Here is a 57,671-nt window from a genome sequence, read left to right as displayed (position 1 = left end):
AAGACGAATTAGTTATTATTATTTTTCAGCCCACTGCGTAACATCTTATTTTTATTTTACAGAGCCTGATCCGCCTTTTAATCTGTTAGCTATTATATTGCCTAAAAGCTAAGCAAAAGCAATGCCAAATGCAATAAAGCTGTCCGCTCGGTCAGGTTTTTTTTGGTTTGTATGGGGTTTAGCAGATATTTATAAAAATATAAGTATTAAAGAAGGTGTAATTTAGAGGTGAAAACACACCAAGTTGGTGCGTGATTGCACCAACTTGGTTGCAAGTGTGGCGTTTATAGTAATGCGTTAGGGCTAATAATTAAGCCATTTACATCGGCGTATAGCCAATCGTTAGGGTTAATTGTGGTACTAAGCATGGTCACTGTTTGATTTTTATCTCCAAAGCCACGCTTTAATGTACTGCGCGGGGTTGAGCCAAGTGCCATAACCGGTAAATCCATTGTGGCAAGTATTTCAATGTCACGGCAACAGCCGTTAATAATCACGCCTTCCCAGCCGTTTTTTAACGCGCGCTCCGCCATAATATCGCCTATAAAAGCGAAGCGTTTGCTAGCAAAGCCATCAATAACCAGTACTTTACCCTTGCCGTTTTCATGCAGTATGTCGGCGGCAAACGAGTTATCGTCTGGGCAGGTAACGGTAACTGCTTGGCCACTAAATGTGGTTTTTTTACCAAAGTGGCGCAGGCCGCTGTCGGCGACTTGTACGCTATTGCGGTGATCGTCAAATAAGTCTGGGGTAGTAAAATTATCCATGGGTTAAGCCTCACTGTGCTCAGGTATTTTTAAACCAATACCTTTTAAAATTATGTGGGCAGTTGATTGCGTTATTTGTGCCACATCGGTTTCGTCGTATTCTAACTTGTTCATTACCAGTAGCACTTCGGCCTGAAAATCGGCGTAGTACTGCGTAGTTGACCAAATGGTAAATAATAAATGGTAAGGGTCAACATTATCCATTTTGTTTGCATCTATCCAGGCCTGAAACACGTCTACCTTTTGTTTTACCCACGGGCGTGTGTTGGTTCTAAAGTAGTTTTGCAAATAAGGAGCGCCGCGCAGTATTTCACTGGCAAATAAACGTGATTGCAGCGGCTGGTTTATGGCAAGTATGACTTTGCTTTTAATATAGTGATACAGCACATGTGCAGGGTCGTCCTCAGGGGTTACGTTATCTAAGCCTAAGTTCCAGTGTGCAATAATGCGGTCTATTACGTTTTCGTATAGGCCGTCTTTGCTTTTAAAATAATATAAAATATTGGCCTTAGGAACGCCTGCTTCTTTGGCAACCATACTCATACTGGTGCCATCGTAACCAAGCTGAGAAAACAATTGCTCGGCGGCATCGAGTATTAATGTTTGGTTTTTTACTCGGGTGAGTTCTTTTTTATTTGGCTTTGTTTGTGTGCTCATTATGGCGATGCTGTTTTTAACATGTTGAATGATTGTAACTTTACTGACCAAAAGGTCAAACACTTAAGTGCAGGCCAAAAACATCTTTATAACAATAAATGATGAGCAACAATTGTTTAACCCACTAATTACTGTTAGCGTAACGTCAAACGTAAGTAGTACTTTTAGGTAGTTAATGGACTTTTTTTCTAATCATAAATACACGCTTTATGGCATTGCCGCTATTTTGTTATGGAGTTGTTTAGTGGCTCTGCTCAGGGATGTTTCGGAGTTATTTGGCCCCATAGGTGGGGCGGCACTCATGTACAGTGTAAGCGCGCTGTTTTTAATTTTGGTAATGGGACGGCCTAAGTTTGCTGGGTTTAATAAGCGTTATATTATTTGGGGTACTGCTTTATTTGCACTTTACGAGGTGTGTTTAGCGCTGTTTGTAGGGCTTGCTAATAATCGCCACCAAGCGGTAGAAATGGCAGTTATAAATTATTTATGGCCCACACTTACCATTTTGCTCAGTATTATAGTTAATCGTAGTAAAGTAAGTGTTTGGATTTACCCAGGTATGCTGCTCGCTTTTTTTGGTGTGGCTTGGTGCGTTGGTGGCGATAGTGGGTTATCACTTAATAGTATTATGGGTAATTTTGCCAGTAACCCAACGGCCTACTTGTTGGCGTTTGTAGCACCTTTTATTTGGTCTGTTTACTGTGTAATTACTCAAAAAAATAGCAATGGGCAAAATGCCATTGTGCTGTTTTTTATCGCCACGGCACTAAGCTTATGGGTGTTGTATGGATTAAGTGACGAGCCAAAAATGACCTTTACACTGCACGCGACCGTAACGCTTGTGTTAGCTGGTGTGGTTGTTGGCAGCGGGTATGCTCTTTGGAACCAAGCTATTATTGGCGGTAACTTAATGTTGCTTGGTACGCTTTCGTATTTTACGCCGGTTTTTTCGGCGATTATTTCGGCGCTTTATTTATCAATTACCCTCAGTGCCTCGTTTTGGCAAGGAGTAATAATGGTAACTGGCGGCTCACTCGTATGCTATTTCGTAACGCGTGAAAAACCAGTTAAAAAGCAAATTAACGCCGTAAACTAACGGTGTAAACGCATCCTTCTTTAACTATGTTTGTTTAGCCAATTAAGCGCAAGTGGCCATAATCCGTCAGATTTTTTGCTAAAAAATTTCATATGGCCAATTTCCTTCAAACCATAGTCGTGTGGGTTTAAGGTTAGGGTTTGTGCTTTTAATTTAGGAAAAACCGAGAGCATATCGGCAACATTTGCATTGTTAGCAATATCGTCATCGGTAGCATTAACCCATATTGAGGGCATAGAAAGCGTGTTGTAACAGTGTTGAAATACGGTATCACCAAATGCTGATTGCACATACCCTTGGGCGTTACACCATTTGCGCCATTGTTTAGCTACGCCTTTAGGTAGTGGCTCGCCCATGCCAAACCACTGCGATTTAGTATGACCAAACAAGGCATTACTAAAGGGTATAACCCCATTCATAAAAAAGTGCGCTTTAACCTGATACGCTAAGCTCATATTAGTTAATTTACCCGACGAGCAAGCAAAATTAAACGCGGAGCTTAGCTCGTTAGCGTTATGCATTAGCCCCACTAATTGCCCGCCGGCGCTATGACCCACTAAATGATACTGCGTATTAGGAAATACCCTTTGCAAATGCTCAAGCACCGCAGGCATGTCTTGCTCACCCCAACTTTGTAAACTGGCTTTGCTTTTTTTAATGCTGCGGTTAAGCGATTGGCCAATGCCACTGTTATCAAACGTAATAACGCCAAAGCCATGTTGCTGTAAGTAAGTAGCAAAGTTTGCATAAAACTGCTGCTTTATACCGGTTGCAGGGGCAATCATCACCGCACCTTTAATAGCGCTGGTGGGTGTAAATACACGGGCGTTTAGGGTTTGCCTGTTATTACAGGTAATAGTGGTGTGCTCAAAGTGTGGTGCGGTCATTAGAATTATTATTTCCCATATAAAGTACACAGGTAAAAATAATAGCTGGTTAGACCAGTCTCGGCAAGAGGGGAAAGCATTGTTTATACCAACCCTATTAAGTATGTGTTTTAAATTTTACGCCGAATAAACAATTCAGTCCTAGGCGTAAATTGATGTAAATGGTTGTTCCCTTGACGAAAATTACAACAGAGAAATGAGTTGTTTTAGCAAGTAAAATAGATTAGCTATTTATTGGCGTTGGTATTAAACCACGCCCCAGATGAAATGGGGCGAGAGGAAGGTTTAAATAACTAAAGGGTACTACTTATTTTGCTAGAGCCTTGTTATTGGCTGCTAATGTAGCCTTATTGTCACTAACAATAACGGGCTAGGGGGTATATTAAAAGCTAGTTAATTAGATTTGCTGTTTACCTGTGCTAATAAGTCGAGCACTTTTTGTTGGCCAAATTTTTGTGCAAATTGCTCGGCTGTTTGACCGGCTTTGTTTTGATGTGCGTTGTCGCAATCAAGGCCTACAAGTGTTTTAGCTATGCTAAATTCGCCTCTAAATATGGCGGCCATTAGGGCTGTGTTACCGCGGTTGTCTTCAAGGCAGGCATTAGCGCCCAATTGCAATAAGGTGTTTACCGTATTTTTATTGCCGTGGTAGGTGGCAATCATTAGCGCGGTGTAACCTTTGTTGTTGTAACTATTAATAGGAATGCCAGCATCAACAAATTGCGTTATTACGGCGGTGTCGTCGGTGCGTGCGGCTGCAAAGTAATAAGCAAGTAAGCTGTCGTATTGCGACTGGGCGGTGCTTTGTTCTGTTACAGCGCTTTGTGGCTCATTGGCAAAGCCTGAAAAGCTCATCACTAAAGTAAATATAATAAGTAATTTACGCATACTGTTTACCTTTTTAAAAAAGAGGAAAGCTAGGCTTTCCTCAATAACTTACAGGTTGGGTAAAATATTAAAGCTTAGCGGCTAGTTGCTTAACTTGTTTCATGTCGCCGTTTACAGCGTTAGTTAAGCGTGTACCGTATTCGCTATCTGCTTTGTAGAAGTGACTAAGCATTTTGTGCATAACTTTGCTGTCTTTCACTTTGCCTAAATCGCCGGCTAAGTTGTTAACTAAGTTAGTGCGCTCTTGCTTGCTAAAGCTGCGGTAAAGTACACCCGCTTGAGCAAAGTTTTGCTGCTTTTTAATTGCTGCTTGTTGTACGTAGCCTTTAAGCTCTGTGTTACTTCTGCGTGCAATTGGGTTTTCTGCAACGTTTTCGTGACTTGGTTGGTAGTTCACGTTACTTGTTGTATTACCGTAGTTCATTGCGCCGTCTTGGTTGTAGTTAACCACTTCAACTTTTGCACGGTTAATTGGCAATTGCTGGTGGTTAGCACCTAAGCGGTACATTTGCGTATCGGCGTAAGAGAAAACACGCCCTTGTAAAAGTCTGTCTTCAGATGGCTCAATACCCGGAATTACATTTGCCGGTGCCATAGCAACTTGTTCTGTAGATTGGAAGAAGTTAGTTGGCATACGGTTTAGGGTCATGGTGCCTACTTTAGTTTCTTTAACGTCTAACCACATTTTTGTTGCATCTAATGGGTTGTAGTCAAAGTCATCTAACTGCGACGGATCAAGGGTTTTAATGTATAGATCCCACTTAGGGAAGTTGCCTTTACCAATCTCGCTGTATAGGTCGCGTGTTAAGTGTTGGAAGTCTTTACCTTGCACTTCGTTTACTTCTTTAGCATCAAGGTTGTCTATACCTTGTTGGCTTACCCAGTGAAACTTAACGTATTTAACATCGCCTGACTTATTAATCATTTTGTAAGCATGTACGCCCCAGCCGTCCATTTTACGTAGGCTTGCTGGTGTGCCGTAGTCGCTGTATACCCACGTTAACATGTGAGTAGAACCTGGCTCGTATGAGAAAAAGTCAAAAAAGCGGTTAGGATCTTGAATGTTATCTACCGGTGATGGTTTTAACGAGTGAACCATGTCTGGAAATTTAATCGCATCGCGAATAAAGAATACCGGTAAGTTGTTACCTACTAAATCCCAGTTACCTTGGTCGGTGTAAAACTTAGTAGCAAAACCACGTGGGTCACGTAGTGTTTCTGGGCTACCTTTTGAGTGAATTACTGATGAAAAACGTACAAATACGTCAGTTTCTTTGCCCGCTTCTGCAAACGGTGCAGCAATTGTTAAGTCATCTAATTCTTTAGACGCTACAAACACACCGTGTGCACCTGTACCACGCGCATGCACTACACGCTCAGGAATACGCTCACGTGCAAAACGTTGTAGCTTTTGAATTAGGTGTACGTCTTCAAGTAATACACTTCCGCGCTCACCTGCGGTAATAGAGTTTTGGTTGTCGCCAACAGCTGCGCCGTTGTCTTTAGTAAGGGTAGTTGCGGCACTTGCAGGTAATGCCATTGCTAAAGCTAATGCGCTTAGCGTTAACGTAGATTTATTATTAATCGTGTTTTTTTGAGTATTCATTGTCGACCTCATCTGTATAAAAGTGCCGGCAGTGTTGCTGGCTGTTTAACTGTTAACGAGTGTATTAACAAAAGTGAGTTCGGTAAAATTGATTGTTTAGATTGGAGTAATCACAAATTTAGATTGCTGTTTGCGTGCTGCCTTCTATTTTCTAAATAGCGGTTTTGCAATGTTCGACCTTAGTCGTAATTGCAATTTTGAAATCAATGAAAATACAGACAATTTCATATTTAATGAATAAATATTCACCACTGTGGTGCGTTTTTCACTAACAAGATGTTGACTTATTATAACAATAAAGAGAATATGCTCACTTGCTGGGCTTATGCTCAAGTTAAGGTTGCACCAAACTAGGTGCATAAAAAGGGGCAATATGAATACTAAAATAGAATTAGTTATTTTTGATTGTGATGGCGTTGTTATAGATAGCGAAATATTAAGCGCGCAAGTGTTAATAAACATGCTTGCAGAGATTGGCGTTAATATTGACCGAGCCTATGTACAGCAATATTTTTTGGGCTGTAATTTTAAAACAGTCACCCAAAACTTATTCGATACCTTTAACGTGACCTTAGCTGAGAGCTTTGAAGCCGATTACCGAGAAGCATTATTAAACGAGTTCGAAACTGCATTAATGCCAACTAACGGCATTAAACACGTGCTAGAGCAATTATCTGTACCTTGCTGTATTGCAACAAGCAGTAGCCCTAAACGCACAGCTAAAGCGCTTAATGTGGTTAATTTATCGCAGCACTTTAATAAGGTATTTACCTCAAGTGAGGTAAAAAATGGTAAGCCCGCGCCCGATTTATTTTTACATGCCGCTGAGCAAATGGGCGTGAAGCCACAAAACTGTTTAGTGATTGAAGATTCAAAAGCCGGCGTGTGCGCCGCACTTGCCGCCAATATGCAGGTTTTGCATTACAGCGGGGGTGGGCATATGCAAGATGCAGTGAACTTTGTTCACCAAGCTTACCCAGAGGTAGCGCATTTAACGCATTGGGATGACTTTTATAAGCAGTACCCAGCATTACAAACACAGTAATAGAATATCAACGTTGAGCTTTATTACACTGACAAAGCTTAACGTAAAAATGCATTAATTATTAATTAGTTATAGTAGTAGCATTATAAAAAGGCACGGTGATTTACTCACTATTAATTTAAATAAAAAACACTTATTTAAATTAATAGTTAACCTGAACTTTGGTTAAGAGATTTACAGTGAAAACAAGGCGAAATTACGCGTCAATAGCTAGCCTATTGCAAGTAAATTTAACGTAGTTAGCGCTGGAAATAGCTGCTTGAGATAGATTTATTATCCAGAGTTCAGGTTAGTTAGGGCTGTGCTTAAAACAATAGGAAAATACCATGGCATCAAGTCCACACACACAAACATTTAACGATGTTAACGAAGAGCAATTGCCCGTTGCTAATCATAAGCTTCATGGTTGGAAGCACTTTGCCGGTTTATACGCTGGTGAACACGTTGCTGCAACCGAGTTTGTTATTGGTGCAACCTTTGTTGCATTAGGCGCATCGACCATCGACATTTTATTAGGTTTATTAATTGGTAACCTATTAGCTATGTGTTCGTGGTGGTTAATTACCTCTCCAATTGCGGTAGAAACACGCTTAAGTTTATACAACTACCTAAATAAAATTGCGGGTAACTCAATGACCAAGCTCTATAACTGGGCAAATGTGGTCATATTTAGTGTGATATCCGCCGCCATGATCACGGTATCGGCAACCGCAGTGCGGTTTTTGTTTGATATACCCGCGCAACTCGATTGGTACCCTAACAGCTTAGCATTTGTGGCCATTGTTTTATCGGTTGGCTCTATTGTTGTATTTGTGGCTATGTATGGTTTTTCAACCGTTGCTGATTTTTCTAAAATTTGTGCGCCATGGTTATTTGTTATTTTTATAGCGGGCTCGTTTGCCTTGTTCCCTGAGCTTTCTAATCATGTATTAGGAGTAACCACGCTAACTGGGTTTGATGACTTTATGGCGATAGGGGATTCTTCTATTTGGACCGGTACCACCGCTGATGGCGAAAAAGGTATTGGCTTATTAGAGGTTATTGGTTTTGCATGGGCTGCAAACTCTATTACCCACTTTGGCTTAATTGATATGGCAATTTTTAGATTTGCTAAACGCAAAAGCTACGGTTTGTTTTCAGGCGTAGGTATGTTTTTTGGCCATTACTTAGCATGGATCTCGGCCGGTATTATGGGCGCAGGTGTTGCGGTATTACTTAAAACAACTATTTCATCACTTGACCCAGGTGACGTTGCTTACCACGCATTAGGCTGGACAGGCTTTGTTATTGTAATTATTGCAGGCTGGACTACAGCTAACGCTAACCTTTACCGCGCAGGCCTTGCAGCACAATCTATTTTTGTTGACCAATCGCGCGAGCGCACTACCGCAATTGTCGGTGTTGTAACCGTTATAATTGCGTGTTTCCCGTTTGTATTTTCGCAAATGTTACCGCTTTTAACTTACGCAGGCTTATTAGTAGTACCTGTAGGCGGCATTGTATTTGCCGAGCATGTTTTATTTCCTAAAATTGGTTTAACCCGCTACTGGGCTAAATACAAAAACATTACACGTAGCGTACCAGCCATTGCCTCTTGGGCATTAGCACTAGTGTTTGGCTTTGGTTTAAATGCGATTGATGTAATGTCGTTTTACTACTTATTTATTCCTACTTGGATTTTCACCATTGTTATTTACACGCTACTGGCTAAAAAATACGGCGCAGGTGAAGACTACAGCAAAGAAATTGCAGCAGAAGAGCAAGAGCAGCAAGACATTAAAGAGTACCAAGCAGGACTGGCAGAAAACGTTCAAGCTCCAGTTGTTGATAACTCAATGCTAACCAAAGTGTTAAATGGCGTGTCGACTGTTTCGTTACTTATTATTTTTGGCTTTGCCAGCCAAGTAATGTTTTTTAGTGACAGCATGAGCATTTACGCAGGAAATAAATCTCAGTTTGAAATTGCATGTTTTATTTGCACCATTATTTATTTTGCAACCGCTTACTGGTCGCTATTGCGCCATAAAGCACTCAATACTGCATCTTAATTTAAATTTTTAATATTGTTTTAGTAAGGCCGCACCATGACGCAACACCAGCACACTGACGCTCTTGTTAAAGGGCTAAACCAACAAAGCTTGGCAGATATGCCAAGCCATGTAGATACACCAAACTACGACCGTAGTAAGCTAAAAGCGGGTATAGTTCATATTGGTGTGGGCGGCTTTCACCGTGCTCACCAAGCGGTGTACATTAACGAGCTATTAAAAACGCCAGGTGCTGAACAGTGGGGTATTTGTGGTGTTGGCTTATTAGAAGGTAACCGTGGTCTGCGCGATATTTTAAAGCAACAAGACTACCTTTACACGCTAACGGTAAGACACCCAAACGGGCAAATAGATAACAAAGTTATTGGCTCTATGATTGACTTTTTGTTTGCTCCAGAGGACAAGCAAGCGGTTATTAATAAGCTTGCGCACAGCGATACGCATATTGTGTCGTTAACCATTACCGAAGGCGGCTATAACTTTAACCCAGTAACGGGTGAGTTTGATTACTCAAACCCAGACATTATTAACGACATTAATAACCCGAACGACCCAATTACGGCGTTTGGCTACATTACTGCTGCGTTAAAGCTACGTAAAGAACAAGGCCTTGATGCGTTTACAGTACAGTCGTGCGATAACATTCAGCACAACGGTAATGTAACGCGTAAAATGCTACTTGCCTTTGCGGCCGAGCAAGACAAAGAGCTAAGCGAGTGGATTGCTACTAACGTAACTTTCCCAAATGCAATGGTTGACCGTATTACGCCAGTGTCTAAAAAGAGCGATATTGACTACGTTGTTGATGCGTACGGTGTTAGCGATGAATGGCCAATTACCTGTGAGTCGTTTACTCAATGGGTAATTGAAGACTCATTTTGCTGCGGACGCCCAAATTGGGATAGCGTTGGCGCACAATTTGTAAGTGACGTAACACCTTTTGAGACCATGAAAATACGCTTATTAAATGCAGGCCATTCGGTACTGGGTTTATTAGGCTCTGTACATGGCTACGGCACAATTGACGAAACAGTATCAGATCCTTTATTTGCTAAGTACTTACGTGCGTTTATGGATAGAGAAGTAACGCCTAACCTAGAGAAATTAGAAGGCATTGATCTTGAAATCTACAAAGACACGCTAATTGAGCGCTTTGCTAATCCAAACATTAAAGACAGCTTATCGCGCATTTGTTCAGAAAGCGCAGCTAAGCTACCTAAGTTTTTAATTGCCACTATTAACGAAAATCTAGCCCATGGCCGTGATGTATCACTTGCGACCCTGGTTATTGCTGCATGGTGTTTTTACAGCGATAAAGGCGAAGATGAGCAAGGCAATAAACTTGAAATAATCGATGCAATGCAAAGCGAGTTACATGAAGCCGCGGCTAAAACGGCGACTGATGACCTTGCATTTCTATCGCTAACAAGCTTATTTGGCAATTTAAACACGCAAAGTGCCTTTACGTCTCACTACAAAAACAATGTAGAAGCGTTATACGCACCGGCAAGCAAAATTAAAGCAATTATGAATAACGTGCTTGAGCCTAAAGGTAACTAATAATGAGCATTTTAATTGATTCTAAACAAGGTAAAGACGTAAGCGTAAGTTGCTTTGGCGAAGTACTATGGGATTGTTTTGCAAACGATAAACGCTTAGGCGGCGCGCCGCTTAACATGTGTGTGCGTATTAACTCACTGGGCATTAAAGCCGACATGATAAGCGCTGTAGGTAACGATGAACTGGGTACTGAGCTACTAGGCGAAATTAAAAGCAAAGGCGTAAGCTGCGAATACATTGGCGTTAATAACGACAAAAAAACCAGCACAGTACAAGTTACCTTAGATAAAAGCGGCTCAGCCAGCTACGAAATAGTTGCCGATACAGCGTGGGATAACATTGAGCTTACAGATTCACTTATTGAAAAAGTAAAAGCCAGTGATGTATTTGTATTTGGCAGCCTAATTGGCCGAAGCGAAGCTTCACTTGCTACATTAAACCAATTAGTTGATGTAGCTAACTTTAAAGTGTTTGACGTAAATTTACGTGCGCCACACTACACGTTAGACACATTAGTAGATTTAATGAATAAAGCCGACTTCATCAAATTAAACGATGAAGAGCTTTATGAAATTGCCAAAGCAATGGGCTGTAAGTTCCATTCACTTGAGCAAAACTTAGCGTTTATTGCACAGCAAACTAACACCGAATACTTATGTGTAACTAAAGGCAGCCACGGTGCACTACTAACCATAAAAGGCGAAAATTACTATAACTCAGGTTATTTAATTAGCGTTGTGGATACAGTAGGCGCGGGGGATTCGTTTTTAGGGTCGTTAATTTATCAGCTTTGTAGTAGCGATTGTGCACAACATGCTGTTGATTTTGCGTGTGCAGTAGGTGCTATGGTGGCCGAAAGTGCCGGTGCTACACCTACACTTACTCATGAACAAATTAACGAGTTTATGAGCCCAGCGTAACGTAAAAAATCACAGTTACACCCAATCATTGTGTGTGTAAGCGGTTTTACTTTTATAGTAAAGCCGCTTTTTTTTGCTTTAATTTTTATTAATAAAGCCGTTTAAATTAAGTGTTGAGCAAGGTGCATAAAAAGTAACTCAAATAGGGTCTGTTGACCTTTGCAGTTTGAAATTTGTTCAAACTAGGGGCGGTTTAATCGCGGCGCGAGGTTTGTAACCTAGTGGGCTCGATAACTGCTCCTGCGTTATCCTAATGACTTACATCCATGTAAGAATAAGTCAAAACCGAGCAAAGCTTCCGCGTCCAGCTCACGCCCCTTACTTACATCCATGTAGGCAACAAAGAGTAAATCGCCCCTAGGCTGAACCCGAAGGGCAGCGCCTGTTTGGCATTAATGCTGCGTTATCGCCTACTTATGGGGAATAACCACACCACATAGGCTCTGCCTTGCCTAAATACCAAACAGGCTGCTGCAAATTTAACCTTGAAAGGTCTACAGACCCTTGTGTATTAGCTATTCGTCTTATAGCGGGGGGATTAATACTTTGTTAATGTTCGTCGATTATTCATGGATTGAAAGGCGGGGCGGCGATTAGGCGCTCTATACTCCAAATACAAAAAGAGAAACGTGCTTTATGATCATCTTTTTTATCTGCATAACAATCTTAATACTGGGATATAAGTTTTATAGCCCGTTTGTTGAAAAACAAGCAGGTATGGATACAACAGTTGATACACCACAAAAACGCTTTAGCGAAGGTGTTGACTATGTAGCCATTCACCCTGTGCGTGCATTTTTAATTCAATTTTTAAATATTGCGGGTGTAGGCCCTATATTTGGCCCAATTTTGGGTGCGCTTTACGGACCGGTAGCACTTGTGTGGATTGTGCTTGGTAACGTATTAGGCGGTGCAGTACACGACTTCTTCTCGGGTGTGATGAGCATTAAAGAAGATGGCAAAAGCTTACCAGAAATAGCAGGGCACTATTACAACGTTGTGTTTAAAGGCTTTATGCTGATATTTACAGCCATGCTACTGTTTTTTGTGGGCGTTGTATTTATTATGAGCCCAGCAGGCTTATTAAGTAACTTAGATGTATTTGAAGGCACTTTTTTTGCTAATAATACTTTTTGGGTTTTGGCTATTTTAGCGTACTACTTTTTAGCAACGCTGCTACCTATTGATAAAATTATTACTAAGTTTTACCCGCTATTTGGCTTATTAATGATTGTAATGACTACATTAATAGCCGGTGCGTTATTACTAGATGCACCACACTTACCAGTTGCAGGCGACTTTTTAGCCTACTTTGAAGCCGACCACGCGCATGACTTTTTAGAGCCAAACCCTGATGGCCTGCCAACCTGGCCGTTACTGTTTATTACCATTACCTGTGGTGCTATTAGTGGCTTTCACTCTACCCAAGCGCCTATTATTGCCCGCTGTTTAACAAACGAAAAATACGTACGCCCAGTATATTACGGCGCAATGATGTGTGAAGGCATTGTAGGTTGTGTATGGGCACTTGCGGGTATTGCTGCATTCCCAGAAGGCTACGCTGGCTTAAAAGCATTGCTTGATCAAGGTGGCCCAGGTTTAGTGGTCAACCATGTAGCAAATAGCTACTTAGGCGTAATGGGCGGTATTATGGCCATTATTGCTGTTGCGGTGTTCCCTATTACCTCTGGCGATACGGCGTTCCGTTCACTGCGTTTAACCGTGGTTGATGCGTTTAATATTCCGCAAAGCTTACGTAATCGCTTATTACTGGCAGTGCCAATTTTAACGATTGCCTTTTTTATGACTAAATTAGATTTCTCGGTTATTTGGCGCTATTTTGCATTTTCAAACATGCTGCTTTCAACCAGTGTATTATGGCTTGCAACTAAGTACTTATTTGATAGACGTGCATTCCACTGGATCACCAGCATACCTGCCGTTATCGCTACTGGCGTAACACTTTCGTACATTATGACTGCTGCTATTGGCTTTAATTTATCGGCCGACTTAGGTAAACCAATTGGTGCCGCTGTGGTTGTTATTGGCTTAGTAGGTTTAGTGTTTGTACATTCTAAGCATAAAAAGCTAGATGTAGCGTAAAGCGTTAAAAATTAAATAAGCGAGCTTAATAAGCTCGCTTTTTTTATGCATAAAATTTACTCTCACACTATGCAATTTTAAAGGTAATAAAATGAAAATAGCCGCCGATTTTACCCAGAGAGTCGTTGTTCATAGTGAGCAACTTAATTGGAACCCTTCGCCAATGGCGGGCGTTGATAGGCGCCCACTTGATAGAGTAGGCGCAGAAGTAGCCCGTGCTACAAGCATTGTACGTTATGCACCAGGGAGCGAGTTTTCGCCTCATGTGCATACAGGCGGCGAAGAGTTTTTTGTACTAGAAGGGGTATTTCAAGATGAGCATGGCGATTTTCCACAAGGCTCTTATATTCGTAACCCACCGCAATCAAAGCACAAACCAGGCTCTGATGAAGGCTGCATAATATTTGTAAAGCTTTGGCAATTTCAGCCTCAAGATAGAACCCACGTACGCTTACAAACACAGCATATGGGCAGCGTGCAACACGACACATTTAAAGGCCTTGCCATAACCCCACTTTATAAAGATGACTTTGAAGATGTGAGCTTATTGCATTTTGAGGCAGACGCTAACATGCAAATTAGCGCAAGCGAGGGGGCTGAGTTACTCGTGCTTGAAGGCGAAATAAGTGAGCAATCAGACGTATTAGTAAAACACAGTTGGTTAAGGCTGCCTATTAATAGTGAACTTAATATAACCGCAGGTAAGCAAGGTGCAAAAGTGTGGCTTAAATTAGGGCACTTAACAGATGTAGATAAGCAAATAGAGCGCGTACAAAACGCTTAGCAAATAGCATTATTTAGCAGTATTGTTTGATTTAGTTCAGTACTAATTAACTTAATACGGTGTAGTTTTATAGTTTAACTCAGTAAGTGATGGGTATTTTTGGGGTTTTTATTTTTTAAAGGGAATAATTTCACTTTATAGGCTTTAATTAACTCCAACTTTCGTTATAAAACCCACTCACACAGGCTGTAAATAACACAAGCGCACCCGATTAAGGAGAGCAGCATGGTACACACAACACATGGTTTATCTATTGGTATTGAACGCGCAGGCCGAGAATTTTTTTTAAAACTAAAAGCAGTAGGAACGCTAACCCACGACGACTATAAAGTCATTACCCCCATGATTGACTCAGCGCTTGGCGAGGTTAAACACCCTATAGCAAACGTGCTTATTGATGCCAGCGAGCTAGAAGGCTGGGAGCTTCGCGCCGCGTGGGATGATTTAAAGCTTGGCGTAAGGCATTCAAAAGAATTTAATAAAATTGCTATTTATGGCAATCAAGAGTGGCAAGCCCGCATGGCTAAAATAGGCAACTGGTTTATTTCAGGCGAGGTGCAATACTACGAAAACGCCACCGCCGCCATCGATTGGCTAGATGAATAGCTTGATTGATAAAGTTTAAGTTAAAGCACTCTTATAGAGTGCTTTTTTATATAGGAGCGTTAATAAGTTTTTGAATTTGCTTTATTTTAATTGTTAATGTTGCTTAATTAAAATACACTCCTTAGTACTAATAAAACTATACATTATAATAACAATGAAACACGTACTTGCCCTTTTTGTATTACTCATATTTTCTACATCAATACATGCAAAAGACAACTCCATATTTACGCCCGTGAGCGATTTATTTTTAGCTGTTTCTAACTTTGATCACGCAAAAATGCGCGCGGCTGTTGACGATTCATTCTTGCTTTTAGAGCACGGTGAAGTGTGGACTATTGATGACTTTGTAAACGTTGTTAAACCCGCTGATTACATAAGAACTAATTATTTTAGTGTTATAAATTCGCGTGTAGAAGGAAATGTTGCGTTTATTAATTACTGGAATAAAGCCAACTTTAAAAACGCCGATAAAAGCGGTGATATTTATTGGTTAGAAAGCGTGGTTGTATCAAAAGTGGGTGACAAATGGCTATTATCGCAAATGCACTCAACCCGTTTACCACAAGGTGAAACACCTAAAGGCGTTACTTTTATTAAGCAATAATTATAAATTAGGTTAAGCCCCGCTATTTGGGGCTTTAACTGTTTATATTACATCAGCTAGCACTGGTAATGCCGGAAAAGCGCCTTTAGCTAAACAGGCCTTAGAGCCACACTGAAGGGCAAAGTGCAGGGCGTTTTTTATGCTGGTTTCATCATTTAGTCTATCTGCCAGCACTAAATTACTCCCTAAGTTATTTAAATAGTATAAAACTCCCGCTATAAAAGCATCGCCCGCGCTTGTTGTATCTACTGCGTTTATTTTTGGTGCCGATTCGTTAAGTATAAATGCGCGGTGGTAAACCGTAGCAGGCTCAGGCCCGTCGGTTAAAAACACCAGTTTAACTCCGGTATTTAATAGCATTTGAATGTAATCTTCGCCCGTTGTTTCGCTATGCTTTGCTAAAAAATTAAGTTCATCACGCGAAAGTTTAACTATGTCGCAATAAGCGAAGCAGGCCTTTACATTGCTGGCTATATCATGGGTGTTTTCCCACAAGCTGTAGCGTAAATTCACATCAAAACTAACGAGCTTATTATGTGTTTTAGCAAGTTCTAGCGCTTTAACCGTTGTGCTAGCTATGGCTGGATCGGTTAGGGTGTTTGAGCAAAAGTGCAGGGTGCTTATGCTTTGCCAATTTATTTGCGCTAAATGCGCTTGGGTTAAAAGTACATCGGCTGTGTTATGGCGATAAAAGCCAAAACTGCGCTCGCCTGTTTCATCAAGGCTTACTATTACCATGGCGGTTTGTGAGCCAGCAATGGTAAATAAATAGTCTGTATTTACATTGTATTGCGCCAGTGCATTACTTAATTGATTGGCAAAATGATCGTCACCTTTACCACCACAAAATGCAGCCTCACCGCCAAGTTTTGCATAGCCAACAGCAACATTAGCAGGTGCACCACCAGGGATGGGTAAGTACGCTGAGTTATGAGCATCTTGTGGCAGCATATCAATTAAAAGCTCGCCTAAGCACAGGAGTTTGGTCATTTGGAATATCCTAAAAAGCCTAGCAAGGCTAGGCTAAAAACATGAAGGGTGTTATTTATTCATACTTTAAAAGGCGCTACAGCGATGACTCACTGCAGCGCAATACACACATTTAGTTAAAAGCGTATTTTAAAGTAACCGACGTAGTGCGGCCGTTAATAGTACGGGCACGAATAATGTCGTTTTCTGGTACTGAGCCTTCTTCGGCTTCTGTAATACCTACTGTATCGAATAGGTTGTTTACATTAAGCGCAAGGTTTAAGTTTTCTGATAAGTCGTAGCTTACAAACGCATTTACTTGCGTGTAGCCGTCAAACTTAAGGTCGTTGTTATCTTGTGCGTAAGCATCGGTTGTACCAATAAAGCTTACACCTGCCGCGCCTTTATCGTAGCTGTAACGCGCCATTAATGAGTAAATTAAATCCGCTTGGCGACGTGGTGTGTTACCTACAACTTCAGGAGTTAGCGCATCTTTTGCAATTTCAGCATCGGTCCAAGTAAAGTTACCTCTAAAGTCCCATGCATCCATAAAGTAAGTTGATTCAACCTCAATCCCTTTTGCTTCGTATTCACGGTCGAAAAAGGTTTGCGATGTTGCTTCAAAGTTTTGCTCTTCTGTTTCTGCGTAAAAGGCTGTTGCAAATACCGAGAACGAATCAAAACGTTTTTTCACACCAATCTCAAATTGGTTTACTTCATCTACTGCATCTTCATCAGCTACGCTTCCGTCGCTGCGTACTTTACCAAATAATAAACGGTCTGCATTTGCGCGCCCGCCTTTACTAATACGTGCAAACGTAGCTAGGCTTGGGTCAATTTGGTAGTTAGCACCTACAGAATAAGACGAGTAGCTCCAGTCGTAATTTACTGGGCTTGCATTAGCTATATCAATACCTGCTACGTTTTGCTCAGGAATAGAAATAGTACCGTCGCGGTTCATATCTACTGTTGAAGTTACGGCACCTGCGTAGTTACCGCGTGCTTCACCGCTGTCATAGCGGGCACTTGCATCAATGCTTACATCACCAAGTTTTGTTGAAAACGCAACATACGGTGCGCGAGTGTCGTACTCGGTGTCGTAATCGCGCTGACAACAGTTACCCCAATAAGGCGTGCCGTATGCATATAAACCATTTTCTGAATACTCAGTGCCATCGGCTGCGGTTACATTTAAAAGTGCCGCATTGTCGCCTTTAAGCTCCATTAAGTACGAGTTCCATAACCACGACATAGCAATGTTTTGCGTTGAGGCAAAGTAACCAAAGGTTAGGCTAGTGTCATCGCTAAACGATTTAGTTAGTTTAAAATCATTAACAATAGAGCCAAAGTCGTTAAGCGTTACATCAAAAGTGTGAATACGCATGGCAAGTTCATCATTAAATGCTTCGCCTGTGTTTGCGTTACTCAGTGTTGCGCCTACACCGCCAATACTTTGTGCAATTGACGATGCGCTGCCAACCTCAGCAGGAATAAGCGAGTTAAAGTTGCCGCTAATTGACGATTTACGAAAACGGTTTTCGATACGCCAATCGTTATCTAAATCAAATACAGCTTCAAAACCTACCGCATCCACTTTAGGGTTCATGCCGTCGCGTAAATCGCCACTGCTAATTTGGTTTTCACCGTTTAAACGAACAGTTTTAGTAAATAACGCAGAATGCGGTGTATCTGATTGTGCATCAAACCCGGCAATAGAATCACCATTTGAGTACATTGGCATAGGTAAGTAACCTACGCTTTTGTCGTCTAAGTGTTTGTAGTAAAGGCGTACGTAGCCGTTTTCAAAATCTTTAGTAAGGTTAGCTTTAATTTGGCCACCTTTATTTGATGTGTAGCCTGTTTCGCGCGGGCCTTCGCCTTGGCGTACAAAGCCACCTACATGAAAACGCACGCTGTCGGTTAAATAGGTGCCGTATTCAAAGTCGGTGCGTACACTGTCGTAATCTAGGCCAACAGTAGTAGATACGCTACCCGATTCGTTTTCGCCGTTTTTAGAAATAAAGTTAATTATGCCGCCAGGTGCATTACTGGCTGATGTAGAGGCTGAGCCACCGCGAATTGATTCGATTGTTTGCACTGTGTTATCAAGGCGCATAAAAATATCGGCGTTACCAAAGGCAACATCACCAAACTGCATTACAGGCAGACCATCTTCTTGCAGTTGTAAAAACTTAGCGCCACCCGATGCTACAGGTAAGCCACGCACTGCAATATTTGCATTACCTTCACCGCCTGTTGATTCAGCGCGAACACCCGGAATAATTCTAAATGCTTCAGCCGTTGAGCGTGGCGTTGATACCTCAACTTGCTCAAGCGATAAACTGCTTACTGATGAGCTCGATGCCATAATAGTTGTGCGGCGAGGTACACCGGTAACAACAATTGTTTCAAGCCCTTGCTTAGCTTGCACTTTGGTTTCTTGCTCGTCTTGTGCATGAACGCCTTGACTTACTGCAAGTGCTAAGGCACTGATTAAATATAAAGGTGTGTGGTGTGTTGTCATGTTAACGCCTCATTGTGTTGTGTGAGTTTGTTATTTTTACTTAATCGATTAAGTAAAAATAACAAAGTTTTTACAATATGCAAATTATTTTTGTGTGTAATTTGCACTTTTTTTGTTTTTATATTGATTTTAAAGGTATTTTTATTCTGGCTTGAGCAGCCATTTATGCATTTTTAGTTAATGCTTTTGCCGCAGGGTCGCGGTAAAAGTTATACAGCATGGCTAAAAATAAGATCACAGCAAAGCCGGTAGCTAAGTAAAAACCGTAGCGTACGTGGCCAAAGTAATCACTTATCATGCCCATAAATAAAGGCGCAAGTGCGGCCGAAAGCGCGGTAAAGAATAAAATAACACCCGCTACTGCACCATGTTGTGCAACAGGAAAGCACGATATACCTTTAGAGTTTAAAGTAGGGTAAACCATCGACATAAATAAACCCGAAAGCGGAAGCAAGCCTACCGCCCAATCAACACCGCCTACCAAAGTGCCTACATAACACAGCGCGATGCCTAAACTTAAATAAGCCATGACCCCTTGCCAGCTAAAGTGATTTAAAAGCCATACAGCAATAAAGCGCCCAGCAGCACGTAATACAAAAAATAGTGTAAGTGCGTAGGTTGCAAGTAAAGGCCACGAGCCTGTGTAATCTTTTAAAAGTGTTGGCATCCACACGTAAATAGCAACCTCGGTAGCCACATATAATGCAATAGCCAACGAAAAACCAAGTGCGTACGGGTTTTTAATCATTTTCATGGTGGTGGCAAGTGAAGCGGGCTTTTCTGTGCTTTTAACAACACTAGGGTAGTCGGCGCGCCATGCCATTAACGCTAAAATTAAACACATAACGCCGGCAATAATGTACAGGTAAGTCCAGCTCACGTTTTGAGTAAGCAGTACGCCTACCAGCGCAGGGCCAACGATGGCACCAATACCAAAAAAGCCTTCTACTTTGTTCATGGTTTTAGTGTGCTCTGCGTTACTTGCAGATATATCGCCAAGTAGCGCTAGTGCGCCGGTTTTAAATAAACCAATGGCAAGCCCTATACAGCACAGCAAAATTAAAAACACCGAAAAGCTATTGCTAAAGGCAAACAAAAAGCAGCTGAGCGAAAAAATAAGTAAGCCCAGCATTATGGTTTGTTTACGGCCTAGGCTGTCGGCTAAGAAGCCTAAAAACAAGCCACTAAAGGCAATGAGTGCCATAGGTGCATAATGAAAAGCACTGGCTTGGGTCATACTTAAACCAAACTCTGTGATTAGTTCAGGGATGATCATACCTACTGCATCTGAGGTCATCGCAAACATAAAAAACATCATGTAAGTGAGTATTCGTATGCGCTGCATTGGGTCGCTTTGCGAGTGTGTGTGTAAATTCGTCATGTGATTTTTCCTCGTTGTGGCTCAAGTTATAGTAATAACTCAATCACTTACTCTAGTTAGTATTACCTTTGCCACAACTTTTGTATGTAAAATATTTAAAAATTACTTGTAAAATTGTACGTGCTAGTTAAAGATATATCTTAATCGATTAAGTTTCAACTTGGTAATCACACATGATGAAGAATAAAGTTCAATTGATCACATATGCTGATCGAATCACAGGGCAAGATATAAACGCACTTACTACGCTTTTAAATGGCCAACTTAAGGGCGTTTTTGGTGGTGTGCACCTTTTACCTTTTTATAATCCTATTGATGGAAGCGATGCGGGCTTTGACCCGATTGATCACAGCGAAGTAGATTCTCGCATTGGTACATGGGCTGATATTCAAGCACTGGGTGAAAACCATGATCTAATGGCTGATTTAATCGTTAACCATGTTTCAGCGCAGTCTTATCAGTTTCAAGATGTGCTAGCTAAAGGCAAGCAATCAGAATTTTGGGATTTGTTTTTAACAAAAGAAGACGTTTTTCCAAATGGTATGAGCGAAGCTGAGCAACAAGCCATTTATCGCCCGCGCCCCGGTAGCTGTTTTACGCCAATGCAGTGTGGCGATGGTCAAACGTATGACTTTTGGACCACGTTTACCGATAACCAAATTGATATAAACGTAAAAGTTGAAGCGGGTATAGCGTATTTAAATAACGTATTAACTAAGTTTTCTGAAAATAATGTAAATATTATTCGTTTAGATGCAGCGGGTTACGCAATTAAACAAGCCGGTACTAACTGTTTTATGCTAGACGAAACCTTTGGCTACCTAGATAACTTGTCAAAGCAAGCAAACGAGCTTGGCATGGAAACCATTGCTGAAATTCATAGCCACTACCAAACACAAGTAGAAGTAGCAAAGCGTGTAAACATGGTTTACGACTTTGCATTACCGCCGCTTATTTTACATAGCTTATTTAATAACGATGTAGATGCATTACTTAAATGGTTACAAATTTCACCACGCAACTGTTTAACGGTACTTGATACACACGACGGCATAGGCATTATTGATGCTGGCCCAATGGGCGACAAGCCAGGGCTATTAAATGCACAGCAAATAGATACCCTTGTAGAAACCATGCATGCCAACAGTAACAACCAAAGCCGCCAAGCTACAGGTGCTGCTGCCAGTAACGTTGATTTATACCAAGTAAATTGCACGTATTACAATGCATTAGGCGCTAACGATTTAGATTATTTGATTTCGCGTGCCATACAGTTTTTTGCCCCCGGTGTGCCGCAAGTGTACTACGGTGGTTTATTTGCCTGCGAAAACGATATGGATTTACTTGCGCGTACCAATGTGGGCCGTGATATTAACCGTCCGTATTTAAATAGTGAAACAATTGAGCACGCACTCAATAAACCTGTAGTAAAAGGTTTAATAGAGCTCATTAAATTACGTAATGAACACCCCGCTTTTGCAGGAGAGTTTAGTGCTCACGGTACACAGGGAATATGTTGTTTAACGTGGCAACTTGAAGATAAGTCTATTGCATTAAGTGTTAATTTTAAAACGCGAGATGCACTTATTACCCAAGTAAATGGTGATGAAGAAACAACGATAAGTTTAAACGCATTGTTAGCCTAACAGGCTATTAAAACATAAAAGCCAAGCTCTTGAGCTTGGCTTTTGTTTACCCAGTCCTTTTTAACATAACCTATTAACCACTTGCGCCAATATCTAGCTCGTAACTTACATCACATATTTTTTCTTCTTTAGATATAAATAGTTCGGCGGCCATTACGCCTTTTTCTTGGCTGTTTTGATGAATAGTGGTTAGGCGCGGCACAAAACGAGCGGCTTCGTCTATTCCATCAAAGCCGACAATACGCAGTCCTTCACCTATTTTTATGCCTTGTTTTATCGCTTCTCGCATGGCGGCAAGGGCAATTAAATCACTCATACAAATTATAACGTTAGGGCGAGGGGAGGCACTCAACACCTCTTTAGCGGCAATGTTAGCAAAACGCTCGCTGCTCTCAGGTATATTCCAAATGCGGTCATCAGCTACGGTTATATTTGCCTCATTTAAAGCACGTTGATAACCCCGTAAACGTTGGTGCGAAATAGATTGCCCTGTTTCAAATTCGTGATGCTCATATACGCGGCACAATACGTTTTCATCAAGTAATCTTAAGCCTAAAATAGCGACTTTGTCGCTTTGATTTTTTAAAACATGCTTGGCTATTTCGTAACTTGCTTGCTCGTTATTAATATTTACTGAGGCATTGCGGGCTATATCAAAATCAATAGTTACCACATGTTTAGAGACCGTTTTTAACTGCTCTACTAATGCGTGATTTCGAGGGCGGCCATAACAAATAAAGCCATCAACAAAGTCGACCACACTGTTAAGGTTATCGCTATTACCAGAAAACAATAAAACATTAATGCCGTTTTTTTCAAGCACCGAGGTTACACCCCGCATAAAGCTGCTGGCCACAGGGTCCGACACCATATATTCCACGCTATCTGGCAGCACTAACGCCACAATGTTAAATGTACCACTGCGAAGCGATTGCGCGGCTTTATTGGGCCCGTAATAGCCCAAGGTTTTGCACGCTGCAAGAATATCGTCTCGGCGTTTAGCCGATAGCTGATCAGGGCGGTTAAACGCATTAGAGACTGTTGCGTTAGATACACCTAACTCTTTAGCAATACTTTTTAGGGTCCAGCGGGTTTGCTTACTCATACCAATTCTTTACTCAATACTCATGTTAATAAACTAACATATTCAGGGCGTTAGCAAAGTAAAAAATAAGGTTTTACCCTTAATGCCGGCACTCTTTAGGCGCAATACCAAAGGTTTGTTTAAATACACGACTAAAGTGGCTCGCGCTATTAAACCCAACATCAAAGCAGACTTGGCTAATTGCATGGCCTTGCAGTAATTGATTGCGCGCTTTTTTAAGTCTTAATTGTTGCTGCCAAAGGGCTGGGGTAGTGCCAAATGCCAGTTTAAACTGCTGATAAAACTTACTACGGCTCATGCAGGCTATTTTACACAAGGTATTTATGTCGAGCGTTTCGTTTAAGTGCTCTTCAATATAAAGCAGTGCATCGCTTATTTTTGTTTTAAGGCGTGGTTTATCGCTATTAGCGAGTAATAAGTCGCGACTTTGTTGTTGTAGCAACCGGGTGATCAATTCGTTTAACGACAAGTCAATTAAGTAATGTCGCTGTGCGCCTTGTTCGCTAAATAAATGTACCATGCGCTCTAATAATTGCTGTGTTTGACTATTATGTTGGCTGTGTACCAATTGTGGAACATACTCGAATAAGTCGCCATCGTGTGCAAAGCTTTGCTGCATGTTAAGCGCATTTGCCACAGCGTTTATTTTATCTTTGCTTATTTCAATTGCTAAACAAGTGGTTGGGGCGTGCATTGATGCCTGTGGAAAATCAATTAATACACCTTGCTCTGGCGCTAATACAAACGACTCGTGGGGTAAAAATGCTTTATGGTATTGGCTACTTTCTACGTGCATTACTTTTTTACCGCTGAGCATGGCACAAAACAGTAACTCCTTTGAATGCAGTGCCACCTTTTGTGCGCGTTGGTACGTGTCGTAAATGCTCAACTCGCTGTTATCTGCTGCAAATGTCACTTTATTTTCTATTAAAACATCAAGTTGTTGGCGTTTTTTGTTTAACTGAGATGTGTGCATATCAATCCTTTAAATTTTTATTAGTGTGGACTCACAGACAACTTTTGTGGACAGCTAATCAAGTTTTTAGGTGCTCGTTAGGCTAATGTCAAACAACACTGATTAAATATAAAGCATTTTGTTTTATATAAATGTTCGACCTTTAGCTAACAACAATAAAGAGAGCACACACATGATATACGCAAATCCAGGTAGCGATGGCGCACTCGTAAACTTTAAACAACAATACGGTAATTACATTGGCGGAGAGTGGGTAAAACCTGTAAACGGCCAATACTTTGATAATATAAGCCCAGTAAATGGTAAGGTATTTTGCCAAATACCTCGCTCCGACAAAGATGATATAAACCTAGCACTCGACAAAGCGCATGCAGTGCGAGAGCAGTGGGGCACAACCTCGGTGACCGAGCGCAGTAATATACTGCTAAAAATAGCCGACCGAATTGAGCAAAACCTAGAGCTACTAGCTGTTGCCGAAACATGGGATAACGGTAAAGCCATTCGCGAAACACTCGCGGCTGATATTCCGCTCGCGGCCGATCATTTTCGCTACTTTGCGGGGTGCCTGCGCTCGCAAGATGGCAGTATTGGCGAAATTGACGAAACCACGGTGGCGTATCATTTTCACGAACCGTTAGGTGTGGTTGGGCAAATTATCCCGTGGAACTTCCCTATTTTAATGGCCGCATGGAAACTTGCACCCGCACTTGCTGCAGGTAACTGTGTGGTACTAAAACCAGCTGAGCAAACACCGGCCTCTATTTTAGTTTTAATGGACATTATTGGTGACTTACTGCCTGCAGGCGTGCTCAATATTGTAAATGGGTTTGGTAAAGAAGCAGGCGAAGCACTGGCCACAAGCAAACGCATTGCTAAAATTGCATTTACAGGCTCTACACCTGTTGGCTCACATATTTTAAAATGTGCTGCTGAAAACATTATTCCCTCAACGGTAGAGCTTGGCGGTAAATCGCCCAATATATTTTTTAATGATGTAATGGAAAAAGACGACGCGTTTTTATCAAAAGCCATAGAAGGCGCCGTACTTGCTTACTTTAACCAAGGTGAAGTATGTACCTGTCCATCAAGATTGTTTATTCAAGAAGATATATACGAGCAGTTTATTGAGCGCATACTCGAGCGCACTCAACAAATTAAACGTGGCAATCCACTCGATAGCGAAACCATGGTGGGCGCTCAAGCTTCAAAAGCACAGTTTGATAAAATACTTAGTTACATAGACATAGGTAAAAAAGAAGGCGCTGAAGTACTCACCGGCGGAAACGTAGAGCAGCTAAATGACGATTTAAATGGTGGTTATTACATACAACCTACACTGCTTAAAGGTACAAACGACATGCGTGTGTTCCAAGAAGAAATTTTTGGCCCTGTTATTTCTATGTCGACCTTTAAAGATGAAGCTGAAGCACTCGAACTTGCCAACAGCTCAGAATTTGGCTTAGGCGCAGGGGTGTGGAGCCGAAACATGAACCGTGCTTATACCATGGGGCGCAAAATTGAAGCTGGCCGAGTGTGGACCAACTGTTACCACATGTACCCAGCACATGCTGCATTTGGTGGGTATAAAAAATCAGGAATAGGGCGTGAAACACACAAACTAGCACTCGATCACTATCAACAAACTAAAAATTTATTAGTGAGCTATAGCGAAGATCCACTCGGCTTTTTTTAATAAAACAGCTAAAACTTAAACACAACAACCATTAAGTAATGAGGGCGCTGCATATTTGCAGCGCTTTTTATTCACAGTACTCACAACACTATTTTAAGCGTGTTGTAATATATAAGTACAATACCAGCCGCGTTTAAAGCGTTAAAACCTAAGCGCGTTAAATAGGCCATTACCTGCGTCAAAAAACGATTTTACAATATTAATTTTTTATAAAAGTTGCTCTAAAAATGTGCAGTGATTTATGCATTGTCGGATATGACTGATCTCCCCCATTTAGGTGTATTACAGCATTAACGGAGATTTCTTTGTAGTTAACTAGTTGTTTACAGGTGGTTATTTGCTAGCTAAGATAAATGCATCGTAATATAGGGACATTTGTCGGTTTATAAAACGACAAATGTCGTAGACAAAGTTGTTATGCGTTCGGCAGATCTTACAGTAAGGATGTAACTTGAAAATTAGACACTTAGAAGAATTTGATCATAAAGATCTTCATAATATTTATAGCTTTACGGAAGTAATGGCAAATACATCACAACTTCCTTTTTTGAGCTCTTCGCAAGTTTCAAATCTCTTTTCAGCATCAAATCAATACACGTTAGTTGCAGAAGTTAATGGTAAAGTGGTTGGACACGTGACGCTATTCCTAACGGATAAAGTTCGGGATAAGCATACTGCTTCTATTGCCATCGCTGTTCATCCTGAAAGTCACGGACAAGGTGTCGGAAAAGCCTTGATGCATGAAGCAATCAATCAAGCTGATAATTGGCTTAATTTAATTCGTGTTGAATTAGAGGTTCATGCTGATAATCTTTCAGCCAAAGCTCTGTATGAAAAGGTAGGCTTTGAAACTGAGGGCATTAAGCGTTTGAGTACATTCAAAAGTGGACGGTATATAGATATGGTTATCATGTCCAGAATCAGCCCTGCACATGGAATGAACGCATAACAAAGCGTTTAAGGCAGATTCGCAACGCATGGCATTCTTGGTTCAAATTGAGTTTTGTGTTTACGGTGTAATGGTTTAGGTTAGTCGTAGGCGTCGCTCACTACTTAACGCGGCGTTCTACTCTTCAATTAGGCGAGCACTGATGAAATTAGAGAGCATATCAAATAGTCAGATGTCAGATTCGATCTTCCCTTAAGGCTTGTGCTGCGTTAGACATTGAGCTTTGTGATGATGAGTATCTTCGCTGCTTCACATTTAGTCCAGATTGGTGTGAGGGGATTCAGGTCGCTACTTATGACAATACAATGGCGGTGGCGACGATTTAGTTATCGTATTTTCAGATGAGTCCATTTTAATAAAAGGTTTCGACCATGAGTCAGAAGTAAGCCCACATGCTCAGGATGAGTATGGCGTATGGCCGGGAATGTACGATGGGGCACCAGAAAAACTATTGTCCATTTTGGATGATGAGGCCTTTGAAAAAGAGGATGTTACTTTTTGTTATTGGAGAGAAGGCGAAACTGGCAAGTGGATGCAAGGCCCAGTTAAATTCAATGATGAAGAAGATGATGGCTCAAGTTGGCTTCTACCTTCTATAAAAATCACCCCATTAGAATATATAAAATGGGGCAAAGAGTATTACGAAGAGGACTTTAATAGAGTTTCAGTTCAACGAATCCATGACGTATTTAAAGAGTATGAGTAGAACAAGGCGCAGCAAGCCGACCTCCGGAAACTGTCACCTTTTGTGCGAAGCGTTAGGTGCTTCTGAGAAATCAATGGCCAAATCAGAGATAAGACAGTTCTTAAAAGAGATCCGCACTAAATTTCCTGACGTTGTGCCTCTCATGGAAAAACATGAAAAATGGGCACTCACATTCCTAATGGAAGAGTTCGCAAATTTGACAACCATTTTGTTTAACCAAGGTAATTTAGAAGAAGCATTAGAACAGTTGCAGTACATGAGCGAAAAACTAGATACTGCAACCAAAGCAGAATTCGAATACATAGATGTATATTATACAGAGCACTTATTCTGGAAAGGTACAAAAGAAGGTATTGAGCGTGGCTGGCCTCTCGTGCCAGGTAATCTCAAAAAACTATACTTGGGCTTTCATGGTAAAGCCCCAAGGGAAGTGGTTTAAATATGCACGCACCTAACAACCTAATCAACACACTCACTTCGTTCGCTGGGATGCATACACATGGGCAGCGTCGCTTCGAACCAAATTATAGCCCATGTGTTTGCGCCCCTAAGCAAGGTGCTATGAGGTGCTCTAGATAGTATGCAGAATATAAATCCATGGCTTTGGTCAGCTTTTGTTTTGTCTCTTTCAGGAATCTTTTTTAGATGGGTGTTTGGTAATACGTTTGTGGGCTTTTTTCTTGCCGTATTGCTAGCTTTAGCGATAGTGCCTTTAGTTAAAAAAATTCAGAGAAAGAATTAACAAAACTCCCATCTTAAACTTTGCACTTTTTGATGCCCAGATTCTAATAGGCTAAATAAAGTGGGTCCCATCATAATTTGTTAGGGCCCATCATAATTTGATGCCCTGACATAAATTAAAAACCATCTGTAAAGAGACCCATTAATAAAAGATAAATCCTGAATCTGTATGGCAGATTTAGTTGCACAGTGTTGTTTGTTTTATTAAGGTGACTGCCTAGTTTGTGTGATTCAGGTGGCTGTTTAGTTTATATGATTATTAGTATATTCAGCACCTTAAGTAGAGGGAAATATGTTTTTTGAATCGTGGAGTGAAATAGCGCGCATTGTTACTACAACCTTGATTATTTATCCCTTTTTAATCCTAGCGACGCATTTATTGGGTAAACGCTCATTTGCTAAAATGAATAACTTTGACTGGATAATCACCGTTGCGGCAGGCTCCATCTTAGGTTCTGCTATCTTATTGAAAGACGTGGTTATAGTTGAGGTTTTAGTCGCGGTAAGCCTGCTCCTCTTTTTACAATATTTACTCACTTGGATCAGCGCCCATTTTTCGACGTTCGACAAAGTAGTCAAAACCTCTCCACAATTAGTCTTTTTCGACGGTGAATATATAGAGGCTGCTATGAAAGACACTCGTCTCACCAGCACCGAGGTGGAAGCGAGTGTTCGAAAAGCCGGTTTTGGTGATTTAAGTACAGTTATGGCGGTGGTTTTCGAGGCCGACGGTGAATTAAGTATTGTGCCGAAAAGTGAAAACTATGATCAACTGATTATGAAGTTACGCAATCCCCGAGATTAATTGGACAATTTTTAGCGGCCGAAGATTACCTTCAAGCACCAAAATTAATTGGCATGGTTTTTTTACTGCATGAAAATAAACGAGACACCCATCTTAATTTTGCAGTTTGGTAAACTATGCATTAGGATTTTTTGCCTAAAAAACAGACTAGTTGTCTTGTGGTAATTGCAAGTAAGCTTGGTTAAAACAAAATACAATCACTATATTATGCGCTACATGGGGCAGGGGTTTTTACAAGCCCGATGTGGCATATAACGGCATTGATTGGACAACCAATGTATTGCTTGAGCAAATAAAAGCGTTATAAAAAAAGCCGCTTGTTAAAACAAGCGGCTTAACTATTCCCTAGTTAGAATAGTTTAAAACGTGTAACGGGCACCAATTGAGTAGCGTGGGCCGTACTGATTAGCAAATAAAAACTGCTCTTCGTAACGGCCGTAGCCTTCTTCGGTGGCATTATTTAAGTTTATGCCATCAAAAAATACGGTTACTTTTTCGTTTACATCGTAGTTTACGCTCATATCCCATTGGCCGTAGGCTTTAGCATATTGCGGTGGTGCATCGGCTGAGCCTTGTGCTTGGCCTACACCAATTAAGTACGAGTCGCGCCATGCGTAAGTAATTTTGATTGAGAGGCCGTCTTTTTCGTAAAAGCCTTGAAAGTTTGCAGAGTCACTTAAACCTGTAAGCGGAGCTTGTTGGTCTAGGCTTTCGCTATCAAATTCTACATCGCCATCTACAAACGTGGCGTTAACACCTACACCAAAACCAGTTTCGCCAATTAAGTGCTGAACAGCCACTTCAAAACCATCTACCGATTTGCTGTCGGTGTTTTGTGGTTGGCTTATGTTCCATACCATAAGTGGGTCATCGCTATTTGGCTCAATGACGCCATTCGCATTGCCATAACCATTGCTAATCATTTGCGCAAAAATAGCATCGGTGGTTGCTTGCTCGCCGCGCGATTCAATATCGCTAACTGCTTGTAAGTAACGCGGGCCGTTTAAAATGTCGTATAGGCCTTCAATCGTGGTTTGCGTAATGGTGGTTTGAATAAAGTTATCTACGTCTTTTTTAAAGTAACCAACAGAGGCATAGCTGCCTTCTGCGTAGTAATACTCTAATGATAAGTCGAGATTGGTTGATTCAAACGGCAATAAATTTGTATTACCTTGGCTACCCGTGCGCGAGCCAGGTTTTGGGCTGCCTGTTAAGCTACGGCCACCGGCTAAATCACCCAGTGGTGCACGCGACATAGTTTTACCCCATGAAACACGGGCTACAACGTCTTCGGTTAAATCAACACTTACATCGATTGACGGTAATAATATGTCGTAATCGCCTTGCTGCTCTAAGAAGTTATCATCGCCGCCGGCTGCATATTGCATTATCCATTCTGAGGCGCTGATCCAGTTTACTTGTTCTTCAACACGTTGGCGTACTGTGCTGGTTACATCTGTTTGCTCGTAGCGCAGGCCTGCGTTTACTTTTACGTAGTAATCGCTTACATCAAACTCCCAGCTTGATTGAATATAAAAGCTGTTTGTAATTTCTTCTACGTAGCTTTCGCTATCAATACCATCCATGTAAGCATTAGCAGCGTATGCATCGCCACCGGTTACATCAGAAGTTAGGTAAGCCATTTGGCGAGCCACTGCTTCGTCAAAATCGTAGGTGTAGTAGTAACCTGGTTGTAAGTTGCTGCCGCCACCATCAAATTGATCTAAAAGGCCCGACGTATCGTGGCGAGTAAACATGCTATCTGGGAATATTTCTGTGTACGATGGGTTAAAGCCTGGGCCACCCACTAAGCCACTCCAAGCAGTGTAACCGCCAGTGTTTTGCTCAGTGCGCGATGCACCAAATTTTACTTTAACTAGGCCAATATCAAAGTTTTCATTGTACCAAGTGGTATGTAATTGTAATTGCTCAATGTTTGATTCACCCGGCGAGTGCGTAAATTGGCTAAAGTTAGAGTCAATTTCGCCTGGCGTTAATTCGCTTGTGCCGTTTAACCAGTTAACTTGAGCACTTGGGATTTCGCCTGTGCGGTAATCGTAAATTTTGTTTGCTAGCTGATCAGAGCCTAAAATCACTTGGCCAGTACTGCCTAGCCCATCATCGGCGCCGTTATCGGTTTCATTTTTAGAGTCATGGTAATCAAGCTCTACGTGCCACGTGTCGTTAATTTCCCACTCTAGGTTTAAACCAATAGAGCGTGCTTTTACTTCTGTGGTGCCTTTGTTGGCTGTAAACGAGGCATCGTTTCCGCTAATATCGGCATAAACAGCGGTGCCGTTTTCATCAAGCTCGTAGCCATTAATATTGCTACCAAAGTCGTTCCAAATACCCCAACCAATACTTTCAGAGCCCGTAACCGCTTTACTTGCTGTGTAATCTAAGGTGGCTACAAAGCCATCAACTGGTTCAAATTGAAAAGTAACTTGGCCGTTAGTACGTTCACGCTCTACATCTTCAATAGAGTAGTTCATGTCTTTAGGGAAGTAGTAGTTACCTGATGGGTCAGTACGGTTATCAACAACGTTACTGCTATCTAATTCAGGTAAATCAACATTGGCTTGCCAACCTTGAATATTGGCGCGTTGTTTTTGAAAGTCGCGTTCTTGGTGCGAAAACGAAAAACCAAAACCAAATCTGTCATCTGCAAATGTGTTGCTATAAACAGCCGAAAGCTCCGGGGTTACATCATCACCGGCTTCGTTTGATGAGTCGTGATTTGCTTTAACCGTGGCTGAAAAATTTTGACCTGGTTTTTGAAAAGGGCGCGCAGTAGAAATGTTTACCGTAGCACCTAAACCACCGCTTGGTACATCGGCGCGCGCTGTTTTAAATACTTCTAGCGCACTTACGCCCTCTGAGGCAATGTTTTCAAGGTTGTACGAACGCGTATAACCTGTGCCAGGCATTTGGCGGCCGTTTAGCGTAATTAAGTTAAACTCTGGGCCAAAACCACGTACGGTAATTTGGCTACCTTCACCGTTTGCACGGCTCACCGATACACCGGTAATGCGTTGTAATGACTCTGCTAAATTGGTATCTGGAAATTTCCCCATTTCTTCTGCTGAAATGGCATCTACTACGCCCGATGAATCACGTTTCATATCCATAGAACGAATAAGTGAACCACGAATACCTTTTACTTCAATAACTTCTACATCAGGAGATGCTGCAGTGTCTGCCTCGGCAGCAATGGCCGTATTTAACGTGCTTGCAGCAATGATAAGAGACACAGAAGCCGCGAGTTGGCTCTTTTTAAAATTGAATGTGTTCATAATAGCTCTGCTTTATAAAATGTTGTTGTGTAGCAATAGGCGCCATGCGCCTATTGTAGTGTGTTTTTATGGATTCGCGATAATCACGTTATCTATGCGGTATAATGCGCCGTTGCCCATATCCCACGTAGGAAATACCATGAGCACGTTTATAGCGCTAATATCTAAGCCCGCATCAAATAGTTGCCCAATAGGGAAGGTGTATGTTTGCCATTCGCCTGTAACAGGTGTTTGCCCTTCATTGCTTTGCGTTAATGCCAGCTCTACTGCGCTTGAAGCGCCAATTGATTCAATTTTAAATAACCATTGTGCATCCACGTTTGAAGGTGCTGTTATTACTTTTAAATCAAACTGTACAACGCCATTTTCTAACAGGGCTGATGCATCAAACGATACGTCTTCATCGGCTAAAAAGCCCATTACAGTAGGTGTTGCACCAATGCTAAACTGAGCCACTGCGCCGTGCTGATCATCGTCGGTTTCTGTAGTAGGTGTTGAACCACCACAGCAATCCCATATGCTCCACTGATCGGCGACTGTATCTGTAAATACGTTTAGCTCACCAGAGGCAACGGGCGCTGCATTAGGGTTGTAAATTTTAACGTTATCTACACGGTAAACCGCGCCTTCACCTGCGCCCCATGCCGGAAAAATCATAAGTACATCAATTGCACTTACATCAAGACCTGCACCTGCGAGATCTGATAACTTAAATGTATAAGTTTGCCACTCGCCAGTCACTGGCGCTACACCTTCAACACTTTGCGTTAGTTCAAGTTCTGCAAATGAAGTTGCACCATTTGCCTCTACTTTAAATAACCACGCAGTTGACGGGTCGCTAGGAGTAGACGTTACTTTTAAGTCAAACTGTATAACGCCTTCATCTAAAATGCTGCTTGCATCAAATGACTCACCTGCACCACCTACTTCAGTACGGCTGTTAAAGCCCATTACTGTAGGCTCTGCACCAATACTAAATTCAGCGGTTACACCGTGCGCTTCATCATCTACCACTTCGATAGGCGTTGAGCCACCACAGCAATCCCACATTGGCCATGCTAGGTTTTGCTCATCTTCAAAAATAGTTAGCTCTGGTGATGCGCCTAGGTTGTCTTGTGTAATTTCAACGTCGTCAATTAAAAAGGTTGCGCCTTCGCCCGTGCCCCACTCAGGAAATACCATAAGTACGTCAATTGCGCTGATATCTAAATCTAAGTCAGCAAGGTCAGAAAGCAAAAACGTATAGGTTTGCCACTGACCTACTACAGGTGCTTGGCCTTCAACGCTACTTGTAAGCGGCATATCAGCATCGGTTGAGGCTTCTGTGCTTTCAAGTTTTACAAACCAAGGTGTGTCTGGCACGCTTGGTGCACTGGTTACTTTCATTTTAAAGCGTACGTAGCCTTCTTCTAGCATAGGTGATGCATCAAAAGGTGTTGCAGCACCGTTTTCGTCAGTAATAAACGCATCGCGGCTAATAAAACCAACCACTGTAGGCTCGCTGCCTATTGTAAATTCAACAACGTCGCCTTGCTCTTCATCACTTACAATTGCAGGTGTAGAGCCACCACAACAATCCCATGCTGGCCAGTTAGGGTTAAAGCTGTCGCCAAAAATAGTTAACGGTGTAGCAATACCTGTAGATGGCGGGCTAGGAATAGGCGCTTCGCCCTCTAGCAGGGCATCGTCTAGGCTATCGTAACCTGGGCGAATAGTTTCACACCCTTTGCCGGTATCTGGGTTTGATGCACATTGATAAACACGTACGTAGTCAATTGCAAATGTTTGGCCGTTTTCAAATGCGCTGGCATCTACGCCTAACTCATTTACGTTTTCAGGCCAGTCGCCGCCTACTGCTAAATTTAACAGTAAGTGAAAGTCTTTATCGTAAGGAGCGCTATCCCAATGAGTTTCTAGCTCGCCAGAACCTTGTTCAAAATACTCTGCAAACCAACCGCGATGTTTCAAACCTGCGGCTTCGCCTTTGGAATTATATAATACTTCTGATTGGCGCTGTGTGGCATATAGGTAGCCATCAACGTACCAGCGTATTTCACCTTCTTGCCACTCTACTGCGTAAGTATGAAAGTCATCTGCTGGGTTGCTATCTTCAGGAAATTTGTACTCTTGGCCTGTGTAGCTGTTATCTGGCCAAGCGCGGCCGTAATGCAATGTGCCATGAATGCTTGATTCAATACCGCCATCTTCGTCAGCGGTTTTTAGGTTTACTGATTCTAAAACATCAATTTCGCCTGAGCGTGGCCATGTACCGTATTCTTCATCGGTTGGTAGCATCCAAAACGCAGGCCAGCTGCCTTGCCCCGAAGGCAGCTTTGCACGTACTTCAAAGCGGCCATAAGTAAAGTCAGCATTGTAACGGGTATTTAAACGCGCAGAAGTGTAGGGCTTTTCAGCGCCTTCTGTCGCGGGTAGGGCAACAATGTTTAACACACCGTCTTGTATAAAGGCGTTTTCTTCGTTATCGGTGTAACATTGTTTTTCGTTGTTACCACCGCCATCGCAGTTTAATTCAAAGTTCCACTTATTAGTATCAATGGCTGAGTCTTCAAACTCGTCGCTCCATACTAGTTGCCAATCTGAAACTGGCTCAGAAGCGTCGATATTTTCAAAATTAGATGTTGTGGCTGAGTCGCCACCACAGCCAGCTAAAGACGCTAACGAAATAGCAGCCAGTAAGCGAGCAATGTGTGTTTTTTCAATGTTCATAGCTGAACCCCGGTTTCACAGATTGTTGTCAGAATGTGTGTTTAAACTTATTAAAAAGAACCATATTTATTTTTGTAAGCGCTTACATTTATCATGTGTTTTTGTAAGCGCTTACAAATAATATTGCGCACTACGTAAATGGTCAACATATTTGTGTGTTTTATTTACATTTAGTTTACGGTAAGACCAGTTTACCAATTGGAGTTATTAACTAAATCGCTAATAAATTTAACAGCTTACATTATTTGTAATGTTGCATTTTTAATACATCTATTAATACTTTACTTAATTGGTAAATATTAAAGTGACCTGCAGCAATTACGTTTAGCGCTAATTGCAATGACTTACCTGCATTAGGCTAACTATATGGCGTGTAATTTTGCTTTTTTACAAAAAACGAAAGTTAAAAACAAAGTGAAAGTGGTATAGCATTCAATAGGTTAGTAAACCCTTTAAAGTGCTTAACTTGTTAAGGCTAAATTTTAGCGGGTAAGGCTTTGGCGGGGTTTAATAAGGTAAATGTGTAAATTTAAATACGCATTTACCTTATTAATTTATTGTTTATTTTAAGAGTATTGTAGCCACTTGAAACGGCAGCTTATTTACGTTTAAACGGCATAATTAGCAAGCCCCACAGCGAGGCGTTTTGCTGCGGGTTAGGGTATTCTTTTAAGCCTATATCTATGTCGTTATCGGCTTTTTGCGCTTCACTTTTGTAACTACCAAACAGTTTATCCCACCAAATAACGCTAAATCCATAGTTTGAATTGGTTTCGCTCACGCGTTGGCTATGATGAATACGATGCAGTATTTGGGTCATTAATATGAGCCGAAGTGGTTTTTCTATGGCATTGGGTAAACGTATATTGGCGTGGTTAAACAGCGCTAATCCATTAAGTGCTATTTCAAATATTAATACAGCAATAGCAGGTACACCCAAAGCGGTTACGGCAATCAATTTTATAACTATACTGAGCACAATTTCGATAGGGTGAAAACGCAAACCTGTGCTGGTATCTACATGGGCATCGGCGTGGTGCACTCGGTGCAAACGCCACAAAATAGGCACTTGATGAAACAGCCGGTGCTGCCAATAAATAACTATATCTAGCAGTAATATGCTTAAAATAATAGCAACACTACTTGGTGTGGTTATTTGATTAAATAAACCGATACCGTGCTCTTGGTTATAAAGCGCTACGGCAGTTAAACCTATTGGCACACTTAAGCGAGCAATTACAGAGGCAGCAAACACCAGGCCAAAATTGGCCAACCACCGGGTGGTGCTTTTTATCGGCGATTTACGGGCAGGCATGCGCGATTCTAGTAGCATCATAATAACCAAAATGCTAAAAAAGAACCCTAATCGCCACCAAATTTCATTACTCATTGGCTTGTGTAACCTCATCAGCTTCTTGGCGTTTAAGTGTGTTATAACCACCATGTATACGTGTAAAAATAGTAATAGCGCACGCAGTGGCAAAAATACTCGCCATTAGGGCAAAGTGCTGCGGCCAAATACAAAAGGCAATAAACAGCGCGATGGTTTCTGTGCCTTCGGTTAAACCATTTAAATAGTAAAAGCTTTTGTATTTAAACTGGGGTTTTTCGAGCTTAAATTTTTCGGCGGCTATGGCAAAGGCTAAAAAGCTTGAGCCAGTGCCTATAAAGGTGGCCAGTAATATGCTACCTGCAATGGCGTTTTGCTCGGGGTTTGCCAAAATAAAGCCAAGCGGAATTGCCGCATAAAATAAAAAGTCGAGGGTAATATCTAAAAAGCCGCCAGCGCTTGAACTTAAATTTGCATGGCGTGCTAATGCACCATCTAGCCCATCTAAAATACGATTTAAAGCAATAGCCGTTAACGCTGCGTACCACATTTCATACGCAATTAATGGCACAGCTAATAGGCCTATTAAAAAGCCTGCCACAGTAAGTTGGTCGGGCGTTATGCCGCGCTTGTGCATTAACGCTACAACGGGGGTTAACAGTGGCTTTATTACTGGGGTGATGTATTTGTCTAACATGCTTGGTGCCTTGTACTTTTGTGCGTTTATTTGGCTAAATTTAAGGTGATCAGCTTGCCGTTTGCGGCCTCTGCATCGCTATGATCGTGGGTTACCATAATAGCGGGCAATTTATGCTCGCGTATTTGGCTAAATACCAGCTCGCGCGTATCTACTCTTAATTGGGTGTCGAGCTTGCTAAAGGGCTCATCAAGTAAAATAGCTTTTGGCTCGCTCAATAGCATACGCAATAAAGCAACGCGGGCTTGTTGCCCACCAGAGAGGTTGTCGGGGTGGCGATTAGCCATGCCTTTTAATCCAATTTGTTCAAGGGCGTGCTCTATTTTTTCAAGGCGCTGTTTTTTATTGCCTTTAGGCATAGCAAAGGCAATGTTTCCGCTTACCGATAAATGCGAAAATAATAACGCATCTTGATAAAGCACGCCTATGTGGCGTAAATGTGCGGGCAAGTTATTAATATTTTCGCCGTTAAGCCACACTTCGCCATTTGCGCTAAAACCACCGGGTAATGTGCCGGTAAGCCAGTTTAATAAACTTGATTTACCACTGCCTGATGGCCCCATAACAGTGAGTATTTCGCCGCCTTTTACCTGCTCGTTTAAGCTAAGTAATTGTTGGTTTTGACGATAAAGCTCACAATTTTTAATCTCTAAAGATGACTGCATTAAAAACCTTTTAATTTATGGGTTAGCGATGGGCGCTTTTAAAAAAGTACTTAGGTAACACCCACGCCAGTATAAAGCCAATGAGTGGCAATGCCATTTGCATAATGGCATACACCGCACTGGTGCGCCTACTTGCGCCATTAGCAAGGGTAACCGCTTCGGTTGTGATGGTTGCTATGCGCCCGCCACCGGCTAAAAGCGTGGGGAGGTATTGGCCAAAGCTAATGGCTAAACCAAGTGCCGCCGCAATTAAAATAGGAGCAAATAACTGGGGTAATTTTACTTGTAAAAACACTTTGCAGGGCGTTGCGCCAAGGCTTGCTGCTACATGAGCAAAGCGAGGGTCTAAGCGCCTATAACTGCTCGCAAGCGATAAAAACACATACGGAAGTACAAACAATAAATGGGTAAATACCACATTAAAAAACGCGGCCTGGTTATTTACTAGTTGTTGCAGCCACACTAGGCCAAATAAAAACGCAATACTTGGCACAAGCAGCGGTAAATAAATAATTAAGCTGGTAAAGCGCGACATGGGTTTGGCACTTAACTGCTCTGACTCTAAGCACAAAAGGGTAATAATAATGGCAAATAACGTAGTAACTAGCCCTATAGCAAGGGTATTAAAAAGCGGGCTTTGCATTTGCATTAGCGCACTTTTAAAGTGAAGTAGCGTGAGCTGCTCGGGCAGTGCCGCCGGAAAACGCCAAAATCCGGCAACCGACCACATAATTAAGCCAATTAACGAGAGCAAAATAAAGCCAATTACAAATACTGTTAATACGGTTGTTATTTTTTGCCAATAAACGCCGCCATATTCTCGCTCGCCATTGGTGAGTAAATCACTAAATAATGCTTTTATCGCTTTTTCGCCGCCAAACCAAAGAGCTAGTAAACCACCAGTAAGTACAAGCTGCAATAACGCCCCTGCAGAGGCTTTAATACGCAGGTTTAAATCTACATCGTTAAACCAGTGCATTATAGCGACAGCCAATGTGGGTGGGGTATTTGGCCCCAGAATAAGTGGCATTTCTACACTTGCACTGGCATAAGCCAATACGGCTAAAATAGGTAGACGCAATAATGGGTAAAGGCTTGGTAATATTACTTTAAAAAAAGCCGTCATAGGGCAGTAGCCTAAATTAAGCGCTACTTTATGTTGTTGGCGCAGTTTTTTACCAAGCTCAGGTTGGGCAAGTACACCTAGCGCCATTAACAGTAAAAAAGGCAGCTCTTTAAGGGTTAAGCCTAAAATTATACTAATACCAAACGCGTCATGCGGAAACATGCCGTTAGGCGCAAGTTCCCACCCACTAAACCAAGGCGATACTAAGCGCGAGATCATTCCCGAAGGCGCAATTAAAAAACCAACAGCAATAGCCGCTGCCGCGTGGGGAATTACCAGTATGGGACTCAATAAACGCTGAATACGGTTAAGCCACGGGCTATTAAAAAATGCCGCTAAAATCATTAATGTAATGGTAAAGGCTAGTAAGGTACTTATTAACCCGCTGCCAACACTTAGCATAACCATGTGTGTTAGGCCGGGTGTTTGCATGAGCATAGTAAAGCCATGTAGGCCAAGTGTTGTGTGCTCAAGTACCGGCGCATAACCAAAAGCGGGCAATAGCACGCTAATTAAGCCCCCTATTACAGGTAAAATAAGCAATGCCAGTAAAAAGCGTGGACTTAATTTAACTAATTTACTAAACATATCGGCGCTTTTATGTGGTTTAAGCGTTGGGCTTGCTGCTAACTTATTTGAAACAACACTCATTGGCTTACTCCAAAACGTGTTTGCCACCCTTGCACAATAGCATTTACCCAGCTTGGGTGAGGCTCACTTAGCGTGCGTTTAATACTATTTAAAGGCAGGGCACTTGGATGCGGTTGCGTTGTTTTAAATAAAGCTTGTTGCTGTGGAGCTAGCGTTGATTGAATAAGCACGCTTTTATCGCCCCATATAGGTGCTTTTTGTTTTTGAGCTTGCGCCTCTGGGCTTAATAAAAAATTAGCCACTAACTGCGCACTTTGCTGGTGGCTTGCATTATAAGGTATGGCTACAAAGTGGGTGTTACTTAAACTGCCATCTTGCATTGCATAACTGCGAATACTTTTGGGTAAATCATAACGTTTAACGGCGGCGGGTACTTCGGGTGCTGAAAACGTAAACGCTATGCTTAGCTCTGTGTCGCCTACTAAGCGGCGCATTTGTGCACCACTTTGCATAAAGTGTTTACCGCCGCGCCAAAGTGTTGGGTGCAGCTTATTTAAAAAGTCCCATAACGGGTTTAATACTTGGGCTGTGTTTTGTGCAGTAGCTGGCTGATTTAACTGCGCTTTAAGTGTTTCATCACTTTGTTGATGTAGCATAACAAGCGCGTATTTTAAAAAGCTCATGCCTAAAAAGTCAGGTGGCTTTGGGTAACTAAAGCGCCCTGGGTTTTGTGCGCTCCAGCTAAGTAATTGGTTTAGGGTTGTTGGTAGTGTGTTATTTGCAGTGCCGTCAATTGCTAAACTGTCGTAGTAAAAGGTGAGCGATGCTTGGCCCCAAGGTGCTTCCATTCCATTAGTGGGTATTCCAAAATCAAAATTAACAGCGGGGTTATTGCTAGGGTCGGTGTAGCTAAAATTAGGCAGCTTATTAGCCCATTGTTTTAGTAATAATGAGTGCTCGCTCATGGTGGCAAAGTTAGCACCGTTTATCCAAATTAAATCTACGCTGCCTTTATCGTTATTGTTTGCTGATTTTTCGGCAAGTACCCGGCTAACGGCTTCGCTGGTATCACTGAGTTTTACATGTACTAAGTTAATGTTGTATTTGGCTTTTACTTGCTGCGCTGCCCATTGAATATATGCATTTATTTGCGCATCGCCGCCCCACGCATAAAAATATACGCTTTGGTTTTTACCTAAGCTTTCTATTTGTTGCCAACGGCTTTGTAATTGTGTACTTGCTAGGCTTTTAAAGCTAATAACAAGGCAAATGCAAAACGCGACACAGCAAAAGCTGTATCGCGATAATGTTTGCCAACATTTATTGGCGAGCATTTAAATCCCAGTTGTAGTCTAAAAACTTAACTTTCATGTTGTTATTTTTAAGCGCTTTTTGCTGAGCGGGTACCAGTTTTAGTGCTTTAGGGTATTGCAAAAAAAACTGCTGCAGCGTGTTGGCGCCTTTAAAACCTTGTTCAAAATCCTCGCCGTACCACTTAAATATTGAAGATACACTTAGCGTGTTATCTTGCGCTATATTGCGGGTTGTATCTGATAAAAAACGCACCGTTTGCGCTTGCAATTGGCTTTCTAAATCAGTGGCAGTGTAGGCTTCTTCACGTAGGGCTGGGCAGCCAATACTTGCGCAATTTACAGCAAAGTGAATACGTGGGTCGTTGTACTTACCACTGCCACGTATTAAACCATGCTCTATATCATCAAGGCTGCGCGTTTTACCAAGTAATGGCACAAACTCTTTGCTCCACGGTGAGCTAAAAAAGCTGCCTAAATCTTTAATTGATTTAAGGTTTGGGTATTTTGTTAATATAAGCTCAACAGTAAAGGCGTTATATGCGTTGATTAAAAACGCCAGCTGCTTTGGTTTTTCCCATGTATCAAACTCATTTTGCGTAACAGCCGATAACGAATCTAAATAGCTTTTAAGCTCGCTGTGCTTAGCTTTTATTGCTGCGTAATCAACCTCTGTGCTGTGGCCATGATTAATAGCTACAACATGGTTGTTTAATAATGCGTTCCAGCCCTCGTGCATATTTTGAGCTTGGGCCGAAAATGACGTTGCAAACGATGTTGCAAGTAAAGCAGACCCTAACAGTAGCTCTTTTAAAGGTGTTTTAAACATATTAGCCTCTGCGCCATGCGTGGTATTTTTCAAGCATGTTAAGTACTTTTTCAGGTGCGTGAGCGCGTTTCCACTCGCCTGCAGCGTACTTGTTACCTTCAGCCCAAGTAGGGTAGCTGTGAATTGTGCCTAGTATTTTGTTAAGGCCTAAACCGTGTTTCATTGCCAGTACAAATTCAGCTATTAAATCGCCAGCGTGCTCAGATACCACAGTAACACCGAGTATTTTGTCTTTGCCTTTTGGTGTAATTACTTTAATAAAGCCTTTGGTGGCGCTGTCGGTAATGGCGCGGTCTAGCTCTTCAAATTCAAAGCGAGTGATTTCATAGTCAATGCCTTTATCAATAGCGTCTTGCTCGTTTAAGCCAACACGTGCTACTTCTGGGTCAATAAATGTAGTCCACGGGATTACACGGTAATCTACTTTAAACTTTTTAAGATTACCAAATAAGCCATTTACTGCTGCGTACCAACCCTGATGAGCGGCTACGTGCGTAAACTGATACGGGCCAACAATATCGCCAGCGGCAAAAATGTTAGGGTAAAGCGTTTCAAGGTATTCGTTAGTGACTACAGTACGGTTAGTTTCTATGCCAAGTTCTTCAAGGCCGTAACCTTTAAGGCGAGCGCTTCGGCCCACAGCACATAGTAGCTCATCGTATTCAATATCGATTTCGGTATCATTATGTTTTACCACAATGAACTTTTTGCCATCGCGCGCTTCACAGCGTAGTGCCTGATGCGAGGTTAAAATGTTTACGCCGCTCTCAATAAGCGCTTCGTGAGCAAAGATAGACACTTCTAGGTCTTCTTTGATCATAATGCGTTCAGCCATTTCAACTTGCGTAACATTTGAGCCTAAGCGTGCAAAACTTTGTGCAAGTTCGCTACCAATTGGGCCACCGCCAAGTACAACAAGCTTTTTAGGGGCTTCTTCAAGTTCAGCAAATTTAGTCCATAATGTATCGCTTGTTACATAGCCTGTTTCTTCAATACCAGGAAGTGGCGGTACAAATGGGCGTGCACCAGTGGCAATAACAATAGTACGGGCGGTTAATGTTTGCGTGCCACCGTCGTTAAGCTTAATTTCTACAGTCCACGGGTCTAATAATTTACCGTAGCCTTTTACTACATCTACCCCAAGGTTTGTGTAGCGCTCAACACTATCGTGTGGTGCGATGTCGGCAATTACTTTATGTACACGTGCCATTACTTTTTTAAACGAAAACTGCGGTGTCGCGTTTTCAAGGCCATAATGTTCGCCATGGCGAATTTGCTCGGCAATTTTAGCGCTTTTAATAACGGCTTTACTTGGCACACACCCGTAGTTTAAACAGTCGCCACCCATTTCGCCGGCTTCAATTAGGGTTACTTTGGCTTTAACTGCTGCTGCAATGTAGCTTGTCACTAAGCCGCCAGCACCTGCGCCAATAACAATCATGTTACGGTCAAACTTTTTAGGTTTAGTGTAATTTTTGTATACGCGACGTTTTTTAAACACGTTTAGGATTCCTTTAGCAATGAATGGGAACACACCTAATAAAGCGAACGATAAAATAAGATCGAGCGATAAAATGCCTGATAAGCTTTCAATTTGCGCAAGTTGCGTACCCGCGTTTACAAATACAAATGTACCCGCCAGCATGCCTATTTGGCTTACCCAGTAAAAGGTCCATGCTTTAATGGCGGTAACACCCATCAATAAGTTAATTAAAAAGAACGGAAATACAGGCACTAATCTAAGCGTAAATAAGTAAAAGCCACCTTCTTTTTCAACGCCTGCGTCAATAGCGTCTAAGCGCTCAGGAAAACGTTGTTTAATTGTATCGCGCAATAAGTAACGCGATACTAAAAAGGCAAGCGTAGCACCTACCGTAGAGGCAAACGAGGCAACCAATAAGCCTTCAACTAAGCCAAATAACGCACCTGCGGCCAGTGTTAATATAGCCGCCCCCGGTAATGAGAGAGCCGTTACCACTACGTATAATAAAAAGAAGCCACCAAAAACCAATAATGGCGATTGCTCTTTATATTGGCTAAATTGATCCATCGAGCCTTTTAAGCCTTCAAGTGTAAGTAACTGGTGTAAATTAAAGTGAAAGAACAAGCCTATAGCCGCTGCTGCAATCAATACCAAAAATAGTTTTTTAATCATGTTCTCTCAACCGCTCTTAAAAATTATGGGTTAGTGTTAATTTTGCGTTTATTGGCAGTTCTGGAAATGCCAATGTTGCGCCAAAGTAACCCCCTTCAAATACTGGGCGCCAGTTTTTTTGATTAGTGACATTGTTTACATCTAATCGCAACTTAGTCCTAGGCGTAAAAGCGTAGCTAGTATTAACGTTTAGCGTGTATTGATCACGAATTTTAACTGTTGCTAAAAAGTCTAATGGGTAACTCTTTGTATATAGACCTGAAAAACCCATTTGCCATTTCGAATTAATTGAATAATTTCCGTTAAAACTGAACGATTGCTCAGGAATGCCCTGAACTTGGCGGTTTGAAGGTGCAAACGCGGTAAAACTTGGTGCGCCAACGCCGGTACCTGCAATAATATCTGGGCGTGAATTGTCAAATGCATCGATTACTTGAGCAGAATCTTGACTGCTTGCAGAATTGTCGTAACGAGCATCAATATAGCTGTAACCCGCACTTAGCCAATAAGGGAAGGCATCGTAAAATACTTGGCTTTCAAAACCTGTAGTACGAATACCTGTATTGCTGCCATCGCGATTACGTAAACTACGGCGCTGGCTAAATACCGCACCATCAGCGTACCAGTCGCTGTCGGTTGGGGCGTACTTTAAGCCAAACTCAACTAAGGTGTTTTCGGTAGCAAAATTTTGTGCGCTAATTGTGTTATCGCCGCCAAGTGATGTACCGCCAGCCATACTGTTTGATGTTGCTTCGTTATAACTTGCTGCACCATAAGTGGTGTAGTCGGCATTTAATTTGTAATTAAAGCTAACTTGGCCAGAATGCAGTATTTCGTTAATGCTGTCGCTTGCGGCAACTTGACCTTGTGGTGCAATAGGGTCGTTTGCTTCTACATCGTAAAAATCAACGCGGTAACCCACACTAGTATGAAGTTTATCGCCCCAATCTGAGTCTTGCTGAATAGCAAGCCCGGTTTGCCATGAACGTGAGTCGGTGGTGTCTGATAAGTTAAAGTCACCGCTGCCATCGTTATCTAAATCGTATTGACCACCAGGCGATACAAATACACCTGGTCTTAGCTCTACTAAACGTGCTTTTTGTGCATCGGTTAAGGGAATGCGGCGGTTTGAAAGTGGGCCAGTTAAATCAATAGGTAAATCGGCCTCGGTAGTAAATTGGCTGTAGCCAAGTACTTTGTTGTAGCGTACGTCAAAAGCAAAAATTGTTTGTTGGTCGCTATTCCAACGGTAAGTAAGCTCAGTGCGGTTTTGTGCTGTATCGGCGCCGTCTATAATTTCTACAAAACTGTTTTGGGCTATTTCTTCACGCTGTAAATGCTGAAAGTATGTAATGTTTTTAAGTGAGGCATTAGCACTTAGCTCGCGCTTATAAATGCTGTGAATTAAATAAGTGGTTGCTTCGTTTTGGTTATCAGGGTCGGTAAGTACGGTGCTACGATCTATTTTTACTTGCCCAGTAGGCGAAACAATTGAACCCGCTGCTGGTACTGTACTGCCATTGGCTTGCACGCCTTGGCCGGTAATATAAAGGCCATCATCAATTAAGGCTTGGGTAGGGCGGTTAATACCTGCGTTGTCGGTAAATTCAACTTGGTATAGCTCAAAGTTAATATCCCAACTGCTTTTATCATCCGGCAAAATTCTAAGCGCAGCAAATAAACTGTCGCTTTTAGTGCCTGAGTAATCGTAGTAGCTGCCTTCATCAAGGTGCTCGTAACTTACTCTAAGGCCCACTTTATCTTTTATAATGGGGGCAGTGTAATCTACTTGGGCACTGTATTGATCCCATCGCCCCGCTGAGATCTTAACTTTACCTTTACTTTCATCTGTAGAGGCAGCCTTTGAGTGTAAATTTACAAAACCACCGTTACGTTGGCTTGAACCAAATAAAACCGGCGGTGCGCCTTTTACTACATCTATTTGTTCTACAGAATTGAACGATAACGGCACGCCAAAGCCATTATTACCTGCTTGGCGGCGTGTACCATCTTGAAAAAGCTCACCCAGTTGGCCACGAATAGTAGGTAAGCTGGGTGCACCAAAGCCACTTGCAGAGTAAGTGTTTGGGCTTACTGCAAGTACGTCTTGTAGGGTAGTAATATTTAGTTGCTCTATTAACTCGCTTGAAATAGGCGTGACTGAGCGTGCTATATCTTGCAGTGCAAGGTTGTCGCCGAAGGGGCCGTTAATAGTGGCATCTTTTACAGAAAGCCCTTGAGATTTAATCGTTTGGCCTGCTACTTCAATACGTTCAATTGAGTCGGTATTAGCTGCAGATTGTGCCGCATGAGCATAAAAATTAGGTGTGAGTGAAGCGGCTATAAAAAGTGCCAAATATGAATGTTTCAAAAGGGTTCTCATTTTGGTTAGTGTGAATGTGGCAATAAAGACCTGCAGCTTTGTGAATAACTTTCAGTAAATATTAATTCTTTTTGTTTTTTAGAATGAAACGTTAAAAGTTTAGCACATTGCTCAAAAGCGTTATTCAGTTTTAGGCACTATGTTTTTGTTTTACAAATACTGTAGTTAGTTATTGCCATAATAGGTCGTAATTTATAAATAGCGGTTTTATACGCAAACAAACGCAAAGCAGGGCACCGAATTTATTAAAAAATTATACATTAAGGTGAAATAAAATATGTGTTGAGCGGTCTTGCTAGTTTCAACATTAAATTATTTAGTTTTAAGGAAATTTTATGACTGGTACAACAGGTACTGACTTTCAAAATCGTTTGCAGTGGTCGCTTTTTTCGCTACGCCTAGGCGTATTTATTGTAATGATTATGTGGACGTTTGATAAGTTTGTTAACCCTGGGCATAGCGCACGAATTTTTGAGCATTTTTATGGTGTTAGCGGCTCTACAGATATGGTTGCTTATGTACTGGGGGCGTTACAGCTTATTTTAGTGTTGGCTTTTTTAGCGGGTATTAAAAAGCGCCTTACTTATGGCGTTATATTTGCAATGCACGGCCTTTCTACGCTTTCATCTTATAATCAGTATATTGATGGCTTTAATAACTTATTGTTTTTTACAGCGTGGCCAATGTGGGCAGCGTGTTTTGCACTTTATGTGTTACGCGAGCAAGACGTTAAATTTACCATTAAGTAGCACTGCAAAAAAAAATGGTTATAAGCCATACGGCTTATAACCAATAAGTACACAAGGGAGTGTATGGAAGTCGGTTTAATTAATAATTAATGCATGGCATCGTTGTACTGTTTAGCTAGGCTTTCTTTTTGCCCTTCGGTTAGGGCTTTACCCGCTAATTGAAATACTTCATGTTCTTCTTCACTTAAATGATGATGCACTAAGTGGTGCAATTTTTTAGCTGTAACTAACCAAGCAGATGAGCTCATTTCGGTGTCTTCAAGTTGTTCAATTAATTCGTCAATTTCATGGTGTTCAGCAACGCTGTGGCGTGCTTTTTCGTGCGTTAAATCGTCAAACATGAGTGGGTTATAAAAATAACGCTCTTCAAATTTTGCGTGATCTTCTAATTCGGTTTTTAGCTCGTCCATTAGCTTGTGGCGCTGCTGCGTATCGCCGTGCGTTTGAATAAGGGCATCTACTAACTCGCGTTGTTTATCGTGGTCGTGACGTAGCGCTTCAAAAATATTCATAACTCTTTCCTTGCTGTAATTGCTTTATAGACTTTTAAAAGCAAGCGCAGTGCCAGATTTTAATGTGTTGATATAGTTGACTTTAATGTACTTTTGGCTGGTTTGGATGGCTTTGCTCTGTAACTTTTACATACAAACAGCTGCAATTTTTTCAGATTAAAAGAGGTGATTGCTTTTGACGCTACATAAGCTTACATATTTTTACTGGTTGGGTATTTTATTGAGGTGGTAAAGTAGCGCATTATATGGGTACAAGCTGTACATACTTGCCTTACCTATATTCTTATAAAACTTTAGATATTAAGATAGTTTAAGGATGAACTTAAAAAGCCCCACTATAGCATTATTACTGTGCGCGTTATTAAGTGCATGTAGTACAGCCGAGCATTCTGAACGACGTGTATGCATACAAGAGGCAGAAATGACTGAGCTAAATGGCGCTAAAACAAGCTCAAAGGTTTACAATGAATGTGTAAGCGCTCAAATAACAAAGGATGCTAAAGGCGACACTTTTTTTGATGAAGTTGGTGTGTTTTTTATTGATCTACTTGTTTTAATAGCCGATTAAGTAAGTAAGCTTACAGCTATAATTTAAAGCACAAGGGGGCGTAAAATAGGATTGAATATGAAAGCGTTTTTAATTGTATTTTCATTGTGTATATTTTTAACTGGCTGTGCGGCAAAGCCTTATGCGGGCTCTGCAAAATGTATGGAGCAAGCTGATATAGCTTATGAAACCAATATACATAAAAATGAGCCGCTAGATAATGAATGCAAAGCTACAAAAGTAAATACGCCTAATAAAGAGTTTGAGGATCATAGTATTGTAGATAGAAGTCTTTTACAGCTAATAGTTAGTTTTTTAAACGGTATATTTAGATAATTAAAATACAATTAAATAAGGTATGTATGCAGGAAGAACTAAAAGCAAAAATTATAGCTGTATGCGATAAAAAAATAGCAGCCAAAGGCGAAAACGTAGGCCTTTCTTTTTACGCTTTTTTTGCAAATAAAAACGACAATCCAGAGCTGCTGATGCAAGCCGCTACGTGGTGGATACACATCCATAAGTTAGATCACTTTGAAAAAGCGATAAAAATAAAACAAATGATTATTGAAGGTGACTAATAACGTATATTTACGCGATTGCTATTTGGTTTCTGCCATTTTCTTTTGCTTTATAGAGTTGTTGGTCTGCACGTTTAATTAGCTCGCTAAGTGAGTCGCTTTTAGCATTACTTATTGCCACGCCAGCACTAAAGGTAACGTGTGTTTTACTTGGCAATGCCTCAATATGACTACAGCACTGCGCTAACTTATTTTCAAGATTTTCAAAAAAGTTGTTTATTTTATCGCGATTTTGCGTTTTTAAAACAAATAGCCACTCTTCGCCGCCATAGCGGCCAAACTTATCGTTAGTACTTAGTGTGTCTTTTGCTGCTTGAGCAAATTTTATAAGTACTAAATCTCCTATATCGTGGCCATATTTGTCGTTAATAGCTTTAAAGTAATCTAAATCAACGATGGCTATTGCTAGGCTCTGCTGGGATAAACACTCATTTGCTTTTTGCAAAATGCCACGTCGGTTTAAGCTGTTAGTTAGGTAGTCGGTTAATGCTATAGCATGGTATTTTTTACGTTGGCGCATTTGGCGATAAAATAAAAATAGCGACACGATGACTAAAATAAAGGCAATTGAAGCACTTAAGCGCCAAATTATTTTTTGCTGGTGTTCTTCTGTAGCCTGCAGTTTGTTTATGTCTTTTTCGTATTCTAGCTGTAAAATTTTGTCTTCTTTTTCTTTTACTTCAAATTTAACCTGCAAGGTTTTTATATTGGTTTCGCTGGTGGCTTCGTAGTGTTTTATTGTATAAGCAAGCTCATCTTCAATTGCTTTAAATGCATCTTCGGTGAAGTTAAGCTGGCGCTTTAATTTATAGCGTTTGCTTAAAAAATCAGCCTTATAAATGCTGCGGCTAAATTTATCTAGGTTTAAAAATACTTCGTCGTTTACCTGGTTGGCTTTATTTAATAAATTTTGCTTTGTGTAGATGTCTGATAATAAAATCATTGATGCTAAATGCATGTCATTAATGCCGGCAGAGCTTGCAAGTGCAATATTTTTGTTTGTAAGCATTAAAGCTGTATCGTAATTACCCTGCAGGTATTGAATATTTGCAATAGAATATTGAGCGAAGGCTAAACCTTTTTTCATATTAACTTTGCTAAAATAAGCCAGCGCTTTATTTAAGTATACAAGCGCGTTTTTGGGCTGACCGACCTCAAGTAATACGTTTCCTAAACTCCAATAAGCTTTAGCAGTAAATAGGCCGTCGCTTGTTTGCTCGTAGGCATCTACCGCTTTTTGGGCATAGTAAATGGCTTTTTCTTTATCATCTTTGTAGAGGTAGTTGTAAGCGTCGGCAATTTTTCTAAAAAAGTAGCCCTGCGAGGCTATGTCTTCTTCTTTTATAGCAAGCTCTAAACCTGTTAATGCCGCACTTAGCGTTTTTTTAAGTTCGTCGGTTTCGGTGTAGTAATAGGCTATAGCCCGAAAAACAATGATTTGTTCGTTAGGAGAAAGCTGTTTTACCTGCGTTTGCAGTTGATTAGCAAGCGATTGCGCATTACTTAACTCTTTGTTAATTGCGAAAAGCTTAAGCTGAGCCTCTAAAAATAGTAGATGACTGTTTTTATATGTTACAAGCTCAGTACTCTTTAAATACATTAGCAAATGGGTACTTAGCGTGGTGTATTGTTCTTGTCGAAAAAGTAGCTCTGAATATAAGGCAGCTGCTTTAAGGTGCAACTGTTTATGCTTTGTATGTTTAGTGACATTATAAGCGTGGGTTAGTTGTTTTTGGTGTAAAAGGTAATCTAGCTTGTTGGCTTTAATATCACTAAGCAGGCTTTGGATTGATTTTATATCAGATGAAGTTAGTGAAGAGCTATTAGCAAATGTAGCACTACTTGCTAGTAAAAATAACAGGAGCACAAAAAAGCGAAACCACACTATATTGATTTTTATTATTATATTGTTCGTCATTTATTTTTTACTGAATCAACACCTAAAACGATATAACTAACTATAGCATTGCTTGTAAATAACAAGTTAATACTTTATTGGGAATACACCACCACATCCCTTTAAAAACCCCATTTTCTAGTAAATAAGTATGAAAAGCATTATTAAAATAATCATGACACCCATTTAAAATATAACTATGACACCCATCAAAACACAAATAATAAAATAATAACGACACCCATCATAATAGTTGTATAAAACACAAGCTCGGACTACGCTTAGCTTAAATAATAAACAGGGCTGTGTTGTGGCTATTGCTCGAAAGCGCCAAATAAGTTTGGCAGATACAAAATATTATCACTGTATTTCACGTTGTGTTCGCCGGGCATATTTGTGTGGTGAAGACCCTTTTACAGGACAAAATTACGCGCATAGAAGAGGGTGGGTAGAGGATAAGCTTATCAGCCTTGCAAAGGTATTTTGTATAGATGTTTGTGCATATGCAGTTATGAGTAATCATACACATATTGTGTTGTATGTAGATGATAAAAAAGCTAATAGGTTAAACGACGAAGCAATAGCAATTCGTTGGCACAAGCTTTTTAAAGGCACCGCTATCACGCATAAATTTATACGCGGTGAGAAGTTATCGGCTACCGAACATTGGTTTTTAAACGAGAGCCTAAAGCTGTATCGAGAACGCTTAAGTAGTATTAGCTGGTTTATGCGAGCATTGAACGAAAATATTGCAAGGCGAGCTAACAAAGAAGATGGCTGCACAGGGCGATTTTGGGAAGGGCGATTTAAATCTCAAGCGTTACTAGATGAAGCTGCTTTGTTGGCGTGCATGGCATATGTAGATTTAAATCCAATACGCGCCAAAGCGGCTGAAACACCTGAGGATTCGCACTTTACGAGCGTAAAACAACGCATAAAATCAATTGCACTTAAAAGCAACCAGGCGTTAAAAGTTAAGCAGCCAAAACAGTTATTACGCTTTGCAGGAAAGCCTAAAAGATACATGCCAAAAGGTTTACCATTCGAATTAAAAACGTATTTAGAGTTAGTGGAATTAACGGGCCGATGTATTCGCGCTGATAAAATAGGCTTTATTGCGCATTCAACACCTGAATTATTGATACGTTTGAATATAGCGCCAGAGAACTGGTTAAAACTTACAACCGAATTTGGCAATGTTTTTCATGGAGCCGTGGGGCGCGTAAGTTCATTAGATAGTTATTGTAAACATCAAGCTATTAAGCGAAGGCCTAGCTATTCAAACAGTAAAAAATTATTAGCCTAATAAAACGCATTAAATAAATAGTATGTCACTTAGCTTTGCTGAGCTTTTACGGTGCATGAAGTTTCTTAATGGCCATAAGATTATGACAAAAAGCTTAAGTATATAAACTCAAACATCTCTATTTCCACTCAACATCTCAAATCAAATATAAATCCAACCAAATATTTCTTACTACATTGTTAATTTATAAATAATTAAAGTGGGTGTCTTGGTTATGGCTTTTTTAATTTATAAATAATTAGAGTGGGTGTCATAGTTATAGCTTTATTATGACTAAGAAAGATTAAAGGGATGCCATATCTATAAATATCCTCATATATTTTGGACTCTAGGGCTTTCCTAGCCTGTTAATTTATAATGGGTGTCAAAGTTCTTATTTTGTATAAATCTGTATTGGTTGACATGTAGAATGAATGCTCTACCATATTGGGTAGAGCATTCATTCTACATAGGTTAAACACTTTGCTAAAACAAGATATAGCTGCTGCGCTTGAGGTGGCCTTTAGTCAACATGGTTTTGCTGAGCCTAGTGTTGCTAAGCTGCAAAAACTCAGTGGCGTTAGTTTGCGCACCCTTTATAAATATTACCCGTCAAAGCAGGCAATGATCATTGCTGCGCTTGAGTACCGCCATAATCGCTATATTAATTTTTTACTTAAAGGTGCGCCTGCTCCGGGAGTTGAGGCGGTTTTGCACATGTTTGATCAACTAAAAGCGTGGATGGTGCAATTTGCGCCTAATGGCTGTTTATCTATTAATGCGTTGTCGGCGTTTCCTGAAGATGAAGCTATTAGCCTTGCGGTGCAAACACATAAAAATGACGTAAAAAAACTGCTAGGTGAGCAAGGTTTAAATTCATCGTTGGCTAGTAGCTTGTTTTTGCTGCACGAGGGAGTGTCGAGTGCATGGCCAGTTATGGGCGATGAGGCGGTTACATCTGCAAAAAACAGTATTCTAAAATTAATATAATGGAGCAACCAATGGCAAATTTACCTAGCACAATGCACGCTGTACAGCTTACCGAACATGGCGATTTTGATGTATTAAAGTATGCAACTAACTTACCGTTGCCAGCGCTTGCACAAACAGATGTACTTATAAAAGTCATGGCGGCAGGTGTTAATAACACAGATCTTAATACCCGCACGGCGTGGTACGCTAAAAAACAAAGCAGTAAAGACGATGCAAGTTGGTCTGGTGATGCGCTTGTTTTTCCTCGTATTCAAGGGGCAGATGTGTGCGGCGTAATTGTAGCTGTTGGTAAAAACGTAGATCAAAGCCGTATTGGTGAGCGCGTTATTGTTGAGCCATGTTTAATTAAAGCTAATGGCGAAACGCTTAAATTGCCATGGTATTTTGGCTCTGAGTGCGATGGTGGCTTTGCACAGTTTACCCGCGTTGACTCTATTCACGCTTATAAAATTAATAGTAACTATAGTGATGAAGAGCTGGCATCATTTCCGTGCTCATATTCTACGGCCGAAAACATGCTGTTTCGCTCAAACCCACAGCAAGGGCAAACTGTTTTAATTACAGGCGCTTCTGGTGGTGTTGGCTCAGCGACAGTGCAATTAGCTAAAGCACGTGGCGCTTTTGTTATTGCCATTACGAGTAAAAGTAAGGCGCAGCAGCTTAAAGAGTTAGGTGCCGATAAAGTTATATTTCGTGAAGATGATTTAATTCAAGCCTTAGGTAAAAACAGTGTTGATGTAGTTATTGACCTTGTTGCCGGTGAGCAATGGCCTGCACTGCTGGAGGTATTAAAACCAAAAGGGCGTTATGCGGTGTCGGGCGCTATTGGCGGGGCATTAGTCGAGCTTGATATACGTACTTTGTACTTAAAAGATTTAACTTTTTTTGGCTGTACAGTTATAGAGCCTGAGGTATTTAAAAGCTTAGTTAACTTTATTGAACAAGAAAAAATAAAGCCTATTGTGGCGCAAACATTCCCATTGAGCGAAATTGTTACAGCGCAAAAAGTGTTTGCACAAAAACAACACGTAGGAAAAATTGTACTCACCATCCCTTATAGCGAATAGCGCGTTAAACAACAAAGCCCGTTACAAAGTAAGCGGGCTTTTTAATGGTAACAAGCTTATAAACTTTTTTTAGGCGGTAAAGCTACGTTTGCAAATATTAGCCCTGCTACAAGCGACATAAATATTAAAAACGTTTGCTGGCCTATATGCTCGGCATAAACAAAGTCTTGGCCTTCAATAAGCGAGTTTAAGCCAATATACGTTTTACTGCCGGGTACCAATACAATTAAGCCTTGCATGGCAACAATGGAAGCTGGGGCATTTGCAACGCGGTTAAATAAGTTACTAAACACTCCAACCGAAAGCGCACCAACAAACGTGCCTAACGTGTAGTCAAGGTACATAGCCGAACCAATACTTGTGCCATAGGCTATAAAACCAGATGCGATTGACCATCCAGCATGTTTAAGTTTGGTTCTAAATATCACTATTAAGCTGCTACAAAGTAAAAATATAGCCAGCCACGCAGTCCAGCGCGGTAGTGGCTCGGGCTGTACAAAATCAGTTTGGCCAAATATGGCAAAGCCAATGCCTATGCCAATAAAGGCGCCAAAGTACAGTTTAAATAACAGCATAAACGAGTCCATAACCCGCGCCGTACCCGACACCAAATGCCTAGCGGCAAGCTCTGCTAAACCAAGCGCTAGCGCTAAACCAGGTATAAATACAATAATGGCTGAAAGCACCACTAACCGTATATTTATATCGGGCGAAATATACACACTTATTGCACAAGCCAGCACTGCCGATACTATAGCAACAAGGGGCTCAAGCATGTGAGCAACCCGTTTTGAGCGCCCCGACCACAGCACAAACACATACACCACTAAAGTAAGTAACGCAGACCAAATAACGTCTGTCCAACTGGTACCCATTAGCATGGCAAATGCACCCCCCGATGTTGCAAAAGCAATACCGGTAACAAATTTATTGTACGGGTTTGGCATGTCGTAAATGGCATCAAGCTGAGCATCAACCTCTTGTAAGGTGAGCTTGTCGTCGAGCATTTGATTAACTAAGTCGTCGGTGTCGGCAAGTGAGCCTAAGTCGTGATCGCCTGGGTCTACGCGTGCCACGTGGGTGTATTCGTCTTCGTGGCCATCAGTCCAAATTACAAACGTTACCGAAGTTGGCGACATAACAAAAGACGATTTAAGTCCTAAGTAAGTGGCCACTTCCATTAAGTGTGCTTCTAAGCGGTACGCTGGGGTGCCGTACTTATGAAGCATTTTACCTAATTTAACGATAAATTTGCGTTTTTCAGTAAAGGTTGCAGTTTTCAAATCTTGTATGGACCAGTGTGTAAATAAATTAGCTAAAAGTATAGGCTAAAACGCCCATTTGTAATGGGCGCGATTTTAAACACAAATCTGTAGGAGTCTAGTCATTTTTAATCTAATTTTTTATTTTTTTCAGCAATCCATTGCGCCATATATTGTGTACTGCGCATAGTATGGTGTTTTAACATTTGTCCGGTGAAGTTTTTTTCCCTATGCGCTTTTAAATCGTTGCTTATTGAGTCAATTTTATTAATTAGCGCCGCGCTTAATTTTAATTTGTCGTACAAGGTATTAAGTAGCGTATTGCCAGCTTGTTGCGCGTGTTCAAAATCGGCTTGATTGGTGTAAAGCTCAACGGCTGCATTTGCAAAATCGTCGGTATTATTAGCCACTTTACCAGGCCATGGTAGTTCGTTGTGCATGCCCTCACTGCCTATGTCGGTAGTTACACTAGGGGTTTGCATTATCATTGCTTCTAGCAGCTTGCCTTTTATACCTGCGCCAAAACGAAGTGGGGCTAAACATACGCGTGCGCTTTGCATTACCTCATAGGCGTTGTCGGCCCAGCATTTTATTAAAAAACCGGTTTTAGGGTTATTAAGTGCTGTTGCTTTTGGTGGCGGGTAAGAGCCATAAATATGCAGTTCTGCTTTTGGTAATTGCTTGCGAATAAGCGGCCATATTTTTTGTAAGTACAGCACGGCATCCCAGTTGGGGGCGTGTCTAAAATTACCTATGGTCATAAAGTGCTCACGTTGTTCAAACGATTTAGTTTGCGCAGGTAAAGCAGTTAAATCGACCATAAAAGGGAGATGATGTAATAAACTGGCTTCTACGTTAAATACACTACTAAGTAATTGCATTTCAAAGCTTGAAATAATTAAGCTTAGGTCGCAGCGCAATATTGCGGCTATTTCGCGTTTTGCTATGTCTGAATGTAAATCGCTGGTGGTAAATTCTCGCTCGCCTTTGTGCGCTTCGTGGCGCGCATTACGTAGGCATTGTAAATCTTCGGTATCGAGTATTTTAATGGCATTAGGGCAATGTTTATCTACACGCCAGCCAAATTGCTCTTCCATCATAAAGCGGTCAAACATCACTATGTCTGGGTTGTACGCTTTAACGTACTCATCAAAACTTTCGCAGTTTAGGGCAATGCTTTGACTTGTTATACCAAAGTGATCTAGGTTTACCATGTGCTCGGTGCGTTGTGCTGGGGTGGCAAATTCTACTTGCCAATTTTGCGCTTTAAACGCATTTAATAACGACATCATGTGCGTACCCGCAGCAGACGAATTTGGCTCTGGCCATACGTAACCAATTACCAGCACTTTTTTCATTACGGTGTTTCTCTAATTTGTAGGTTTACATTTACCAGCGTTTTTACTGGCGCAGTGTTTGTTTGAAGTTGTTCTTGCAGCACTAAAATACTGCGCTTAGCAAGCTCTTGCGTGTTTATATTGGCGCAAGTAAAGCGAGGTTGCATTTCGGTAATATCAGGAATATGTAAGCAGCTTACTATATTGTTTTTTAAATGCGGGGCGGCGGCTAAAACACCATGCGCAATTATATTATTAGCGCATACAACCGCGTCAATACTCGGATTATTAAGTAATGTGCTACTAAATATTTGCTTAGCATGCAATGGGGTGCTTTTTGTGCACGTAATTGCAGGCTCAGGGGTTATATTGTGTTTTTTACACGCGCTATTAAAGCCACTTAATAAACCTTGTGCAGATAAGCTTTCATCACCCACAAACAGTATGTTTTTAGGCGAATCATTTATTAGCTGCAGTGTTACTACATGGCTTGCTTTAGTGTAATCGGGTAAAACACACGGGGCTGAGCTGTAAGGTACTTCGTGCATTAGGCTAATAACATTGTAGGCAGTAGCAAGGTTGTCGAGCCACTGCGCACAGGTACTAGCCACAGGGCAAATTATAAATGCAGCCACTTTGTATTCTTTTAAATTATTTATTAGCTGCGTTTGGCGCTCTACGCTGTTGTTACTACTAACAATAATGGCCTGAAAAAAAGCCTCGCTTAATGCCTGCTCAATATTTTTAGCAAGCAATGCCATAAGCGGGTTTGTTAAATCGTCAATCACTACAACTACTAAATTAGAGCGCCCAGAGCGCATAGCCGCTGCATCGCGATTATACACATAACCTAGCTCATCTATGGCTTGTAACACTTTTTGTTTGCTTTTATCGGCTACTTTATTACTGTGCGTAAGCACTAGCGATACGGTCGATTTAGACACCCCCGCACGGTGAGCAACATCAAAAATAGTGACCGATTTAGCTTTGTTAGGCATGGTATTTTAAGCGCGCAGTAGTGAGTAAATAGCTGCGTAGTGTAGCGTATATAATGCGTTTAAGTCACCTTTTAGCCCTGTAATTTAAAGCTTAATACTTTATGAACAGAGCAAAACATGTTTATATACCTTTTATAATCTTAAAAATAACAAAAGGATAAAAACATGAACGCATTTAGGCTGTTAGTTGCCTTTATTTGTTGTGTTGTAATAATGCCAAACAGCTATGCTGAGCAAGGTTATCAAACACCTTCGCCTGAGCTAGCCG

Annotated in this window: 48 protein-coding genes (1 of these 48 only partly in view); 23 read left to right on the top strand and 25 right to left on the bottom strand. The window is 41.2% G+C overall.

Features of this window, described 5'->3' with window-relative positions:
• Positions 1-284 precede the first annotated feature (284 nt).
• Both PSH41_RS15060 and PSH41_RS15055 read right to left on the bottom strand, forming a co-directional pair.
• Positions 285-767, bottom strand: coding sequence for a putative 4-hydroxy-4-methyl-2-oxoglutarate aldolase (locus PSH41_RS15060; protein WP_054981718.1), 483 nt, complete (start codon positions 765-767; stop codon positions 285-287).
• Between the two features lie 3 nt (positions 768-770).
• Positions 771-1,424 carry a TetR/AcrR family transcriptional regulator gene (locus tag PSH41_RS15055; RefSeq protein WP_248443469.1) on the bottom strand — a complete coding sequence of 218 codons (654 nt, stop codon included), beginning with the start codon at positions 1,422-1,424 and terminating at the stop codon, positions 771-773.
• A 175-nt stretch (positions 1,425-1,599) separates the two neighbouring features.
• On the opposite strand from PSH41_RS15055, the gene yddG reads away from it, so the two are divergent.
• Positions 1,600-2,520, top strand: a complete 921-nt coding sequence (gene yddG, locus PSH41_RS15050; protein WP_024032801.1) for an aromatic amino acid DMT transporter YddG — start codon at positions 1,600-1,602, stop codon at positions 2,518-2,520.
• Between the two features lie 20 nt (positions 2,521-2,540).
• Here yddG and PSH41_RS15045 read toward each other — a convergent pair whose 3' ends face one another.
• The 3 genes from PSH41_RS15045 to PSH41_RS15035 form a co-directional block, all read right to left on the bottom strand.
• Positions 2,541-3,407 (bottom strand): alpha/beta hydrolase family protein, encoded by an 867-nt coding sequence (locus tag PSH41_RS15045; protein WP_273589458.1) that lies wholly within the window; start codon positions 3,405-3,407, stop codon positions 2,541-2,543.
• Positions 3,408-3,800: 393 nt separating this feature from the next.
• Positions 3,801-4,262 carry an ankyrin repeat domain-containing protein gene (locus tag PSH41_RS15040; RefSeq protein ID WP_420875260.1) on the bottom strand — a complete coding sequence of 154 codons (462 nt, stop codon included), beginning with the start codon at positions 4,260-4,262 and terminating at the stop codon, positions 3,801-3,803.
• A gap of 100 nt (positions 4,263-4,362) precedes the next feature.
• Positions 4,363-5,901 (bottom strand): catalase, encoded by a 1,539-nt coding sequence (locus PSH41_RS15035; RefSeq protein WP_004587093.1) that lies wholly within the window; start codon positions 5,899-5,901, stop codon positions 4,363-4,365.
• 373 nt (positions 5,902-6,274) lie between these two features.
• On the opposite strand from PSH41_RS15035, the gene PSH41_RS15030 reads away from it, so the two are divergent.
• From PSH41_RS15030 to PSH41_RS14995, 8 genes are all read left to right on the top strand, one after another.
• Entirely contained in the window at positions 6,275-6,946 is a 672-nt protein-coding gene (locus PSH41_RS15030) for an HAD family hydrolase (RefSeq protein WP_055255470.1), read from the top strand.
• A 326-nt stretch (positions 6,947-7,272) separates the two neighbouring features.
• On the top strand, positions 7,273-8,994 hold the full coding sequence (locus tag PSH41_RS15025; RefSeq protein WP_029772305.1) for a purine-cytosine permease family protein: 1,722 nt from the start codon (positions 7,273-7,275) through the stop codon (positions 8,992-8,994).
• Between the two features lie 36 nt (positions 8,995-9,030).
• Entirely contained in the window at positions 9,031-10,554 is a 1,524-nt protein-coding gene (locus PSH41_RS15020; RefSeq protein ID WP_273589457.1) for a mannitol dehydrogenase family protein, read from the top strand.
• A gap of 2 nt (positions 10,555-10,556) precedes the next feature.
• The gene (locus PSH41_RS15015; protein WP_024032786.1) at positions 10,557-11,474 is read left to right on the top strand and encodes a carbohydrate kinase family protein; all 918 of its coding nucleotides are present in this window, start codon (positions 10,557-10,559) and stop codon (positions 11,472-11,474) included.
• A gap of 636 nt (positions 11,475-12,110) precedes the next feature.
• Complete coding sequence (locus PSH41_RS15010; protein WP_004589533.1) at positions 12,111-13,577, top strand: carbon starvation CstA family protein; 1,467 nt, start codon at positions 12,111-12,113, stop codon at positions 13,575-13,577.
• 91 nt (positions 13,578-13,668) lie between these two features.
• On the top strand, positions 13,669-14,361 hold the full coding sequence (locus PSH41_RS15005; protein WP_273589456.1) for a cupin domain-containing protein: 693 nt from the start codon (positions 13,669-13,671) through the stop codon (positions 14,359-14,361).
• 225 nt (positions 14,362-14,586) lie between these two features.
• Positions 14,587-14,967: an STAS/SEC14 domain-containing protein gene (locus tag PSH41_RS15000; protein ID WP_004589535.1), complete on the top strand. Its 381-nt coding sequence runs from the start codon at positions 14,587-14,589 to the stop codon at positions 14,965-14,967.
• Between the two features lie 154 nt (positions 14,968-15,121).
• On the top strand, positions 15,122-15,574 hold the full coding sequence (locus PSH41_RS14995; protein ID WP_273589455.1) for a nuclear transport factor 2 family protein: 453 nt from the start codon (positions 15,122-15,124) through the stop codon (positions 15,572-15,574).
• Positions 15,575-15,616: 42 nt separating this feature from the next.
• On the opposite strand, the gene PSH41_RS14990 is transcribed toward PSH41_RS14995, so the two are convergent.
• The 3 genes from PSH41_RS14990 to PSH41_RS14980 form a co-directional block, all read right to left on the bottom strand.
• Positions 15,617-16,564, bottom strand: a complete 948-nt coding sequence (locus tag PSH41_RS14990; protein WP_273589454.1) for a carbohydrate kinase family protein — start codon at positions 16,562-16,564, stop codon at positions 15,617-15,619.
• A 112-nt stretch (positions 16,565-16,676) separates the two neighbouring features.
• Complete coding sequence (locus PSH41_RS14985; protein ID WP_024032781.1) at positions 16,677-19,067, bottom strand: TonB-dependent receptor; 2,391 nt, start codon at positions 19,065-19,067, stop codon at positions 16,677-16,679.
• Between the two features lie 163 nt (positions 19,068-19,230).
• Entirely contained in the window at positions 19,231-20,448 is a 1,218-nt protein-coding gene (locus tag PSH41_RS14980) for an MFS transporter (RefSeq protein WP_024032780.1), read from the bottom strand.
• 173 nt (positions 20,449-20,621) lie between these two features.
• On the opposite strand from PSH41_RS14980, the gene gtfA reads away from it, so the two are divergent.
• Positions 20,622-22,094, top strand: a complete 1,473-nt coding sequence (gene gtfA / locus PSH41_RS14975) for a sucrose phosphorylase (RefSeq protein WP_273589453.1) — start codon at positions 20,622-20,624, stop codon at positions 22,092-22,094.
• 73 nt (positions 22,095-22,167) lie between these two features.
• Here the strand turns inward: gtfA and PSH41_RS14970 are convergent, their stop codons facing one another.
• Together PSH41_RS14970 and PSH41_RS14965 are read right to left on the bottom strand one after the other, a co-directional pair.
• Entirely contained in the window at positions 22,168-23,199 is a 1,032-nt protein-coding gene (locus PSH41_RS14970) for a LacI family DNA-binding transcriptional regulator (protein WP_273589452.1), read from the bottom strand.
• Between the two features lie 79 nt (positions 23,200-23,278).
• Complete coding sequence (locus PSH41_RS14965) at positions 23,279-24,175, bottom strand: AraC family transcriptional regulator (RefSeq protein ID WP_096042803.1); 897 nt, start codon at positions 24,173-24,175, stop codon at positions 23,279-23,281.
• 172 nt (positions 24,176-24,347) lie between these two features.
• On the opposite strand from PSH41_RS14965, the gene exaC reads away from it, so the two are divergent.
• The 5 genes from exaC (at position 24,348) to PSH41_RS14940 (ending at position 29,069) form a co-directional block, all read left to right on the top strand.
• Complete coding sequence (gene exaC, locus PSH41_RS14960) at positions 24,348-25,868, top strand: acetaldehyde dehydrogenase ExaC (RefSeq protein ID WP_024032776.1); 1,521 nt, start codon at positions 24,348-24,350, stop codon at positions 25,866-25,868.
• A gap of 451 nt (positions 25,869-26,319) precedes the next feature.
• Positions 26,320-26,817: a GNAT family N-acetyltransferase gene (locus tag PSH41_RS14955; protein ID WP_248443879.1), complete on the top strand. Its 498-nt coding sequence runs from the start codon at positions 26,320-26,322 to the stop codon at positions 26,815-26,817.
• Positions 26,818-27,241: 424 nt separating this feature from the next.
• Complete coding sequence (locus PSH41_RS14950) at positions 27,242-27,523, top strand: hypothetical protein (RefSeq protein ID WP_273589451.1); 282 nt, start codon at positions 27,242-27,244, stop codon at positions 27,521-27,523.
• 73 nt (positions 27,524-27,596) lie between these two features.
• Positions 27,597-27,962: a DUF7674 family protein gene (locus PSH41_RS14945; protein ID WP_273589450.1), complete on the top strand. Its 366-nt coding sequence runs from the start codon at positions 27,597-27,599 to the stop codon at positions 27,960-27,962.
• A 594-nt stretch (positions 27,963-28,556) separates the two neighbouring features.
• Positions 28,557-29,069, top strand: a complete 513-nt coding sequence (locus PSH41_RS14940) for a DUF421 domain-containing protein (RefSeq protein ID WP_121638353.1) — start codon at positions 28,557-28,559, stop codon at positions 29,067-29,069.
• A 359-nt stretch (positions 29,070-29,428) separates the two neighbouring features.
• Here PSH41_RS14940 and PSH41_RS14935 read toward each other — a convergent pair whose 3' ends face one another.
• The 10 genes from PSH41_RS14935 to PSH41_RS14890 all read right to left on the bottom strand — a co-directional run bounded on the left by PSH41_RS14935 (position 29,429) and on the right by PSH41_RS14890 (position 46,163).
• Positions 29,429-32,362 (bottom strand): TonB-dependent receptor, encoded by a 2,934-nt coding sequence (locus tag PSH41_RS14935; protein ID WP_273589449.1) that lies wholly within the window; start codon positions 32,360-32,362, stop codon positions 29,429-29,431.
• A 66-nt stretch (positions 32,363-32,428) separates the two neighbouring features.
• Positions 32,429-35,089: a glycoside hydrolase family 16 protein gene (locus PSH41_RS14930; RefSeq protein WP_273589448.1), complete on the bottom strand. Its 2,661-nt coding sequence runs from the start codon at positions 35,087-35,089 to the stop codon at positions 32,429-32,431.
• A gap of 598 nt (positions 35,090-35,687) precedes the next feature.
• The gene (locus tag PSH41_RS14925; RefSeq protein WP_273589447.1) at positions 35,688-36,479 is read right to left on the bottom strand and encodes a sterol desaturase family protein; all 792 of its coding nucleotides are present in this window, start codon (positions 36,477-36,479) and stop codon (positions 35,688-35,690) included.
• The gene (locus tag PSH41_RS14920) at positions 36,472-37,116 is read right to left on the bottom strand and encodes a CDP-alcohol phosphatidyltransferase family protein (protein ID WP_256850848.1); all 645 of its coding nucleotides are present in this window, start codon (positions 37,114-37,116) and stop codon (positions 36,472-36,474) included. The genes PSH41_RS14925 and PSH41_RS14920 overlap by 8 nt, the downstream gene beginning before the upstream one ends.
• 26 nt (positions 37,117-37,142) lie before the next feature.
• Positions 37,143-37,781, bottom strand: a complete 639-nt coding sequence (locus PSH41_RS14915; protein ID WP_054981734.1) for an ATP-binding cassette domain-containing protein — start codon at positions 37,779-37,781, stop codon at positions 37,143-37,145.
• A gap of 22 nt (positions 37,782-37,803) precedes the next feature.
• Positions 37,804-39,558: an ABC transporter permease gene (locus PSH41_RS14910; RefSeq protein WP_273589446.1), complete on the bottom strand. Its 1,755-nt coding sequence runs from the start codon at positions 39,556-39,558 to the stop codon at positions 37,804-37,806.
• Positions 39,555-40,832, bottom strand: a complete 1,278-nt coding sequence (locus PSH41_RS14905) for an ABC transporter substrate-binding protein (RefSeq protein WP_273589445.1) — start codon at positions 40,830-40,832, stop codon at positions 39,555-39,557. Before PSH41_RS14905 ends, PSH41_RS14910 begins: the two co-directional genes overlap by 4 nt.
• Positions 40,819-41,637 carry a DUF547 domain-containing protein gene (locus PSH41_RS14900; protein WP_273589444.1) on the bottom strand — a complete coding sequence of 273 codons (819 nt, stop codon included), beginning with the start codon at positions 41,635-41,637 and terminating at the stop codon, positions 40,819-40,821. Before PSH41_RS14900 ends, PSH41_RS14905 begins: the two co-directional genes overlap by 14 nt.
• A 1-nt stretch (position 41,638) precedes the next feature.
• On the bottom strand, positions 41,639-43,792 hold the full coding sequence (locus PSH41_RS14895) for an FAD-dependent oxidoreductase (RefSeq protein WP_273589443.1): 2,154 nt from the start codon (positions 43,790-43,792) through the stop codon (positions 41,639-41,641).
• Positions 43,793-43,808: 16 nt separating this feature from the next.
• Complete coding sequence (locus PSH41_RS14890) at positions 43,809-46,163, bottom strand: TonB-dependent receptor (protein ID WP_273589442.1); 2,355 nt, start codon at positions 46,161-46,163, stop codon at positions 43,809-43,811.
• A 347-nt stretch (positions 46,164-46,510) separates the two neighbouring features.
• Here PSH41_RS14890 and PSH41_RS14885 point away from each other — a divergent pair, with 347 nt between their 5' ends.
• The gene (locus PSH41_RS14885) at positions 46,511-46,924 is read left to right on the top strand and encodes a hypothetical protein (RefSeq protein ID WP_273589441.1); all 414 of its coding nucleotides are present in this window, start codon (positions 46,511-46,513) and stop codon (positions 46,922-46,924) included.
• A gap of 86 nt (positions 46,925-47,010) precedes the next feature.
• Here the strand turns inward: PSH41_RS14885 and PSH41_RS14880 are convergent, their stop codons facing one another.
• Complete coding sequence (locus PSH41_RS14880) at positions 47,011-47,436, bottom strand: hemerythrin domain-containing protein (protein ID WP_273589440.1); 426 nt, start codon at positions 47,434-47,436, stop codon at positions 47,011-47,013.
• 316 nt (positions 47,437-47,752) lie between these two features.
• Between PSH41_RS14880 and PSH41_RS14875 the strand changes: the two genes are divergently transcribed.
• Genes PSH41_RS14875 through PSH41_RS14865 form a run of 3 tightly spaced genes read left to right on the top strand, consistent with a single transcriptional unit; the run spans position 47,753 to position 48,564 of the window.
• Positions 47,753-48,004, top strand: a complete 252-nt coding sequence (locus PSH41_RS14875) for a hypothetical protein (RefSeq protein WP_273589439.1) — start codon at positions 47,753-47,755, stop codon at positions 48,002-48,004.
• 57 nt (positions 48,005-48,061) lie between these two features.
• Positions 48,062-48,319, top strand: a complete 258-nt coding sequence (locus PSH41_RS14870) for a hypothetical protein (RefSeq protein WP_273589438.1) — start codon at positions 48,062-48,064, stop codon at positions 48,317-48,319.
• A gap of 26 nt (positions 48,320-48,345) precedes the next feature.
• The gene (locus PSH41_RS14865; protein ID WP_064387059.1) at positions 48,346-48,564 is read left to right on the top strand and encodes a DUF6500 family protein; all 219 of its coding nucleotides are present in this window, start codon (positions 48,346-48,348) and stop codon (positions 48,562-48,564) included.
• Positions 48,565-48,574: 10 nt separating this feature from the next.
• On the opposite strand, the gene PSH41_RS14860 is transcribed toward PSH41_RS14865, so the two are convergent.
• On the bottom strand, positions 48,575-50,482 hold the full coding sequence (locus PSH41_RS14860; RefSeq protein WP_273589437.1) for a tetratricopeptide repeat-containing diguanylate cyclase: 1,908 nt from the start codon (positions 50,480-50,482) through the stop codon (positions 48,575-48,577).
• Positions 50,483-50,771: 289 nt separating this feature from the next.
• Here PSH41_RS14860 and PSH41_RS14855 point away from each other — a divergent pair, with 289 nt between their 5' ends.
• The 3 genes from PSH41_RS14855 to PSH41_RS14845 all read left to right on the top strand — a co-directional run bounded on the left by PSH41_RS14855 (position 50,772) and on the right by PSH41_RS14845 (position 53,806).
• A complete protein-coding gene (locus tag PSH41_RS14855) occupies positions 50,772-51,767 on the top strand; it encodes a transposase (protein WP_273589436.1) in 996 nt (331 codons plus the stop codon).
• 462 nt (positions 51,768-52,229) lie between these two features.
• Positions 52,230-52,736, top strand: coding sequence for a TetR/AcrR family transcriptional regulator (locus PSH41_RS14850; RefSeq protein WP_138611065.1), 507 nt, complete (start codon positions 52,230-52,232; stop codon positions 52,734-52,736).
• Between the two features lie 11 nt (positions 52,737-52,747).
• Complete coding sequence (locus tag PSH41_RS14845; RefSeq protein ID WP_273589435.1) at positions 52,748-53,806, top strand: alcohol dehydrogenase family protein; 1,059 nt, start codon at positions 52,748-52,750, stop codon at positions 53,804-53,806.
• 56 nt (positions 53,807-53,862) lie between these two features.
• Here the strand turns inward: PSH41_RS14845 and PSH41_RS14840 are convergent, their stop codons facing one another.
• The 3 genes from PSH41_RS14840 to PSH41_RS14830 all read right to left on the bottom strand — a co-directional run bounded on the left by PSH41_RS14840 (position 53,863) and on the right by PSH41_RS14830 (position 57,403).
• The gene (locus tag PSH41_RS14840) at positions 53,863-55,089 is read right to left on the bottom strand and encodes a threonine/serine ThrE exporter family protein (RefSeq protein WP_029773039.1); all 1,227 of its coding nucleotides are present in this window, start codon (positions 55,087-55,089) and stop codon (positions 53,863-53,865) included.
• A 107-nt stretch (positions 55,090-55,196) separates the two neighbouring features.
• Positions 55,197-56,426 carry a glycosyltransferase family 4 protein gene (locus PSH41_RS14835; protein ID WP_273589434.1) on the bottom strand — a complete coding sequence of 410 codons (1,230 nt, stop codon included), beginning with the start codon at positions 56,424-56,426 and terminating at the stop codon, positions 55,197-55,199.
• The gene (locus tag PSH41_RS14830) at positions 56,426-57,403 is read right to left on the bottom strand and encodes a LacI family DNA-binding transcriptional regulator (RefSeq protein ID WP_273589433.1); all 978 of its coding nucleotides are present in this window, start codon (positions 57,401-57,403) and stop codon (positions 56,426-56,428) included. Before PSH41_RS14830 ends, PSH41_RS14835 begins: the two co-directional genes overlap by 1 nt.
• A 165-nt stretch (positions 57,404-57,568) precedes the next feature.
• Here PSH41_RS14830 and PSH41_RS14825 point away from each other — a divergent pair, with 165 nt between their 5' ends.
• Positions 57,569-57,671, top strand: the beginning of a protein-coding gene (locus tag PSH41_RS14825; RefSeq protein WP_273589432.1) for a S9 family peptidase. Its footprint extends 2,360 nt past the window's final position; 103 of the gene's 2,463 nt are visible here — the first part of the coding sequence; its start codon is at positions 57,569-57,571; its stop codon lies off the right edge, out of view.

The sequence above is a fragment of the Pseudoalteromonas sp. CST2 genome, from assembly GCF_028599385.1.
Classification (GTDB): Bacteria; Pseudomonadota; Gammaproteobacteria; order Enterobacterales; family Alteromonadaceae; genus Pseudoalteromonas; species Pseudoalteromonas atlantica.
The sequence above is the reverse complement of the archived record's forward strand: the minus strand, read 5'-3'. Positions and strand labels throughout refer to the sequence as shown.

Excerpts from the sequence above, each read along its gene's own strand:
- exaC (WP_024032776.1), top strand. The coding sequence starts at position 24,348 with ATGATATACGCAAATCCAGGTAGCGATGGCGCACTCGTAAACTTTAAA.
- PSH41_RS15015 (WP_024032786.1), top strand. The coding sequence starts at position 10,557 with ATGAGCATTTTAATTGATTCTAAACAAGGTAAAGACGTAAGCGTAAGT.
- PSH41_RS15000 (WP_004589535.1), top strand. The coding sequence starts at position 14,587 with ATGGTACACACAACACATGGTTTATCTATTGGTATTGAACGCGCAGGC.
- PSH41_RS14995 (WP_273589455.1), top strand. The coding sequence starts at position 15,122 with ATGAAACACGTACTTGCCCTTTTTGTATTACTCATATTTTCTACATCA.
- PSH41_RS14980 (WP_024032780.1), bottom strand. The coding sequence starts at position 20,448 with ATGACGAATTTACACACACACTCGCAAAGCGACCCAATGCAGCGCATA.
- PSH41_RS14895 (WP_273589443.1), bottom strand. The coding sequence starts at position 43,792 with ATGATTAAAAAACTATTTTTGGTATTGATTGCAGCAGCGGCTATAGGC.
- PSH41_RS14990 (WP_273589454.1), bottom strand. The coding sequence starts at position 16,564 with ATGACCAAACTCCTGTGCTTAGGCGAGCTTTTAATTGATATGCTGCCA.
- PSH41_RS14905 (WP_273589445.1), bottom strand. The coding sequence starts at position 40,832 with ATGCTCGCCAATAAATGTTGGCAAACATTATCGCGATACAGCTTTTGC.
- PSH41_RS14950 (WP_273589451.1), top strand. The coding sequence starts at position 27,242 with ATGTACGATGGGGCACCAGAAAAACTATTGTCCATTTTGGATGATGAG.
- PSH41_RS14830 (WP_273589433.1), bottom strand. The coding sequence starts at position 57,403 with ATGCCTAACAAAGCTAAATCGGTCACTATTTTTGATGTTGCTCACCGT.
- PSH41_RS14875 (WP_273589439.1), top strand. The coding sequence starts at position 47,753 with ATGAACTTAAAAAGCCCCACTATAGCATTATTACTGTGCGCGTTATTA.
- PSH41_RS14935 (WP_273589449.1), bottom strand. The coding sequence starts at position 32,362 with ATGAACACATTCAATTTTAAAAAGAGCCAACTCGCGGCTTCTGTGTCT.
- PSH41_RS14865 (WP_064387059.1), top strand. The coding sequence starts at position 48,346 with ATGCAGGAAGAACTAAAAGCAAAAATTATAGCTGTATGCGATAAAAAA.
- PSH41_RS14860 (WP_273589437.1), bottom strand. The coding sequence starts at position 50,482 with ATGACGAACAATATAATAATAAAAATCAATATAGTGTGGTTTCGCTTT.
- PSH41_RS14910 (WP_273589446.1), bottom strand. The coding sequence starts at position 39,558 with ATGAGTGTTGTTTCAAATAAGTTAGCAGCAAGCCCAACGCTTAAACCA.
- PSH41_RS14915 (WP_054981734.1), bottom strand. The coding sequence starts at position 37,781 with ATGCAGTCATCTTTAGAGATTAAAAATTGTGAGCTTTATCGTCAAAAC.
- PSH41_RS14940 (WP_121638353.1), top strand. The coding sequence starts at position 28,557 with ATGTTTTTTGAATCGTGGAGTGAAATAGCGCGCATTGTTACTACAACC.
- PSH41_RS15055 (WP_248443469.1), bottom strand. The coding sequence starts at position 1,424 with ATGAGCACACAAACAAAGCCAAATAAAAAAGAACTCACCCGAGTAAAA.
- PSH41_RS15010 (WP_004589533.1), top strand. The coding sequence starts at position 12,111 with ATGATCATCTTTTTTATCTGCATAACAATCTTAATACTGGGATATAAG.
- PSH41_RS15025 (WP_029772305.1), top strand. The coding sequence starts at position 7,273 with ATGGCATCAAGTCCACACACACAAACATTTAACGATGTTAACGAAGAG.
- PSH41_RS15045 (WP_273589458.1), bottom strand. The coding sequence starts at position 3,407 with ATGACCGCACCACACTTTGAGCACACCACTATTACCTGTAATAACAGG.
- PSH41_RS14965 (WP_096042803.1), bottom strand. The coding sequence starts at position 24,175 with ATGCACACATCTCAGTTAAACAAAAAACGCCAACAACTTGATGTTTTA.
- PSH41_RS14880 (WP_273589440.1), bottom strand. The coding sequence starts at position 47,436 with ATGAATATTTTTGAAGCGCTACGTCACGACCACGATAAACAACGCGAG.
- PSH41_RS15030 (WP_055255470.1), top strand. The coding sequence starts at position 6,275 with ATGAATACTAAAATAGAATTAGTTATTTTTGATTGTGATGGCGTTGTT.
- PSH41_RS14985 (WP_024032781.1), bottom strand. The coding sequence starts at position 19,067 with ATGACAACACACCACACACCTTTATATTTAATCAGTGCCTTAGCACTT.
- PSH41_RS14835 (WP_273589434.1), bottom strand. The coding sequence starts at position 56,426 with ATGAAAAAAGTGCTGGTAATTGGTTACGTATGGCCAGAGCCAAATTCG.
- PSH41_RS14920 (WP_256850848.1), bottom strand. The coding sequence starts at position 37,116 with ATGTTAGACAAATACATCACCCCAGTAATAAAGCCACTGTTAACCCCC.
- PSH41_RS14930 (WP_273589448.1), bottom strand. The coding sequence starts at position 35,089 with ATGAACATTGAAAAAACACACATTGCTCGCTTACTGGCTGCTATTTCG.
- PSH41_RS15040 (WP_420875260.1), bottom strand. The coding sequence starts at position 4,262 with ATGAGCTTTTCAGGCTTTGCCAATGAGCCACAAAGCGCTGTAACAGAA.
- PSH41_RS14885 (WP_273589441.1), top strand. The coding sequence starts at position 46,511 with ATGACTGGTACAACAGGTACTGACTTTCAAAATCGTTTGCAGTGGTCG.
- PSH41_RS14845 (WP_273589435.1), top strand. The coding sequence starts at position 52,748 with ATGGCAAATTTACCTAGCACAATGCACGCTGTACAGCTTACCGAACAT.
- PSH41_RS15005 (WP_273589456.1), top strand. The coding sequence starts at position 13,669 with ATGAAAATAGCCGCCGATTTTACCCAGAGAGTCGTTGTTCATAGTGAG.
- PSH41_RS14925 (WP_273589447.1), bottom strand. The coding sequence starts at position 36,479 with ATGAGTAATGAAATTTGGTGGCGATTAGGGTTCTTTTTTAGCATTTTG.
- PSH41_RS14945 (WP_273589450.1), top strand. The coding sequence starts at position 27,597 with ATGGCCAAATCAGAGATAAGACAGTTCTTAAAAGAGATCCGCACTAAA.
- PSH41_RS14900 (WP_273589444.1), bottom strand. The coding sequence starts at position 41,637 with ATGTTTAAAACACCTTTAAAAGAGCTACTGTTAGGGTCTGCTTTACTT.
- PSH41_RS15020 (WP_273589457.1), top strand. The coding sequence starts at position 9,031 with ATGACGCAACACCAGCACACTGACGCTCTTGTTAAAGGGCTAAACCAA.
- PSH41_RS14870 (WP_273589438.1), top strand. The coding sequence starts at position 48,062 with ATGAAAGCGTTTTTAATTGTATTTTCATTGTGTATATTTTTAACTGGC.
- PSH41_RS15060 (WP_054981718.1), bottom strand. The coding sequence starts at position 767 with ATGGATAATTTTACTACCCCAGACTTATTTGACGATCACCGCAATAGC.
- PSH41_RS15035 (WP_004587093.1), bottom strand. The coding sequence starts at position 5,901 with ATGAATACTCAAAAAAACACGATTAATAATAAATCTACGTTAACGCTA.
- yddG (WP_024032801.1), top strand. The coding sequence starts at position 1,600 with ATGGACTTTTTTTCTAATCATAAATACACGCTTTATGGCATTGCCGCT.
- gtfA (WP_273589453.1), top strand. The coding sequence starts at position 20,622 with ATGATGAAGAATAAAGTTCAATTGATCACATATGCTGATCGAATCACA.
- PSH41_RS14970 (WP_273589452.1), bottom strand. The coding sequence starts at position 23,199 with ATGAGTAAGCAAACCCGCTGGACCCTAAAAAGTATTGCTAAAGAGTTA.